At 61.6% G+C, this 55,936-nt stretch carries 55 protein-coding genes and 1 pseudogene (1 of these 56 running past the window's edge); 25 read left to right on the top strand and 31 right to left on the bottom strand.

Annotated elements, in window-relative coordinates:
• Positions 1-1,468: the 3' portion of a DUF551 domain-containing protein gene (locus FZ983_RS27695; RefSeq protein ID WP_149227481.1), read on the top strand. Its footprint begins 20 nt before the window's first position; the window shows 1,468 of its 1,488 coding nt (coding positions 21-1,488); its start codon lies beyond the left edge, outside the window; its stop codon occupies positions 1,466-1,468.
• A 1,200-nt stretch (positions 1,469-2,668) separates the two neighbouring features.
• On the opposite strand, the gene FZ983_RS27690 is transcribed toward FZ983_RS27695, so the two are convergent.
• From FZ983_RS27690 to FZ983_RS27680, 3 genes are all read right to left on the bottom strand, one after another.
• The gene (locus FZ983_RS27690; RefSeq protein WP_149227479.1) at positions 2,669-3,586 is read right to left on the bottom strand and encodes a ParB/RepB/Spo0J family partition protein; all 918 of its coding nucleotides are present in this window, start codon (positions 3,584-3,586) and stop codon (positions 2,669-2,671) included.
• Positions 3,576-4,595, bottom strand: coding sequence for an AAA family ATPase (locus FZ983_RS27685; RefSeq protein WP_149227477.1), 1,020 nt, complete (start codon positions 4,593-4,595; stop codon positions 3,576-3,578). Before FZ983_RS27685 ends, FZ983_RS27690 begins: the two co-directional genes overlap by 11 nt.
• Before the next feature lie 735 nt (positions 4,596-5,330).
• The gene (locus FZ983_RS27680; RefSeq protein ID WP_149227475.1) at positions 5,331-6,308 is read right to left on the bottom strand and encodes a ParM/StbA family protein; all 978 of its coding nucleotides are present in this window, start codon (positions 6,306-6,308) and stop codon (positions 5,331-5,333) included.
• Between the two features lie 509 nt (positions 6,309-6,817).
• On the opposite strand from FZ983_RS27680, the gene FZ983_RS27675 reads away from it, so the two are divergent.
• The 6 genes from FZ983_RS27675 (at position 6,818) to FZ983_RS27650 (ending at position 15,734) form a co-directional block, all read left to right on the top strand.
• Positions 6,818-7,252 (top strand): hypothetical protein, encoded by a 435-nt coding sequence (locus FZ983_RS27675; protein ID WP_149227473.1) that lies wholly within the window; start codon positions 6,818-6,820, stop codon positions 7,250-7,252.
• A 77-nt stretch (positions 7,253-7,329) separates the two neighbouring features.
• Positions 7,330-8,319, top strand: coding sequence for a conjugal transfer protein TraF (traF, locus tag FZ983_RS27670; protein ID WP_149227471.1), 990 nt, complete (start codon positions 7,330-7,332; stop codon positions 8,317-8,319).
• A gap of 10 nt (positions 8,320-8,329) precedes the next feature.
• Positions 8,330-9,742 (top strand): conjugal transfer protein TraH, encoded by a 1,413-nt coding sequence (locus tag FZ983_RS27665; RefSeq protein WP_149227469.1) that lies wholly within the window; start codon positions 8,330-8,332, stop codon positions 9,740-9,742.
• A 33-nt stretch (positions 9,743-9,775) separates the two neighbouring features.
• Positions 9,776-13,927, top strand: coding sequence for a conjugal transfer protein TraG N-terminal domain-containing protein (locus FZ983_RS27660; RefSeq protein ID WP_188092552.1), 4,152 nt, complete (start codon positions 9,776-9,778; stop codon positions 13,925-13,927).
• Positions 13,928-14,194: 267 nt separating this feature from the next.
• On the top strand, positions 14,195-14,587 hold the full coding sequence (locus FZ983_RS27655; RefSeq protein ID WP_149227466.1) for a hypothetical protein: 393 nt from the start codon (positions 14,195-14,197) through the stop codon (positions 14,585-14,587).
• Positions 14,588-15,203: 616 nt separating this feature from the next.
• Positions 15,204-15,734 (top strand): transglycosylase SLT domain-containing protein, encoded by a 531-nt coding sequence (locus FZ983_RS27650; RefSeq protein ID WP_188092551.1) that lies wholly within the window; start codon positions 15,204-15,206, stop codon positions 15,732-15,734.
• A 1,008-nt stretch (positions 15,735-16,742) separates the two neighbouring features.
• Here the strand turns inward: FZ983_RS27650 and FZ983_RS35190 are convergent.
• The 3 genes and pseudogenes from FZ983_RS35190 to FZ983_RS34915 all read right to left on the bottom strand — a co-directional run.
• On the bottom strand, positions 16,743-17,681 hold the full coding sequence (locus FZ983_RS35190) for a transposase (protein ID WP_348771079.1): 939 nt from the start codon (positions 17,679-17,681) through the stop codon (positions 16,743-16,745).
• Positions 17,675-17,779, bottom strand: a complete 105-nt coding sequence (locus FZ983_RS35185) for a hypothetical protein (RefSeq protein WP_348771083.1) — start codon at positions 17,777-17,779, stop codon at positions 17,675-17,677. The genes FZ983_RS35190 and FZ983_RS35185 overlap by 7 nt, the downstream gene beginning before the upstream one ends.
• 374 nt (positions 17,780-18,153) lie before the next feature.
• Positions 18,154-18,489, bottom strand: a pseudogene (locus FZ983_RS34915) (IS21 family transposase); the annotation flags it as partial.
• Positions 18,490-18,678: 189 nt separating this feature from the next.
• On the opposite strand from FZ983_RS34915, the gene FZ983_RS27630 reads away from it, so the two are divergent.
• The 12 genes from FZ983_RS27630 to FZ983_RS27575 all read left to right on the top strand — a co-directional run bounded on the left by FZ983_RS27630 (position 18,679) and on the right by FZ983_RS27575 (position 30,741).
• On the top strand, positions 18,679-18,900 hold the full coding sequence (locus FZ983_RS27630) for a hypothetical protein (protein WP_149227460.1): 222 nt from the start codon (positions 18,679-18,681) through the stop codon (positions 18,898-18,900).
• A 681-nt stretch (positions 18,901-19,581) separates the two neighbouring features.
• On the top strand, positions 19,582-20,115 hold the full coding sequence (gene mobI, locus FZ983_RS27625) for a conjugative transfer protein MobI(A/C) (RefSeq protein ID WP_149227458.1): 534 nt from the start codon (positions 19,582-19,584) through the stop codon (positions 20,113-20,115).
• Between the two features lie 30 nt (positions 20,116-20,145).
• Positions 20,146-20,853, top strand: a complete 708-nt coding sequence (locus FZ983_RS27620) for a site-2 protease family protein (protein ID WP_149227457.1) — start codon at positions 20,146-20,148, stop codon at positions 20,851-20,853.
• A gap of 774 nt (positions 20,854-21,627) precedes the next feature.
• The gene (locus FZ983_RS27615; protein WP_149227455.1) at positions 21,628-23,730 is read left to right on the top strand and encodes a hypothetical protein; all 2,103 of its coding nucleotides are present in this window, start codon (positions 21,628-21,630) and stop codon (positions 23,728-23,730) included.
• Positions 23,731-23,835: 105 nt separating this feature from the next.
• Positions 23,836-24,603, top strand: a complete 768-nt coding sequence (locus FZ983_RS27610) for a hypothetical protein (RefSeq protein ID WP_149227453.1) — start codon at positions 23,836-23,838, stop codon at positions 24,601-24,603.
• Complete coding sequence (locus FZ983_RS27605) at positions 24,600-25,247, top strand: hypothetical protein (protein WP_149227451.1); 648 nt, start codon at positions 24,600-24,602, stop codon at positions 25,245-25,247. Before FZ983_RS27610 ends, FZ983_RS27605 begins: the two co-directional genes overlap by 4 nt.
• A gap of 10 nt (positions 25,248-25,257) precedes the next feature.
• Positions 25,258-25,596, top strand: coding sequence for a hypothetical protein (locus tag FZ983_RS27600; RefSeq protein ID WP_149227449.1), 339 nt, complete (start codon positions 25,258-25,260; stop codon positions 25,594-25,596).
• Positions 25,597-25,671: 75 nt separating this feature from the next.
• Positions 25,672-26,079 carry a hypothetical protein gene (locus FZ983_RS27595; protein ID WP_149227447.1) on the top strand — a complete coding sequence of 136 codons (408 nt, stop codon included), beginning with the start codon at positions 25,672-25,674 and terminating at the stop codon, positions 26,077-26,079.
• An 85-nt stretch (positions 26,080-26,164) separates the two neighbouring features.
• The gene (locus FZ983_RS27590; RefSeq protein WP_188092550.1) at positions 26,165-26,740 is read left to right on the top strand and encodes a DUF2726 domain-containing protein; all 576 of its coding nucleotides are present in this window, start codon (positions 26,165-26,167) and stop codon (positions 26,738-26,740) included.
• The gene (locus FZ983_RS27585) at positions 26,737-27,345 is read left to right on the top strand and encodes a hypothetical protein (RefSeq protein WP_149227443.1); all 609 of its coding nucleotides are present in this window, start codon (positions 26,737-26,739) and stop codon (positions 27,343-27,345) included. Before FZ983_RS27590 ends, FZ983_RS27585 begins: the two co-directional genes overlap by 4 nt.
• A 367-nt stretch (positions 27,346-27,712) precedes the next feature.
• Entirely contained in the window at positions 27,713-30,211 is a 2,499-nt protein-coding gene (locus tag FZ983_RS27580) for an ATP-binding protein (protein ID WP_149227441.1), read from the top strand.
• The gene (locus FZ983_RS27575) at positions 30,184-30,741 is read left to right on the top strand and encodes a hypothetical protein (RefSeq protein WP_149227439.1); all 558 of its coding nucleotides are present in this window, start codon (positions 30,184-30,186) and stop codon (positions 30,739-30,741) included. Before FZ983_RS27580 ends, FZ983_RS27575 begins: the two co-directional genes overlap by 28 nt.
• On the opposite strand, the gene FZ983_RS27570 is transcribed toward FZ983_RS27575, so the two are convergent.
• The 4 genes from FZ983_RS27570 to FZ983_RS35145 form a co-directional block, all read right to left on the bottom strand.
• Positions 30,720-30,974, bottom strand: coding sequence for a hypothetical protein (locus tag FZ983_RS27570; RefSeq protein WP_149227437.1), 255 nt, complete (start codon positions 30,972-30,974; stop codon positions 30,720-30,722). The genes FZ983_RS27575 and FZ983_RS27570 overlap by 22 nt on opposite strands.
• 74 nt (positions 30,975-31,048) lie before the next feature.
• Positions 31,049-32,077 (bottom strand): hypothetical protein, encoded by a 1,029-nt coding sequence (locus tag FZ983_RS27565; protein WP_149227435.1) that lies wholly within the window; start codon positions 32,075-32,077, stop codon positions 31,049-31,051.
• A gap of 59 nt (positions 32,078-32,136) precedes the next feature.
• Entirely contained in the window at positions 32,137-32,376 is a 240-nt protein-coding gene (locus FZ983_RS27560; protein ID WP_149227433.1) for a hypothetical protein, read from the bottom strand.
• A 16-nt stretch (positions 32,377-32,392) separates the two neighbouring features.
• Positions 32,393-32,515, bottom strand: coding sequence for a hypothetical protein (locus tag FZ983_RS35145; RefSeq protein WP_282187056.1), 123 nt, complete (start codon positions 32,513-32,515; stop codon positions 32,393-32,395).
• Positions 32,516-32,628: 113 nt separating this feature from the next.
• Here FZ983_RS35145 and FZ983_RS27555 point away from each other — a divergent pair, with 113 nt between their 5' ends.
• The gene (locus FZ983_RS27555) at positions 32,629-32,886 is read left to right on the top strand and encodes a hypothetical protein (protein ID WP_211103001.1); all 258 of its coding nucleotides are present in this window, start codon (positions 32,629-32,631) and stop codon (positions 32,884-32,886) included.
• A gap of 78 nt (positions 32,887-32,964) precedes the next feature.
• On the opposite strand, the gene FZ983_RS27550 is transcribed toward FZ983_RS27555, so the two are convergent.
• The 3 genes from FZ983_RS27550 to FZ983_RS27540 all read right to left on the bottom strand — a co-directional run bounded on the left by FZ983_RS27550 (position 32,965) and on the right by FZ983_RS27540 (position 34,945).
• On the bottom strand, positions 32,965-33,354 hold the full coding sequence (locus FZ983_RS27550) for a hypothetical protein (RefSeq protein ID WP_149227429.1): 390 nt from the start codon (positions 33,352-33,354) through the stop codon (positions 32,965-32,967).
• 3 nt (positions 33,355-33,357) lie between these two features.
• Positions 33,358-34,101 carry a hypothetical protein gene (locus FZ983_RS27545; RefSeq protein ID WP_149227427.1) on the bottom strand — a complete coding sequence of 248 codons (744 nt, stop codon included), beginning with the start codon at positions 34,099-34,101 and terminating at the stop codon, positions 33,358-33,360.
• Between the two features lie 130 nt (positions 34,102-34,231).
• Positions 34,232-34,945: a DUF4314 domain-containing protein gene (locus FZ983_RS27540; protein ID WP_149227425.1), complete on the bottom strand. Its 714-nt coding sequence runs from the start codon at positions 34,943-34,945 to the stop codon at positions 34,232-34,234.
• 690 nt (positions 34,946-35,635) lie between these two features.
• On the opposite strand from FZ983_RS27540, the gene FZ983_RS27535 reads away from it, so the two are divergent.
• A complete protein-coding gene (locus tag FZ983_RS27535) occupies positions 35,636-36,646 on the top strand; it encodes a hypothetical protein (RefSeq protein ID WP_149227423.1) in 1,011 nt (336 codons plus the stop codon).
• Positions 36,647-36,674: 28 nt separating this feature from the next.
• Here FZ983_RS27535 and FZ983_RS27530 read toward each other — a convergent pair whose 3' ends face one another.
• Together FZ983_RS27530 and FZ983_RS27525 are read right to left on the bottom strand one after the other, a co-directional pair.
• Positions 36,675-37,319 (bottom strand): hypothetical protein, encoded by a 645-nt coding sequence (locus FZ983_RS27530; protein ID WP_149227421.1) that lies wholly within the window; start codon positions 37,317-37,319, stop codon positions 36,675-36,677.
• Positions 37,320-37,398: 79 nt separating this feature from the next.
• Positions 37,399-37,833: a MucR family transcriptional regulator gene (locus tag FZ983_RS27525; protein WP_149227419.1), complete on the bottom strand. Its 435-nt coding sequence runs from the start codon at positions 37,831-37,833 to the stop codon at positions 37,399-37,401.
• 121 nt (positions 37,834-37,954) lie between these two features.
• Here FZ983_RS27525 and FZ983_RS27520 point away from each other — a divergent pair, with 121 nt between their 5' ends.
• Positions 37,955-38,143 carry a hypothetical protein gene (locus FZ983_RS27520; RefSeq protein ID WP_149227418.1) on the top strand — a complete coding sequence of 63 codons (189 nt, stop codon included), beginning with the start codon at positions 37,955-37,957 and terminating at the stop codon, positions 38,141-38,143.
• A gap of 356 nt (positions 38,144-38,499) precedes the next feature.
• Entirely contained in the window at positions 38,500-38,766 is a 267-nt protein-coding gene (locus FZ983_RS27515) for a hypothetical protein (RefSeq protein ID WP_149227416.1), read from the top strand.
• 18 nt (positions 38,767-38,784) lie between these two features.
• On the opposite strand, the gene FZ983_RS27510 is transcribed toward FZ983_RS27515, so the two are convergent.
• From FZ983_RS27510 to FZ983_RS27445, 14 genes are all read right to left on the bottom strand, one after another.
• Positions 38,785-40,125: a site-specific DNA-methyltransferase gene (locus FZ983_RS27510; RefSeq protein WP_149227414.1), complete on the bottom strand. Its 1,341-nt coding sequence runs from the start codon at positions 40,123-40,125 to the stop codon at positions 38,785-38,787.
• A gap of 34 nt (positions 40,126-40,159) precedes the next feature.
• Positions 40,160-40,639 (bottom strand): hypothetical protein, encoded by a 480-nt coding sequence (locus FZ983_RS27505; protein WP_149227412.1) that lies wholly within the window; start codon positions 40,637-40,639, stop codon positions 40,160-40,162.
• 26 nt (positions 40,640-40,665) lie between these two features.
• Positions 40,666-41,796 (bottom strand): DUF5131 family protein, encoded by a 1,131-nt coding sequence (locus FZ983_RS27500; protein WP_149227410.1) that lies wholly within the window; start codon positions 41,794-41,796, stop codon positions 40,666-40,668.
• 88 nt (positions 41,797-41,884) lie between these two features.
• Positions 41,885-42,373: a hypothetical protein gene (locus FZ983_RS27495; RefSeq protein ID WP_149227408.1), complete on the bottom strand. Its 489-nt coding sequence runs from the start codon at positions 42,371-42,373 to the stop codon at positions 41,885-41,887.
• 10 nt (positions 42,374-42,383) lie between these two features.
• Complete coding sequence (locus FZ983_RS27490; RefSeq protein WP_149227406.1) at positions 42,384-43,016, bottom strand: hypothetical protein; 633 nt, start codon at positions 43,014-43,016, stop codon at positions 42,384-42,386.
• 287 nt (positions 43,017-43,303) lie between these two features.
• The gene (locus FZ983_RS27485) at positions 43,304-44,140 is read right to left on the bottom strand and encodes a hypothetical protein (RefSeq protein ID WP_149227404.1); all 837 of its coding nucleotides are present in this window, start codon (positions 44,138-44,140) and stop codon (positions 43,304-43,306) included.
• Positions 44,141-44,142: 2 nt separating this feature from the next.
• On the bottom strand, positions 44,143-44,892 hold the full coding sequence (locus FZ983_RS27480) for a hypothetical protein (protein WP_149227402.1): 750 nt from the start codon (positions 44,890-44,892) through the stop codon (positions 44,143-44,145).
• A gap of 9 nt (positions 44,893-44,901) precedes the next feature.
• Positions 44,902-45,762: a DUF4031 domain-containing protein gene (locus FZ983_RS27475; protein WP_149227400.1), complete on the bottom strand. Its 861-nt coding sequence runs from the start codon at positions 45,760-45,762 to the stop codon at positions 44,902-44,904.
• Positions 45,763-45,791: 29 nt separating this feature from the next.
• Positions 45,792-46,016, bottom strand: coding sequence for a hypothetical protein (locus FZ983_RS27470; protein ID WP_149227398.1), 225 nt, complete (start codon positions 46,014-46,016; stop codon positions 45,792-45,794).
• An 86-nt stretch (positions 46,017-46,102) separates the two neighbouring features.
• Entirely contained in the window at positions 46,103-46,375 is a 273-nt protein-coding gene (locus FZ983_RS27465) for a hypothetical protein (protein WP_149227396.1), read from the bottom strand.
• Between the two features lie 20 nt (positions 46,376-46,395).
• A complete protein-coding gene (locus FZ983_RS27460; RefSeq protein ID WP_247884005.1) occupies positions 46,396-47,175 on the bottom strand; it encodes a DsbA family protein in 780 nt (259 codons plus the stop codon).
• A 56-nt stretch (positions 47,176-47,231) separates the two neighbouring features.
• Positions 47,232-47,447: a hypothetical protein gene (locus FZ983_RS27455; protein ID WP_149227394.1), complete on the bottom strand. Its 216-nt coding sequence runs from the start codon at positions 47,445-47,447 to the stop codon at positions 47,232-47,234.
• 128 nt (positions 47,448-47,575) lie between these two features.
• Positions 47,576-48,298 carry a hypothetical protein gene (locus tag FZ983_RS27450; protein ID WP_149227392.1) on the bottom strand — a complete coding sequence of 241 codons (723 nt, stop codon included), beginning with the start codon at positions 48,296-48,298 and terminating at the stop codon, positions 47,576-47,578.
• Positions 48,299-48,691: 393 nt separating this feature from the next.
• Positions 48,692-49,069 carry a hypothetical protein gene (locus FZ983_RS27445; RefSeq protein WP_149227390.1) on the bottom strand — a complete coding sequence of 126 codons (378 nt, stop codon included), beginning with the start codon at positions 49,067-49,069 and terminating at the stop codon, positions 48,692-48,694.
• Between the two features lie 598 nt (positions 49,070-49,667).
• Here FZ983_RS27445 and FZ983_RS27440 point away from each other — a divergent pair.
• A complete protein-coding gene (locus tag FZ983_RS27440) occupies positions 49,668-53,699 on the top strand; it encodes a strawberry notch-like NTP hydrolase domain-containing protein (RefSeq protein ID WP_188092549.1) in 4,032 nt (1,343 codons plus the stop codon).
• A gap of 125 nt (positions 53,700-53,824) precedes the next feature.
• Positions 53,825-54,310 (top strand): hypothetical protein, encoded by a 486-nt coding sequence (locus FZ983_RS27435; RefSeq protein WP_149227386.1) that lies wholly within the window; start codon positions 53,825-53,827, stop codon positions 54,308-54,310.
• Positions 54,311-54,409: 99 nt separating this feature from the next.
• On the opposite strand, the gene FZ983_RS27430 is transcribed toward FZ983_RS27435, so the two are convergent.
• Both FZ983_RS27430 and FZ983_RS27425 read right to left on the bottom strand, forming a co-directional pair.
• On the bottom strand, positions 54,410-54,826 hold the full coding sequence (locus FZ983_RS27430; protein WP_149227383.1) for a hypothetical protein: 417 nt from the start codon (positions 54,824-54,826) through the stop codon (positions 54,410-54,412).
• A 323-nt stretch (positions 54,827-55,149) separates the two neighbouring features.
• Complete coding sequence (locus FZ983_RS27425) at positions 55,150-55,710, bottom strand: hypothetical protein (protein ID WP_149227381.1); 561 nt, start codon at positions 55,708-55,710, stop codon at positions 55,150-55,152.
• Positions 55,711-55,936: the final 226 nt, after the last annotated feature.

The following is a 55,936-nucleotide window of genomic DNA, read 5'->3' as shown; positions in this document are numbered from 1 at the left end:
TCCCGCCCTTGCCGCCGCCGAACGCGCCCTCGGCCGTCTCGACGCCGCCTTGGCCGACCCTATCAGGCTCGCGTGGCACACCCCTTGCGCAATTCGGCGGAATGCCCTCGCCAGCCTGCGGCTCGATGGCACGCTGCTCACGGAGGAAGACCTTGTGCTGATGGGGGGCGCTCCTGACGCCGTCGCACCCGGTGTCCGCATTGCGGCGTCGCGCGGCGTCGCCCTCGTGAGCTTTGCCAACGCTCTCGATATCGGCCGCTTCACCGTCCAACCTGCCGTGGATGGGTCTGCTGCGGGAAGGCTAGCTGGCGGCGTCAGCAGCATCACAGCGGCGGGACTGCAGGCAGCATTGGAGGGGTTGGCGATGCTCGAAGGTGATCCCGTCGCGATTGTCTGCAAGGAGACCGAACCTGCGGAGCCCTCCGCGCCACGAGAGCTTGCGCCGTGGAGTGCATCGTGGGGCGTGGCTGCCTTTCAGGCTTGGCTTACCGTGGAGGGGTTGCCGGATACCCTACATAGCGACGCTGCTGAGTCAGTCGTCGACGGCATTGCCTCGGTGGAGCGCGCCGTTGTCGGGGCACCGGGGCTGGTTGGTGCGATCCGCGCCTTGCTCCATCTCCACCACCGTGACGACCCGCCGATCCGCCGGCGGGCCAAGCATGATCCGTTTGAGCACCCCACGGTTCGTCAATTACGCGGCCAATCTCAGGCTTCTGCCCCGACGGCTCGGTTCTGGCCCTCACTCGCGCGCCTCGCCGGCCCGGCGCTGTTGCGTGCTGCATGCGGTATCGACCGCACTCATCTTCCCATCGCTGTGGCAATGGCGAAATCGCCAGCGTTGTTCCGGTCAATGCTTGTAGCTGGGGAGGATGAAGCAGTGGGCTGGTTGCTCGACCGCTTCGCCGATCAGGCTGATTTGGAGGTGGAGGCCCTCACCTCTTCGGCGAAATGCGACGCGTCCCGCCGGGCTGCACTCATCGGACGCCGGCGTGACGCCGGCGCTCGGACGCTTCTTGATCATCTCTGGGCTAACCCCGTCCTGACCGTCCGAAGTGCTGGCGCGCTGCTCTGCATATCCGAGCGTGCGGCCCGCGGTGCTCTAGCGGCTTTAGTGGATGCTGGGATCCTGCGCGGTGTCCCCGCATGGCGAGATGATGACGCTCCCCCAGGCCGGACGGCGGCGCGGTCACTAGCCTACGTGGTGAACGAGCCCATAGCGGTTTCCGGTCCGCTGGGCACAACGCGTTCCCGTCGCCGATCAGAACCGCCGGCTGGCAGCCCGATGTACTGGCAGCCGATTGCCACTGCCCCGCAGGACGGCAAGCCACGCTTGGTGTGGGACGAACGCCCATTCATGGCAGCATTCACCTGGTCCACTAGTGACAACACTTCTGCCTGGCGCGTGGGCCGACGCGTACTTCAGCCAACTCATTGGTTGCCCCTTGCGCCGCCGAAACGGATGAAATAGAGAGGGGACTGGCCGCAGAGTCTGACGGCGCTGCGAGGTGCTTCGAGGCTGCGGCTTTGTAATCGACAGGGAGCAAGTTGGTGGGTGGGAGAAATCGTCCTGTGGGGCCAAAATTCGGGAGCAAAACCCATTCAGCCAATGAGAAAGCCAAACCAGGACAAGTGTAGGTTATGGAAAATCTGACGAAGGTTATTACTGGAGCGTTCCATCAGTTGTTAGTGGACTAATTTCGTCGACAATTCTCGCGACGATTTGGTCAGCGCGTGCCTCATCGACAGTAATCTGTCCGGCATTGTCTATATGAGAAAGACCGATGGCCTCAATGGGCTTAAAGGCGATGCGCGCTGCCATTATACGGGCAGCTATGGTGGCCCGGTCGGGGCGCTCGTCCCCTCCTGGAACGGTTGAGTCAGTTCCAAGAGCGCAAAACGAAGGCGGCGGTGCAGGGCTATTGACGGGTCGGGTCATGGCATTGCGAGGTAGGGGTGAGTTCGGTAACTTTAACTATATGCGTTGGAAAACACGAGTCAAAAAGCGCCTTTTCTTGGTAGGCTTAGTTCAGGAATAGAGCTTATGTCGTAAGGTACACTAGTGCATCCAAGGAACTTCATTTGCCGCCGCTGCGGATTACCTCAAAGTGGCAGCGGACTACCGTTAAGCGAGCTCCTAGGAACATGTCGTGTGGATGTGACGCGTCACGGAGCACATGTTGATGTGACGCGTTGGCCGACCGCGGGTAGCGTCTGATCAGACGATTCCGAGAGAACGTTAGGCATTGGATGTTTGCGTTCATCTGGCATAAAATAGTGGCGCGTACGTCACTTCTAAAGATGGGGGCGACCCTGGTTTTTACGATGGCCTGGCGCAATTCCTGCGCGGCACATTTCTCAGGATCAGCAATGGTGCTGAGCGCCTAACCAATACCCTGATTGGGTTCGAGAGATCGGCTGGCGTACGCACCGCATCATTGTGTGCTGCGCCCTAGCCCATGGACCGTGATGTAAATGGAGACCCAGCATTCGGCGTAAAGCTCTATTCTGGTGTGGGGCCATCGTGAACTGAGATTCGCATAATAACATGGCTGGGAGCATCATTCCATGCGAGCGCTTCCGTTGGCAGGTGTTGCTATTTGCAACACCTGCCATGGGCGGTCTGACACGAGTGAAGTGTTGCAAGTAGCAACGCTCTGGGTGTCTCGCCTCAGTCCACGTCCTCCCCAGTCAACAAGGAGTCGATAGCCTCACGCACCGCCCGAAGCATCGCGCGGTCTGTCTCGGCCAACGGCTTGCCCATTGATCCCGTCCGCAGAGAAATCAATGCATCGCGCGTGGTCAGAACACTCCGGGCGACACGCTTGGGCAAAGCCGAATTTATAATCTCGGCAGGCTCCTCAGAAGCAAGCCGTGACTTCACTTTCGGCGCCCTGCCAGCATTGTCTTGTTCGACTTCAGTGCTGAGGTATGCGCATTTTGCGGCTTCCCAGGCGGCAATTTGCGCTGCGACATCAGTAAGGCCAGCAATGTGCCTTAGTACCTTCATCGGGACCTTTACCTGGAGATACTCCTCTCGAACCCTGACGGGGAGCTCGAGTATCTTCAGGGTCCGTGACACTTCTGACTTTGCAACTCCGAAATGCTTGCTTATGTCGCCTTGTGACCACCGCCGGTTCGCCATGATGCTGGCGAAGCCGTCTGCGATCTCGAACGGGTTGAGATCTGAGCGAAGAAGATTTTCTACAAGCGCGATCTCATCGGCAGGCACATCGGAATCAAGCACAACAGCGGTGACAGTAGGATGCTCAAGGGCACGGACGGCACGGAGTCGTCGCTCGCCGTAGGCGAGCTGGTACAAGCCGTTCGGAAGTGGCTTCACGCCGATCGGTTCAAGGAGGCCATAGCGGTCGATGGACTCCGTTAATGCGGTTAACTCAGCTTCGTCGAAGTCTCGACGAGGTTGGTCAGGGTTGGTGGTGATCGAGTCGACCTCGATCTGCGCTGTGCGGCTGTTGCGGGTCTGGAACGAGACCGGCAGAGCGCTCTCCCCCACGGGCTTGGCTTCGCGGCCTTCACGAAGAACGCCGAGCATTGCGCTGTTAGTGCGCCCAAGTTTACGCGACATGAGCCACCTCGCTCAATCTCAGACCGAAGCGCTTCGTGCGTTCGGAGACAAGGGCATCGGCCACACTGCGCAAAGAGTCGGCGCCGGCGGCATTAGATACAGCGCTCACAGCGGCCTGCCCTGCTGCAAATGCTTGGCTGTAGATTGTTGCACGAGGCAGTGGGTCGAAGATTCGCGTCGTACCAGAATAGGCCTTTCGCAGTTCTAGTAGTGATTCCCGATCTTGAGTGAGCCGTTGATTAAACATCGTTGGGAGAATGCCGAGCACGGTTAATGTCGATTGGACAGTGTCACGAATGTCCGAGATCGACTCGAGGATATACTCGATGCCGAGCACGGACATGAGTTCGGTCTGGCATGGGATGAGGACTGTGTCCGAGGCAGTTAGGCTGTTCATCGTCATCTGTGCCAAGTGCGGTGGCGTGTCGATCACGACGAAATCGTAGGTTTCTCGAAGTTGTGCGAGGGCTTTGCGAAGCGTGAATATCCCGGTGACCTGTCCTTGGAGTTCTCCTTCCACCTTTGCTAGTCTGATGCTTGAAGGGACGACATCGAGGCCCGTGCCCTCCACCTGCACCACGACATCGGCGAGTGCGACTTCTTTGCGGAGCACGGCATCGAGAGTGCGGCGCTGCCGGTGGAGTTCAATCGCGTTAAAACCTAGGTGGATCGTGGCACTCGCCTGGGGATCGGCATCGATCAGCAACACCCTGTGCCTGCCTTGTGCTAGCATCGTCGCGACATTTACGCTGGTCGTGGTCTTGCCGACGCCGCCTTTCTGATTGCTGACGGAAACGACGAGGGCAGGGCCGTGCTTGACACCAATGTCGGTGATCTCACGATGTAGCAGGTCAATCACGACCTGAGGCGGTTTGTCTGCTCCACGCTCCCACCCGCTGATCTTCTGCTTGTCATATCGGCGTGCGAGACGTTCATTGAGCCAAGTCGCGAATTCCGGCTGACTTAAGGAGAGTCGCTCGCGGAACGCCTTTATATTGTCCCCTAGCATGCGCGGCTCCGATGGAAAGTAGTGTCAGGATCCTCAATACAGGTAGCGCCCACATTCGTCAAGAAACGCCTGGATCGGGCAAAACCGACTACCCACTATTGAAGCACCCAAGCATCCCAGGATGGCGCGCTACAGTGACTGCTGTTGGGGAGAGGGTGTTGCAAATAGCAACAGCGGAAAGTGGGGCCGTCCTGAATCAGCACTTATGCGCCGCAGTTCCGGAGCGCGGTGTCGCACGGGAATGACGTACCAGCGCCCGGTGGATATCTTACTGATGTTGGAGCATGGCGCTTATGTGCGGCCAGCGGATAAGATGCACTGCTGCGAGAAGGCAGGGTGACGAGGGTGGGCAATGCCCTGCCCTCGCCTTGATGAGCGACTAGGCGCTCTCGGCACCCTGCGCGGGTGTGGTGCTGCGAATAAACTGCCGCGCTAGCGCCTTTCTCGCGGCTTCCTTCGGGTCGGGCTGCGGAGGAACTGCCGCCGATGCTGAAGCGGAAGGTGCAACTGGTGCAATGGCCGAACCGGGCACAACCAAGCGACCCTGCAGGTGCAGCGCGCCGAGCGTCGCGAGAAGCCTGATACGCCCGGCCCGGTCACTTGAATGAACAGCATTCAACTCCGCAAGGAGCTCTGGCGTATCAGTACCGATCGTTACCAAAACCTTGGTTGGCTTAGGTGCGGAGTCATCCGCGCCCTCATCTAGTTGTCTTCGACGGGCCATCACCTAACACCCTACAGGTTTGTGCCATAAGCCCAAAAACCGCGTGCGTTCGCAAGCGCCGGCTCATCAGCGGTGATAATGCGAGCATTGGGAAAGAGATCACGAGCTGTCGGCTCGTACATCGCGGCGCCACCGCCGGCGAGCAGGACCAAGTCCACGTTCGTCTGCCCAGTGCGCATAGAAGTGCGCAGAGCCTTAAGAGCTTCGGGAGCAACTTCCTGGGCGGCGGCGGTAAGAAGAGGTTTCAGCTCTTCCTTGTTCGAGCTGACCAGGACGTAAGATTTGCCGTTGCGGAGAGCCACCTCGATAGCTTCGACTCCAGGCCCAGTTCCATACCGCTCCATCAATATCCGATTGGCCGTAGCGAGAAGGACGGACATGGCCTGCGTCGAGCTGGTCGAGAGCTTATCACGCAACTCGCCTCGCTCGATCAGCACAAAGTCGACTGAGAAAAAGCCGGGGTCAATTACCACGATCCGGGCCTCAGCAAGGAATTCCGGATCGTCGTAGGATGAGAGAAGATCCATATACGCGCCGGTGGGCTGCGGGATCACCACGGTCTTTCTGACCTCCACCTCTCGACGCTCGGCAATCCGGTGCTTGCCCGTGAGCTTCTCCGTTAGAGCGTCGATGTTCGCTTGCGTGCAGTGAACCACCGGCAATCCGGTGACGAGCACGTCTACCGTGTTTTGTCCGCTCAACGCTAAAGTTGCATTGGCGAGGGCTGTGTACGCGCGGGTGCTAGTAAAATCCTTATGAAGCTCGCGGTCGTACCCCTGGAAGCGGTCGTGCTCGGTGGCGGCCGCCCAGGGCTCCCCGTCAACGAGCGTCAGCACATAGTTCTCCGACCCAGTGATACGGTGGGGCAGGAATTCCTTCGGCCCGGCTCCCGATGGCCGAAGGATTGTGGTCGGAGCAGACGCATCAGACGCTCCATGTGCGATCTTCAGTCCGGAATAGCCGATATCCATCCCGATAACGAATGCCATGGTATCTCCCATATGTTGAGCGGGGCAGGAGCGAACGTCGACAAAAAACGATCAATCGTCGCGCGGCGGTCGCTCCCGCGGTTGAGTGGTGGGCGGTTGTGAGGTATAATAGCGATCTAAAGCGATGTAAAGTCATACTGCAGCGGGCGCAGCGATGGGGTAGTTCTCAGTCTCGGCGGTCGCGACTCGACAACGGATATAAAATGATGGACGACTTAAGCACGTTCTGGGCTGAGGTTTACCGCGGCATTGGTTTGACGGAAACAGGAGTGGCTCTCGGAACCTTCACCGCTGATCCCGTCGGGACCATAGCGATGCTGGCCTCGAGTCCGTCAGGGCGGCACTGGCTTGCGTCACGGAAGGTCGATGCGACGAGCCTCGCCGGTCTTCTGAACGACGGCATGACGCACGTGCCGCGGAACTCAGAAGCCATGCGAAATGGGGTTCGTGAGCATGATGCTCATGCAGCATTGTCCACACGCTTCCAGCGGAACTGAGGAGGTGAAGCCATGTTTGATCGGTCGTTTGTTGCCGGCCTACAGGAAGCAGCGAAGCGCCAGCTTTGGCTCGACTTCGAGCAGATGCCGAAGGAGTTGGAGGCTGGTAGTCTCGTGATTGCCGAGGAGCTTATCAGCACGCTTACTCCTGTGCCGTTACGTGGCCGGCCGGACGCAGTGTACCTAAACAACAAAGGCTGGCTGGTTCCGGTCGAAACGAAGGTGAGATCCCGTGCGGTGGTGCGTCTCCGGGATATCGTACAGTTGTCGGTCTACCGCGTGATGCTGGAGCGGGGAGGGTGGGGAGATAGGTACGATGCCACCATCGCCCCCTATGGATATGTTCGGCTGGTGGTCCATGGTCGTCCCCGCTACTGCCGGGTGCCGCTGTTTGATCAGGTTCTGATCGTCATGCTTTGGGCGGCATACTGGCGCTGCAGAGCCTAGAGCGGCCGTACAATCGCGCGCATTTTTTGCGCCGCGCGCGCGCGCCCGAACGCTGGGCATAATCTAGCCTGCATGGCATGCAGACTCGTCGCATCCTACAGGCCGCGCCGCTGATCGTGGCCCTTTGCACTTACGCCAGCGTCGCCGCGGCGCAAGAGCAATCGTTCCTCCGTGGCAGCCGCCAGGGATGGTGGTTCTATAAAGAGGAACCCGACCCGGAGCCGCCGGCCGAGGTTGAGCCGGAGCCGCCTCCGGCACAGAAGCCACCTCCACCAGCTCCTCCACCAGCTCAAGTTCTACCTCCAGCGCCGGCGGCTGCCGGTCCGCAGCCGTTTAGCGTCGACTGGATGCAGGAGAACCTGGAGAAGCTTCGTAAGCAGGCCATAGACAATCCGACCCGCGAAAACGTGCTGGCTTACCTCTACACGCAGCGGGTTGCCTTCGACAAGGCATCGGCATTCTCGCTCGCTACCCAGCGGTATGTGATGGGTGATCCGTTGATTGATGAGACCACCCGACGGCCAACAGCAACTTTTGCTGCAAACGCGATGAACGAAGCGGCAAGCAGCCGCCAGGAGCAAGTGCTGCGCAAAGTCGCAAATGACACTGGAATAACGTTCTTCTTCTTATCGACGTGCGAATTCTGCAAGCAGATGGCGCCTATTGTTAAGGCGCTCGCACAGAACTACGGGTTCAAAGTTCTACCGGTGTCGGTTGACGGCTTACCCATGCCAAATAGCCCCTTCGAGGAGTACATAGTGAACGCTGGCCAAGCCGAGGCGCTGGGGGTGACTTCTGTGCCCGCGCTCTTCCTGATGCGCCCGCCACAAGATGTGCAGCCGTTGGCTCAGGGTGTGCTGGCCCTAAATGCCCTGCGAGACCGCATCGCAATGGCCGCACTGAACGCGGGCTGGATAACTGAGGACGAATTCAAATCCACGCAGCCGGTCAATCCAATGCCCTCCCTGGCCGGGGCTGTCAGTTCGGCCGCCCAGGAGATCTCTGCGCAGGAGCTTCAGGACCCTGCGAGATTGGTGGCCTACATCCGCAGCAAGGTTCGAATGTGAGGAGGGTGGGATGAAAAAGCTCGTGTGCACCGTCTTTGCGGCCTGTTTGATGATGGCCGCCAGCTCGCCTGCCAAGGCCGACCTGCAGCGGCAACTGAACGACATGTTCGGGAGCATGGTAAACGCCACGCCGCCTGGGGTATGGGAGACGCAACGTCGTGGGGTTGTGAGCGGCGGCTCAATTGTAATGCGTCAGAAAATCATGAACGAGAACTTGGTTTCGTTCAGTCCCCCTCGTTTTAACTATGGCTGCGGAGGTTTGGACTTATACGCTGGTAGTTTTAGCTTCGCTAACGGTGAGCAATTTGAGCAGTTGATCAGGAATATTGGGGCTGGCGCGCAAGGCGCAGCCTTTATGGCCGCACTCGACGTTATGGCGCCCAACCTTTCAGATACACTTGCGTGGATTCAGGATCGAGTGCAGCGATTTAATGAGCTCTTCTCCAACGGTTGCCAGTTGGGGCAGGGTCTGTTTAACGACACCATCGGAGCCGCTACCGGTAAGAAGGTCAACGAGGAAACTTTCATCGGGCGTGCGGCGGGTATTTTCGATGACGATTTTGACGCGCGGTCGTCGCGATCTGGGCGGAGTCCAGGAACGCGTATTGCTAGCGGCGGAACCCAGCAGGCACAGCAGGACCGAAGAGATAAGATTACCGTAAATCTGGTATGGCGCGCTCTGAAGGATAGCAGTGCCTCCCAATGGTTCGCCGGCGGAGATGACAGACTGTTGGAAGCAATCATGAATTTGACTGGCACCGTCATCGTCCAAGACAAAGGCGGAGATGACGATCCGGTAGTGTTTGTTCCAAATCAGTTAACGGTTCATGACCTCCTCTACGCTGGTGAGACGCAGTCTGGATCAAGTTCTGCGTTAGAGTTGAGCCTGATCAGATGCGATGAGTATTCACGGTGTGAAAAGCCGGCGAGCAGACCACAGGGTGTACCGATGGATGGCCTGCACAAGATGATCCGGCAGCGACTGTTGGGTAGTAGCAGTAGCCCTGGGATTGTCTGGAAACTCCACCCAAGACTTAGTAACGGTTCGGAGATGACTGCTGAGGAGAAAGCGTTTAGCACGTCTATGCAGGGAGGAATTGGCGGCCTTGTAATCCAAATGTCAAAGTCAGGTAACTATGACGCGACAGAGTCATTTGCGCGTCAGATTATTCCATTCCTTGCATATGAAATGGTCGAAGTGATAGTTCGCGATCTTTACAAAGCGGTTCGGATTGCAAGTAGTGGGAAGGATCATTACATGCAACCAGAGTTCTTAAAGCGGCTTGATCAAGTGCATGCTGAGCTACGGGCAGAGCTAAGTTCAATCCAAGGGACTTACGGCCCGCGATCGAATGTATTCACTCTGTACGAAAGCCTCCAGCGAACGATGGACCGGCCAAATCCTGTCGTGCACCTTCAGTGATATGACATCGATATTCGATAAAAGGACATGACAATGTCTTGGACGATCTACTCAATCGGTGATAGCGCGTGGCTCGAGCAGGTCTTGAACTCGCTTGCGATGCTGACAGGTGCGGGCACCTTTGCCGGCATGGGCAGAATTGGGATGCTGATCGGCATAATTCTCGCGCTGGTTCAGGCCATAATCACGAACCGCATCAATATCGGCCAGACTGTCGTAGCTCTCATTCTGTTTTCCGGGCTCTATGGAACAACGACAACGGTGACCGTTTACGACATTTACTCGGGGCGGATTAGGGTGGTCGCAAACGTGCCAGGAGGCGTTGCTATTGCTGGTTCTGTGATCTCAACCTTGGGAGAGCGCACCACGAGCCTGATGGAGCAGGCGTTCAGCACACCGCGCATGACAAGCTACGGCTTTGTCGCTCCCCTCGTCACGCTTAAGGAAGTTGCGACGGCGACCATCAAGGTTCCTGCTGGGTTAGGAGCCGCTAACAGCTATTCCGTTGACACCGATTGGTTTCGATCCTGGCAGAATTATGTTGCAGATTGCACAAAAACAAAGATTAGCAACTATCCATCCCAACTTACCGACATAATGTTAACCTCAACACCGGCAGCAAGCCTGAAATTTCAAGATGTAAATCACGGAACAATGATCTTCAGCGGAGGCGAGCAGGCATTAGACTGTACTGCGGCCCATCAAGAGCTTCTCAGAATGAATCAAGCGTTTTTGCCTGGCTTCAAAGACAGGATCTTGGCCGCAAAGCTCACGTTGCCGCCAGAGGAGCCGCGAAATGCGGCGTCGGTAACATCCCAGATCCAAATGGCATTGGATTCGCTTGGTCTTGCAGTGTCGGCCGATGAATTCATCATCGCGTCGTTGCTCGAGCGTGCCTACTCGGCCGGCATGAAGCAAGCGGCACAGCTAGACCAGGCATTTGCCCTGGCGACATCAATCGACGATGCGGCGAAGCTTCGCGCAACGGCCTGGGATATAGAAGCCGGGCTGTTCATGAAAAGCTGGCGACCAATGTTAACTGCCATTGAAGGATTTCTCTATGCGGTTACGCCGTTCCTACCCTTAACAATTTTTTTCGGAATGGCGGGCATCAAGATCGCGGCGCAGTACCTTATGACCTTGGTCTGGGTTTGGACATGGATGCCCGTGCTTGCGATCGTCAACAACTATGCTTGCTGGATCGTCCAAGAAAAGGCTTCGCTACTTTCGGGTAACGGAACGAGCGCGACGTCATTTGTAGGGATGCTCCAATTTGAATCCGTCGTAAGAGATTGGTTGGGCTACGCCAACTACATGGCTGCGAGCATTCCGATGCTGGCTGGGATGGTGATTGGCATGGGCGGAATGAAGGCCTGGGGAGCCTATGCAATGGGGCATGGCAAGCCGAATACTGTGGATCCCAGCGAAGCCACGCCACGGACAATGCAGCAGGCGCCGCTGCTCCAGATGGGCGGAGCGTATAGTGGCACCTACTCCCGCGGGGATGCGATTATCGGCGAGGTGGATGCCAAGAACCGCCTACCACTTAGCAGCCTCAACTCCCTCTGGGACAAGGCAACTTCCAGTTCGCAGAGGGCCGTTGAGACTGCCCAGACGTCGGTCACGGCGGCGGCAAGCCAGGCCCTGAAAGAAACCTGGGGGAAGAACGAGGACGGGGGGTGGCGCGATCTAAGGACCGTGGCGAGCAACTTTGAACGCTCGAACACGTTCTCCGGCGTCAAGGATGATGTTGCATCGGTTTCCGACCAACTCCGACGGGTGAGCGGGCGATCGGAGCAGGATGTTGCAGCGATAGTTGCCGGCGCTTCGGTCGAAGCTGCTGCCGGCCTTGAGGTTGGCGGGAGGAAGGCTGCTGGACAGCGAGGAACAACCGAAAGCTCTGTTACCTCTGGGAGGGGTAATGAGACGAGTACAACGACACGGGTTGGGCAACCAATCGCGGGAGGGGCGGGGAGTAAAGAGCAGGCTACGAGAGAGTTCAGCGGTACGAACTCGAGAGACACAAAGTCGGACGGTACTTACGAGTCTGATGAACATAGCCGCGGTCGGTCTCGAAGCGTTACGGCCCGAGCGGGGGCTCGTGGCGAAATCGGCACCAATGCTTCTACCGAGCGGAGTTTTACGGGTTCGCTTAGTGCAGACGAGCAGTCTGTAATCCGGCAAAATCAAGCGCGTTTGGCGAAGATTGGACGAGCCATCACTGGCGCGTCGAGCCAAGGGGGCGGCACAACATTTCTGCGCGGTACTGGTCTCGAGCGTGATGACCGTGTGCAGAAGGCTTTGGCCGAGCAGAGGACTGCGGAACGCGCCTATCAGGAGGCCACAACGCACCGGGGCTCTATCCAGTCTGGGGTTAACCCTGATCCGCTGCTGCTCGCCCGCAATCTCGGCAATGATCAGAAGAGCATGGGCGAGATGTCGCAATTGCTGCTCGAGATGGGAGGCTTGGACGCCGCACGGCAACTCGCGGTGCAGCATGGGTATTATGAGCGATTTGGCTCGCGTCGCGACGGTGATGCTGCGGCGATGATGCAGACTCTTCTCGGCGATAATCCATACGCCAAGCATCTGGACGATCAGCGTCTTGCAGATCGGTCGACCGTCGCGCTATCGGCGCTTGAGCGTGCGACGGGCTTCGCAGTTAGGGGGGCAAACCTTGGCAATCATCAAGATCAGGCTGGAATGGCCGATCGGGTCAATTCGACGACCCCACAGACGGGGGCGGTCTTCCATCGTGCTCGCGGTGTGGAGCCAGGCCAGAGCATCGGACGAGCTGCAGGTCTCCAGCGCGAGGTAAACATGGGGATGAAGTCAAATCGGCGCATGGGGCACGTGGGTGCTGGCGAGCTATCGACAGAATTTAATGCAGCGGTCGACGCAATTCGAACAGGTAACCAGTCATGGGTCGCGTCTCAGTATGGAGAGCAAGCACCGCGGGCAGCTGAGATGGCAGTCGATATGACCAGTCAATCTCTTGCCGGGAAAATGGCTGAGCTTCCGCAAGTTATTAGCGGCGGTGCTGCAGGGGTCACTGACTGGCTGCGCGGTTCGGTCGGGATGAAACAAGATCGTAGCTTTGACGAGTTGAAAGGCCAAGCCTCACAGAGGGGGTGGACGGAGAGACAGGCCCACCTCTTCGCTATGTCGGGTGGCGGGAACCCCCTGGTTGGTATTTCGCGCCTAAAGCCCGAAATCGGTGCAATTGCTTCGCCTGAATTTATGGCGGCTTACCAGGCTGTAGTGGACGAGGCAGGCGGCGGGAAGGGAGGTGAGGCGGTGGCCAAACTTGTCAGCGGCGCCGGCGCATTGCGCGACGTCGACCATGGTGGATCCTCCAACGTTGTCTCCTTCTATAATCGGACACATGGGCTCAAGCACGCGTTTGAGAAGGCGCCGGAAGTCCATGGTAGGGAGGTTGATAGGTCGCCTTTCGATGGGGAGGTGCGGGTGGGTGTCTTGCCAGGTAATGCGGCATCCGATGCCGATACGGTTCAGCGCTATGAACGCGGGGGGACATCGCGACAGGAAGAGGGCGGGGGAGAGCTCCCAGCCTCCGGAGAGGGTGGAGGCCAGACGAACGGGACAGCCAGTCGATCGGCCGAGAGGAGTGATGGCGGTCCTGGGACTGGATCACACGCGCCTGTTGGATCACGGTCAACGGGCCAGCCTGTCGCATTTCACTCAGTTCAACAGGAAGGTGGGGGCGGTGCTCCCGCCGGCGAGCGTGGTGGCGTTGATCGAATGCCGAACCAAGAAGGCATGTTTACGCCCGGCAACGGTTCTGCAGCAGGTGTTCGGGGGGATGCCCCTCAGCACGATGCCCAGCGCACGCAATCCCCCGGCCATGGTGGGAATTTACGCTCGGCTGAACAGGAAGGTGGAAGCGGTGCCTCAACGAGCAGAGAGGCTGCAGGTGACCGGGCAGTGCCGGCGGCGCATGCTGATCGCGCCGCCGATGGCGGAGGCCCCGGCTCAGACCTCTCTATCGCTACCTCGGAGGCGACGGCCGGCAGTGGAGCGGCGGTAGAGCCCACCGCATTGTCCGGCAGTGCGGCTGGCGGCGCGAGGCAGCAGGAGACACGGTCTGATACTGAAGAAGTCGACCGTGTTCTCCAGCAGGATGCTGCAAGTCCGTTGGGGGACGGCTCGCGGACTGGAAGGTGAGAGAGCGTGAAAAACGCTATGGCGAAGCAGTGAGAATGAGGGACATCCCGAAGATCAACCAGCTGCGGTCGCGGTAAGACAATCTTGAGAGCTTCCCTCTACGCAGTCGCGACAAGATCACCGAGAGTACATGGTAGAATATACTTGTCGGGACAGGATGGCATAATAGGGACTAGATAAGAGAACAATCACGAAAGGACCGCTACCTCTTGCGCTTGTCCTGGAAGTATGTATGATGGTTGAAGAAGTTCATGAATGGAGGCGTCCATGCCGAAATCTGTTGTCCGTTGGGGGCTGATCGCCGCTGCCGCGCTCATCGGAACTGCCTGGACGCTCTGGACCGTGCCGGTCTTGGTATTCGGCTTCGTGCTTCATAACGTATTGGAGCGTTCAGAGCGCAGAGCTGCAGCATCTGCGCAGGCCGGTCTCGCGGAAGCGGAGCGCAGGGTCACTGCGCGCATCCAGGCGACAGCGGCAGAGATCGCGCGAGCGAAAAAGGAAATCGAACGTCGAGCATCGTCCTCTGGGGAGGACAACCGTGCGCTCGTTCATATTGAAGGGCTTGGTTCGGTGGGTATGCAGAAGCTCATGGATCAACTGGACGAGAGCCTTGCTATGGAGCGCCGGTACAGCAGGCATTCCGATATGCTTTGGCATTGAAGTATTTTTCGGCAAGGCGCCCGGCTCTTTCGTGGAGCCGGGCTTTTTTTTGCCGATTGTTTTGTCAGGACAAGCTGAACGGGGCTGCATACTCGCGTATTTATAGTGTGGTGTTGGAAACACAGCAACGTTAAGGGTCTGATATTATGCCCCCGAGGTAGCTCCAACGTTAGCTGTGGCAAAGTTATGTCGTGACGCGTACCGAAATATTACTCATAAGCATAAGCTGCGGGAACTGAAGAATATTGGGCCAAGCGGGGGCGGGCTGGCTGATATGTTGCCACGCGTGGCGGATTAATTGGAAAAGCCCATAGTAAATAATTCGTAAATGCAAATAGTATGCGGTGAAGTGCTTATCATGATGCGCCCTGATCATTTAGGGTTGGCTGTGAAAAGTCACACAGTCAGCCGGCAGACCTATGAAACCGTCGCATTTTGCATTGACCGGGCGGATTTCAGTCAGGTAAGACACATTTGCGCATTAAATTTTCGCAATGTCTGCACGACGAAAATTGGTTGCGCAAGGAACGCGCGTATCGACTGAGCTGGAGTGGTCGGCATGTTTGGTTCGCATACGGGGGCACCACCTCGAGCAACGCCGCAGAGGCGCCAATTTTTGGCTGGTCTCGCCACGATCAGCTTCGGTACCTGGCCACGCCCGGCGGCGGCGCTGCCGCTGGGAGGAACGCTTTGGGAGGAGGTGGGGCAGGAGACTGGCTGTGACCCGCACTTACTCTATGCGGTTGCGCTGATCGAGAGCGCAGCTGGTAGCCAACCTGGCTGGGTCGTTCCGCATCCATTGGCCATCCGAGCCCCGCAGCGCCCCTATTACCCGTCAAATCTCAATGATGCGCGGCAGGTGATCCATAACCTCAAGCGATCTAACGAATTGACGCACTCCGCGGTAGGGATGATGCAGATTTTTGTTCGCTGGCATCGTAAGCGCTTTGGCGATGTCGAGGAGCTTCTCGACGCGCGCAAGAACGTCCGGGTTGGTGCAGAGGTTCTGGCTGAGGCACTACGGTCCGCGCCAAATGACAGGGTATTGGGGATCGGCCGCTATCACACCTGGGCCCAAGAGCCGGTCGCGCGGCAATACGGTGCATCGGTGGTCGCCTTGTGGCGGCAACTGCGCGCGTTGGCCTAGCGGGGTTGGACGAAAATGGATACGTTCACAGAAATAGCGGCTGTAAACCGCGACTTGTTACAAGCGTGGCAAGGACTTGCGCAGAAAGGCACGTTGGCAGTCTCGGGCCTTTTCGAGGCACCGACCGTGGCATCAGCTGCAGTTTGCAACTGCTTAACTTTAGAACGCTTTTGCAGTGGGACTCTGCTGCTCTTCCAAATGAAGTCATCAGTCCGGCAGTTCGCAGTCGACGCCGACTGGCATGCCCCGTATATCACGGACGAAGAGGTTGGCCCGCTGCTGCAAGGTCGGATGCAGTTTCTTTTGCTCTGGCGTGAATTGGCGATCACTGCTCCTCGGCGTGCCGCGGTTCATATCGCCGACCCGTACGGAGACACAGAGGCTATCGTTCAAATGCCTCTATCACGGATCCACCAGTTGGCTGCGTCAAGGTCTCTATGCCTGACGCCGACGGAGCTCCTAGTCGAGAACCTGACGCGACAGGTATCGAGTACCGAGCGGGTGCGGTTGGTACTGCAGCGTCGCAGCATTAAACAGCGGGGTTCTTCCGACCACGCTGCCTCCGTTACTGTTTGAGCAGATTGAGGGATCAGAAGCATGTCCAGTCCGAACATCGGGGCGGGCCCAAGCGGTGTGTCCAGTGGTGCCGGGCGCCGCGCGGGAAGGTCGCCCAAGGGTCCGAAAGGCGAGGCTAAGGAGCCGCTGTGTCCTCTCGACCAGCACGAACGGATTGAGTGGGCGATTCGGCTGCTGCGGGCAGGCATGCGGACAGCTATCGTTACAGCGGCTACGCGGCTTCGTTCGTCGCGGGTCCGGAAACTTCACCGCGCGCTCTTCAATCGGGAAGCCCAATGCGGGATGCTGCCCTTTGCTTATTCCCTCCTCAGCACTCACCGGGCCATTGAGGAAGCGAGTCTGGCTATCGGGCTATATCTGGACATGGCAGGGCCGGCAGCTCTCGATCCTTTGGCAGAAAAATCTCCCTGCCTTTCGAGCTTGCTCGACATTCTACCGATTTATGAGCGTTTGGTGCCCGAACTCGAGATTGGCCCGGTGGCGCTTTTCGATATCAACGGACTCTGGATCCTTGCGAATAACCTGAAATACGGATCGATCAAACTCCACCGGTGCAACTGCGGGATGGAGTTTGTCTGGAGTGAGCAGCAGCGTGTGCATCCGCAGTGTCCGGTATGTTCGGCGCCGGTTTCTCCCGAAGCGGCATTCAGCGTTGCATCGCGAAGGGTCCGTCATCGGTCCAAGGGGAGCGCAATATTGGCGCAACGTGCCGAGGACTTGCAGCATGTGCGCGTTGCATCGCCCAAAGGGAATGCAAGTGGTCTTGCAGGGAGCGTTGAAAGCCCTTCGTAGGGCTGGCGCGATCCCATGGTGATTCCTCAGTTTGCACAGGCGGGTTTGGGGCATGTCGTTGATGCGCGCCAGCACATCAGCGAGCCCCGCCTGGGCATCGACGCCGTTGAGCTTTGCCGTGGTGATCAGGCCGCACATGATCGGCGCCCGCTGGCCGCCGCGATCGGATCCGCAAAACAGCCATGCTTTCCTCTCGATGGCAATCCCGCGCGGGTTGCGTCCGGCGGCGTTGTTTGTGAGACACAGCCGGCCATCGCCGAGGAAGCGGGTGAAGCCGTCCCAGCGGGTCAGTATGTAGTCCATCGCCTTGGCCACAGGAGCATGGCGGGAGAGCCGGGCGCGCTCCGTCCTCATCCAGTCCTCTAGTGCGGCTAGCAGGGCGATGCCGTGCTCCTGGTGGGCCGCCAACCGCTCGGCCGCCGGCTTGCCGTTCAAGGCACGCTCAAGATCGGAGAGGGCATTGATGCGCCTCACGGCTTCCAGCGCCAGCGGTGAGTCGGCGGTGCGTCCTTGCCGTGTTTGGTGTTCGCGGCCATGTCGGCCAGCTTGTAGAAGCCGCGCCGGACATGCGCTCAGCACGGCACGTCGCTGATCGATCCCGGCAGGCGGTCGGGTTCGTACAGCCGGTTGTAGCCGGCAAACGCATCGGCCTGCAGCCAGCCCTTGAAGCCGGCCAGATGCCGTTCGGTATGCTCGCCCCTTGTGGTCGCGCGAATAGTGGAACAGCGCTGCCGGTTGGGCGTGGCCGGCTAACGGCCGGTCATTACCCACATACACCCACAGCCGCCCGGTGTCGGTCTTGCCCTTAGCCGCCACCGGCACCGGCGCGTCGGCGCCGTGCTGCCCCCCGGTTGCGCTGATTAGGCGGTTGTCGGTTGAGGCGCCGCAGTCGATAGCTGTCGCCACGACGGGATCGCCGAAGACGCTGCCCCATTCCCCCACAGCTCGGTTGGGCGGCGAAGTCGAAGCTGGCCAACTCGCGCACGATGGGGAAACGGGCCAGCCCGAAACCCATGTCGATGCGGCGCTGGTCGCGCCGGGCGATCTCCCGCTCGCCGATCAGCCGCCAGGGCACCGAGTAGGCGTTGCCGTCCACCTTCACCGCGCAGTCTGTGCCGACCCGGCGAACCAGGTCGCGCGCCGTGGTGAAGGGTGGGATGCCGACCAGCGGCTTCAGCGCCTGGGCCTCCTCCCGCCGGAACCGCTCGATCGGCGCTTCGCCGGTCGTGCCGTGACACTGTTGATCGGTGATGGCACGCGTCCAGGCCTCCAGATGCCCTTCCAATTCCGCCCAGGGCGCGAAGGACCGGCTGGCGATCGCGTTGCGCTTGAAGTAGCCAACGCCGCGCTCGTCCTTGCCCTCGGTGCGCGCTCGATGGGGCGCGCAGCCTGTTCACCCTGGCCGACCAGGTGGGCACCGCCGAGGTGCTGAAGCCGCTGCACGACCTGATCGCGGGGCATGTGATGGCTGCCGGGCGGCAGTTCCTCGTGTCGCCAAGGGGGCAGTTTGGGATGTCGTTTGACAGCTGATCGTCTCGCAGGCCCGGCAGGAGAACTGGTCCAGGCGTTCGCGCGCATGTTCGACATGCGCAAAAATTTCTCCGCCGCGGCGTCACCGGCCGGGCTGCGGCGCCGGCGGGCTGACGCTCGCCCAGCTCCGCCGCGGCGTCACCGGCCGGGCTGCGGCGCCGGCGGGCTGACGCTCGCCCAGCTCCGCCGCGGCGTCACCGGCCGGGCTGCGGCGCCGGCGGGCTGTGCCGCAGAGACTGGAGCGACCGCGGCGGAGGGGTGGAGCTGACGTTCAACACCCAATCTGGATGGGATCCATGCTGTGGAGCCAAGCGGCGATAAAAAGCGATAAAAACAGCGTCTGGTGAGCGGGAGGGATCAATTTGCGCAGCTACGGAGTAATGGACGGAAAAAGATAGCTTTTGAGGGTAAGCGGGGTCTAGAGGGCAGGGTGTTTGGGGACAGTCGAGCAGGGTGGTGCCGGGAAAAAGTTAGCGAGGTGTTACCCACCATTGAGACCGTCGGTCGAATGGAACCTCGGTTGGGATGGTGATGGCTTTCGTTGTTTGGGGCCAAAGCAGGCGGTTTGAACCTATCAAGGAGCATCTGCTGGGGCCCAGGCATGAGACATGAAATCGTAGCAAAATGCCTCGGTTTCATATGTGCCGAAACATAGGGTTTAGGCACATATGAAAAAACGTAGCATAATGCGTCGAAACACTAAGTGCCTGATATAGGGTAGCAGACACATACAATGATCCATCCTCGTGCGACCCAATCTACTATGTGCCGGAAGATACTGTATGGGCACTTAGGCGTTCCTACGAAGCAGAATGCCGCACGTGGATACGTGCCGGAAGCTAGGGTTCAGGCACATATCCACGTTGACAGTGGTGGATTCGGCGTGATTGGGTAAGTGCCCGACCCCCCCTTGGGCACATATGCTTAGATAGACGCCGGAGCTACGCGCATGGCCTCCCTCTCTCCTTCTGTGGTTCTACAGTTCATCGCCAGCGAGCAGGAGAGGTTGCTGGCTTCAATCAAGCCGGCGGTTGAACAGTTCTGGGATGAACATCGAGAGCGAGGGATGGCGGATGCCGCGCGCCGTGGACGGTATGGAGTCAGCTTGCGACCACGGGCAGCGGGAGTGAGCATTCAGTGGTTCGAAATTCGCTACATCACGCGAGCGGGGCAAAAGCAGCGACGGCCGTTCCACATCAGGCTTCCGAAGCAGCGCTATCGGTATCGCGAGACTGACTTTCCTAGAGCCCACGACTGGGAGGTCGCGCACATCGAGAGAATCGAGCAGTTGGCGGAGCCTATCCGCCGCCTCACGCCAATGCTGGGAAACCTCCAGCGTGGATTCAAAGCGTATGCGGCGGCGGCGGGTCTGGACCTAACATTTGCGCCGGAGATCGCGGAGGAGAGTGTGGAGGTGCAGAACGATCTCGATCTTGGAAAGGATTTGGCGCTGCCGCGCGATCTGAGCGACCTGATAGAGTAGGAGGCGTTTCAGCATTAAGGCAGATAGGCCATGACCCTACTGATCGGAGTGGCTCTGTATGGCGCGCTCGTTGCGTTAGCTCTCTTCGTCCATGAGACGGGGCATGTGCTGGCAGCGCGAGCGGTCGGACTGCGCGTCAACCAAATCGTCGTCGGGATCGGCCCGTGTCTCGCGTGGACCACCGCGAATGGGACGCGGTGGCAGGTGGGACTGTTCCCCGTGTTCGGGTGGGTCCGGTATGATGCTGCCGGATATAAGCAGTTGGACGCGGGGCGGCGCGTGGCAGTGGCCGCCGCAGGGCCGGCGGCGAACTTTGTCAGTGGCGGGCTGCTACTTCTCGCACACACCGGTGCGATGGCCGAATGGGACGCGCTTTCGACGCTTCGCAACGTTGTCTCTGATGGGGGGGCACTCGTCGGGTTCGTCACCAGCAGTCTCGCCGGGAGCATGCTTGAAAGGGCATTCAGCATTTGGACCCGCGTGCCAGCTGCGCCGCTCGGGCTGTTCGGCCTGCCGCTTGGCGATACAATACTGATGCGGGCGCTGTTCTGGGCCGGCGTCATGTCGATGTCGATGGGGCTAGTCAACCTCTTGCCGCTCCCGCCGCTCGATGGGCAGAGGATCGCGGCGGGCACGGTAGAGTGGGTGCTTGGGCGAAATGCCGCGCGTAGCGTCGAGACGGTGCTGCTGGTGGTCGCCAGCTCAGTTCTGTTCGCAGTAATCGTGTTTGCGCCTTGACGGATGAACTACGCCCTGGCTGGGAACATCTCCCTGGCCGGGCTCTCACACCTGGATGGGGGCCGGGAACACCCATTCGCACGCAGCGCCTCAGGTGAATGAAGCGATCTCCGCGCCTGACATTGGATCACCCAGGTCACGCGCGTCGCATCCCGAGCACCATCACCAATTTCCGTTCAGCACAGTCCGCACGAGACCACCCGTTGCGCGCAGGAGGTCCCGAGGGGCTAGACCCGCGCCCCTCTGATCCGCACGTGATCACCGCCTCTGACGCACCCACCCACAGCCCGCGCGCGAGTCCCGACCTGACCCCGGTGGTCTCGACATTGAGGATGCGTGGTGAGCAGACCCAGGAGCGGTCCCACCTGGATCACCGCCCGCTTGCGGGACGTGCTATGAGGTGCTGATCGCGTTCATCCCGCCGCACGATCCTGTTAGCATCATCGGCACCCGACCCGAGCGCCGCCTTACCCGGTTCCGATTGAGCAAGCCCATTGGACGGCCACCTAGGCAGGGGCGTCCCGACGCCCCGCTGCACCGTAATGTCCGCAGCCGTGCCAGAAGCAGAATCGTAGCGGCTCCCCGGCGGTCGGCTGCATGAGCTGGGACATCACCGCGAGAATCGGCACCTGGGCATCATGCGTGGAGAGCCCGAAGAACCCGAAAAAAACGAGCGCCGCGCTCAGCGGCGGTATGCCAGCCAGATCGGTAGCATCAGCTCTGTGGCGGATACCGTCCAGCCACTGATCTGCATTGTACGGCGAGGCTCACCGCATGAGCATGCTTTGGACCAGCGTCAATGAACCGGTGGCGTCGCTTCCGGACAAGGCGCCTCTGACCATGACGTTCTTGGTACGATCAGGGTTGGTGCCCTACTGGGCGCCTGAGATGATGGAATCAGCGTTCCAAATGCTCGGGTGCGGGAGGACGATTATCGTCGAGACCGCCTGCCGGTGGGAGCGCTCCGCTTCTCGGCCCGGGATTGGGGTGACGGTTTTGGACCAGGCGCTGGCACGGTTCGAGCAATCCGGTCAACCGATCCGCGTCGTCGCCACAACGATCACCGTATCCGGCCAACCATCGCTGTCGAGGCAGGTAGAACCTGCGGTTCATCGCATCGCTACCTGCCTGCGCACTCTAGGCGAACCCGTAGCCGATCCCATCTCCGCTGAACAGAGGACCTGGTTGAGGGCCTCCGGGAACGGCGACGTCCACATCGAAGAGGCGCTGGCGGGTGAAGATCTGACAGAGGCTTGTTCGTCAGACCATCGGCTGCGGCGGTACACACCGTTCCTCCGGCGCGCTGTGCGGTCGGTGCCAGTGTCACGTCGAGACCGGCTGGTCACCCCCGACGACCTCGCCGAGATGGCAGGCGCCTGGACGCTCCGAACACAGGTTAGCTGCGACACCGACTGGCGAGACGGCATCCCGTTGGCGGCCCGACAGACCGTTCTCCTGGTTGCGGCCTGTGAGGAGGACCTGCCAAGCCGCTCTGCCGTTGAGGCATTCGCCGGCCGTCCGTCCCGCTGGTGGTCGCCCCGCCCAATCACCCTCCCTCTGGAGCGAATGGTCCAGGAGGTGGTGCTACGCAGTGACCATCACTGCCGTCCGGGAACCGATATCGGCTTCGGCTTTTCGCCTCCGTCTGTCCTACAGGTGCCAACCCGTCCAGGTGGTGTGCTCGCCTATGCCCCCTGGCCAATGGGTCTGCCGCACGCGGTGATCGCTGGTGCTGCGAAATCGAGAACCCGAGCGCTGGCAACGGCGATCCTGAGCGGAGCGCTGCGGCATGGGGAGGACAACCTCTTCACCTTCGACCGTTCACCGGTGATGACTCGATGGGTGCGGACGGTAGGTGGAGATTGCCTAACGGCCTCAAGCCAGCAGGGGGACGGTCGCGGCCTTCGGCAATTATTACAGGCAGTTACTGAGCAGCATGAAGACCTTTTTGCTCACTGGCTCGCTCATGTTCTGGGGCCGCAACCAGACACCATCGGTCTCGCTCCGAAGTTGGCAGAGATTCTGGTGCGGACCAGTCCTGAAGAACGGGCGATCGAAACCCTGCTCAATGCCGTTCCTGAAGTCGGCGGGCAACGGCACCGCCTAAGCACCAGCCTGCACTGGATCGGCGCCCGGCTACCGGCGGGGATCCTTGACGGAGCCAATCCCACGCCGCTTGCAATCGATGTGGAAGATCGCGACGACCCAAGGGCGCTTACGACTATCACCGCGCTCGTTGCCATCGCCCTTCGGGCGAATCCGCGAGGGCGAGGCGCCGATCGGCTGAGCATCGTCCATGGTCTCGATGTGGCGGCCCTTAAGTCGGACGAAGACGTTTGGCGCTGGCTAAGTATCCACCTACGGCTTAGCCGCCCATACGGCACCACGTTCATGTTCGAGTTCGACCCGAACACAGGCCCCCACGATGCCTTCGTGGCGCTCACTGACGTTGTGGGCACCTTCTGGTTTATGAAGGATTCCTGCGACCAAGCGGGAGCGCATGTGAAGCAACTGGTCGGCCGGCTCTGGCAAACGCGTATGGCTTTGCAGGTCCAGGACATGCTGGATGCGATGGACGCTGGCAGTGAGACAATGTTGCTGCGCCCGCAAGAGTACCTCGCTGTCCGCGTTTGCACCGATCTGCAGGACTTCGTCGGCGAACTGGTCGGCGACGAGCTGGCATTGGCCAAAGACGCTTGGGCTCGCGATTTCGTTCAGAACAGCGCTCAGTTCACCGGTCTATGGCTGGCCTACGACGCCACCGGCCGGCGAGCCGGACCCTGGCCGACACGTCACGCCGCGGTAGCCGGCTGCGAAGGACGCGGTCCTTGGCTCATACGCGAAGTCCTGCCTCTTCAGCTGCCCCTTACACCCTGATCCTCCGCCTGCTCTCGGTCGGCCGGTAGTGACGCGACGACCGTAGCGGGCTGAAGTCCACCCGAGCCAAATGAAGGCAACCGCGCCTTCGTCCTGAGGTGCCATGTGACCCACCTGACCATCACCGCAGCTGCACTTGGGGCCACCCCTTCACTCGACCCAATTGACATCGACGAGGATGCCCGTCCTCTCCACGGTGGGCGCGGTGAAGACGTGACTGCGGTCCACCCGATTCCGAATATGCCCAATGGTGCCGCGCTGTTTCTTGCCGACGGCTGCTCGACCGGAGGCGACGGACACCAGGCCGCTCAGGCGGCGATCACCGACGTCATGATGCACATGACGCTCGCACGCTGGGACCCGGCGGCGCTGCCCCGGGCCATCCTTGCGGCTGACCGTGCCTGCGCAGCCCGGGCTGACACCGGAACCACGACGCTGATCGGCGCGCTCATCGTCGACGGGCAGGTGTGGCTGGCGTCGGTCGGGGACTCTCAGGCCTGGATGTTTGGTGAGGAGCGGGTGGAGCTTACGGCACGCCAGGAGCGCCGGCGGGTCGGCGACCGCATCGCTATGCCTGAGATGAAGGGGCCGCTGCTTCTCAATGGGCACCTGGTGCTGGCAAGCGACGGACTTTGGCGCTCGTTGTGGCCGGAGCATGCCCAGCGGGTTCTGCAATCCTGCGGCCGTCGGCCGGCCGCAGCCCTGATCGACCACGTCATCGACCGGCGACGTGAGCTTGTCGACGACACCGCTGTAATTGTCGCGACCCGCCGGTTGGGACTGACGCATCAGGTCCACATGCCGCCGGCACTGACAGATTGGCGCCAGCACGATATCGCGCCATTACGAGCGGCCGAAAGGATCTTGAAATGAAAAAGAAGCCGGAGATGCCCCAACTCTCCAGGGCAGGCCCGGGCGCTGTCCAGCGCGTGAGCGATACCCCGGCGGGCAGAACGGTGCCCAGCCAGGATGTTGGTCCCAGGGGCCGAATCTTCGACACCACTCGTGGATCAGAAACTATGAACCAGCTTCAAACCAACCAGGACCCTTGTCAGGACGCGACTCCACAGACGCTGCTCACCAGATGTAGCAAGGCATTCTCGTGCGTCTTGAACACAGTCATCCGCCGCCGCGAAGACAGAGGCGTAGAACACCTCGTCTCAGAAGCAAGGTATTACCGTGCACAATACCTGAAACAAAGCGCGATGCTTGATGAGATCATCAGCGAATTTTATAAGACCCTTGAGCACAATGAATACACGCTAAGGATACCTGATCACTATGTGAAGATTATCAGATATGCGCTCTGGAGTGCGTGTGAGGCCAATAGCTGGCATCTTCGGCATGCGCCAGAATTCGTCGATCTCACCCAGCCCTATTGTTCCCTGAGCATCAACCAAGTGCAGAAAATTAAGCGATGGGCCGAGCGGTATCCCGCTTACCTCGTCACTTTGGTCATGTGTCTGGCCGCGGGTGGTGCCGAAGAAGATGCATGGGGTATTGCCGAAGACATTTAAGGAAGTCGTCATGCACAGTATTATTGCAAGAGCTCAGCGTTACATCCGCGTCACCAAGAGGACCGGCGAAGCCCTGCAGTTTGGCAGCCTTCGGGAATGGGTGCGCCTGACCGTCAGCGCTGCATTATTCTTGATTGGCGCAACTATCGCGTATTGGCCCGTCTTCCAGCCTCTCGGTTGCGAGGCTGAGCTGCTGAAGGCGTTCGCCGACGGCGATCTGATGCGGATCCTTGCCTTGACCTACGAGATCCTTATCGACGGATTTCTGTGGGGAATGCCGTTCTTGGCCGGCTCCTGCGTCGTCTTCTTCCTCTTCGCGCCCGTCAGCGGCAAGCCGTCGGCGAAGTGAGCCGCGGGCGCCGGCCAGCGGCAGGTCGTCTGGACCAGCGGGCATGGTCCATCTACAACAACAGGAGACCCTTCAATGACCTCGTTCTCATCATCGACTTGGCTGCTCGCCGTCCGCCCCTTGTGGGAACTCATCATCTTCCTGTGGCGGGTCACTCTCGCTGCACTCAAGGTCGCGGCGGCCGTGTTTGCCGTGTACGGCATCCTAATGTTTGAGCTATTCAGGCAGGTGGGAACGAGCTGGATGGCCCAAACCCCTGTCACCGTTGAAAAGCTGCTGGAGATGTCGCAGACCGTCTTCAGGACGAGTGTCGGAGCCGCGCTTATCATGATCGTGGCCACGATCATTATCGGTAGAAGCTCGTTCGGCCCGATCCTCCCCGCGCGGTGGCGAGACGGCCTCGACATGCGCCTAGGCGCGGCGTCCGGTCGGCTTAAAGGCTCGTTAAAGAGATGGCTGCAGTTCGGCCGCTCCGACCACTGACCAACCATGCCGTGAGTGGTCAGCCCGACCCTCGGGCTGGCCTCTCACGGTCTCCTATTGACTGCCGCTCACGAGGATGGGTTGGATGAACACGGTAAGTATCGTTGCATCGCTGACGGTGGCATGTGTCGTGCTATTGGTCCTCCGGAATCGCCAAGACAAGGCACGGAAGCACGCCGCCGCTGCAAGCGAAGAAGGAAAAGCGGCTGGGCTGCCAATCACGGCGACGTACCGTGCGAAGCCGTTGCTCTCGCCGTGGGAATTGAAAGTTTTTGGCCCACTGCGTGCCAGTCTTCCGGCAGGCTGGTACCTCTGTCCGCAGGTGCGGGCGGCCGACATCGTCTCGATCTCCGCGCCTTCATCTGGTCACCAGCGCGCTGCTCTTGGCAAACTCGCCCCTCGATCCGTCGACTTCGTGCTGATCGATGAGGGCGCAATCCCGCGTCTCGTGATCGAACTCGATGATAGCTCGCATGATCGACCGGAACGGCAGCAGCGTGATGCGGACATCGATCGCGCGCTGCACGCCGCCGGGGTCCCGGTTCGGCGCATCCGACCCGGCCAGGAGATCGAATGGGAAGCCATCGTGGCCTTGGTCGCTGATGGCACGCAGAGCGTACAGTCGGCGAAACCTAGCCGCGCTTTCAGGGCTGAGGCATGAGCAACGGGTTTTGGACATGCGCCGGTCGGCAGTGGATCATCGCTTGCGTCCTGGGGGCGATCCCCGGATTGGCCCTCGCGGCGATAGTCGGTTACGGATCGCCGGCATCGCGCATCCTTCTGGCGCTGCATGCTGCGGCGGCGCTGGCGCTGCTGGGTTGGGAGAACAGCAGCACCGGCCGGCCCAAGCGGGTGCAAGGGAGCGCGCGGACGGTTGCAGAATATAGCTGGTGCCATTGGGGCGTCGCTGTCGCCTGGGCAGGATGGATTGAGGCCGCCTTCATCTACTGGCGCGGAGCCGGCGCTGAACTGGTGTCCGCCTTGATCCTCGTGATGCTGATAACGGTGGCCGGCTATGCCCAGCCGCTGATTGCTGGGCGCGGAAGCGCAACAATCGAGGCGGCGGAATGCCAGAACAGCTGGATGCTTCGCATGGCCGGAACCGGCTTTTGTGGGGCAATCATCGTCGGGCCCGTGTGCATCATCCTGACGGGGGTTGGTGTTGCCGCAGCGAGCACGATCATCATCGCCAGCGCGGCGTTGCTGCCGCTGTCCTTCGGAACGCTCTGTGGGATCGCGATTGCCGCACGGCTATTCGGGAGGTGACCAGGCTAAAGCTACGCCCGCGCGCCACGCTGATCCCGTCATGATCTCCCCTCCGAACCCGGACGCGTTGCAAGGAAGCGAAGCGGAAAGGAGTTGAAGTATCAGACAAGGGCTCGGGGGATAGGGCGGTCACGACAGGAACCCCTTCACTGGCGTGCCAGGGTCCGCTGAAGCAAGGGCATACAGAAGCCGGTGATGACTCAAGATGTTGCGTAAAGATGATCGTGAACAGACTGCTGTATACGCGACCCTAAAGTAATATAACAGCAAATATGGCGCTGGTTATTTGTTGACATGCGATCTGTGGTGGACATCATGCTGGTAGCCCGTCTTGGACGGCACAGAGATTCGGATATGAGGTCAGGCCATGATGGCAGCAACGCATTCAAAGCGCGTCATCAACGAAGGGGCGATGCAGCTATCGCCGGCGGTGGAGCAGCAACCGTCGAATAGCGCCGCTCCTGAAGCCATGACCGATGAGGAACTGGCGGCATTCCCCATGCGCCGGCTTGCCCCATGGGGCGAGCGCACCGAGCTTGAACAGGCTGTCATCTGCGAACGCATCCGGCGCTCGGAGATAAAGCTGGAGCACGATTGGGCTGCCCGCGGCTTCTATGAAGGTCGGCGCGTTCAGATCAGCCTGGATTATCGGACGCTCCATCCTGATCGCCAACGCTGGCCTGGACGGGAAGGATGCGTTGTTCGGCCGAATAGCTCTGATCACCTCTACATTCGGCTCGATCCTCTTCCGCGTGAGCGTGTCGAAAAGGTGGAATTGTTCAGCGAGCGGGATCTCCTGCTCCTGCCCGCTGACAACCTGCCGATCGTCACGACATTCGGCACCCGCATTCGCTGGCGGACGATCAGCGAATGGCTGGAGGGCGCATCAACCATTCTGGCCCGCAGGTGCTCTGAGAAGCAGAATAGAGACGTCGCCAATCACTTGCATTCCCTGACCAAGGAACGGGTGAACGTCGAGGGAGACCCTGAGGCCCTGAGGAACCTGATCCGCTTTATCGAGTGCCCTCGTGGAGGTGGCGCTTTTAACCAACTGCCGCGCGGGCAGCGTCAGAACGATCGAGCCACAGACCTCCTTGTCTGGGGACATAACCGCCTCGTCCAACTGTCGCGGCAGGTGGCCTTTGAAATGGTCCAGGACGGTCCGGCTGTCGTCCGGCCGGCAGATGGTGCCGAGACTGCGGACAAACACCCTGGCGCATTCGCCGGGCTTGCGCCGCAGGACAGGATCACGATGCATCTCCGAGGCCCGTACGAGGACGAGGGAACGGTCTACGGCGATACGATCACCGGCAGCTACCTGACCCAGGCGGGTCTGCACTTCCTAGTCCACGCGCCGGCAGGTGCTGGCGGGCTGGGCAGCAAGGTGCTCGGTCCTTTCGACCCAGACGACGTCTTGTCCGTCGTAGTCAACAAAGCGGCCGCCGCGGTGATTCAGGAGAGGCGCGACAGGGCGCGTGGTGCACCATTCTTGACTTGGCAGCCGGTGGATCGTGACGGTTTTGAGCGAGCCCTATACGAGGTGGGCACCGAAATCGCCCGCCTTCGCGCCAGCTGCGATGGCGCCGGTAGTGTTGCCGGTGCCCGTGATGCATTCTGGCGCGCCAAGCAGTTGGAGACGCAGTTCGACGACCTTGCCGATCAGATCGCGCTGGCGCGTACCAAGCGTCGCTTCGTGATCGCGGACGCTGGTGTTCGGCTCCGGCAAGGCCGCGGGTTCGAGCCAGCCCAAGATTGTGACGGGCCGCTCGCGGCCCAGCAGTTCGAGCGACCACTGGCGCTGGATTTTTCTCCTGACCCCGCTGTACGGAAAGACCGGGCGGCACGACGTGCGGAGCGATACGACACTGACCCGGTGGCGGCGGAGTTGGACCTGATGCGCCGGCGGCTGCGTGAACAAGGCGTCGCGGCACGACGACCGCGCCACACGAGCCACCTTCTGGTAAAGGTCGACACCAGCGCCGGGCCGGCGCTCTGGAACTACGATCTGGGGAAGGACGGAAAGACGCCAACCGTCACATGGGGTGAAGCTGGCAAGCCGGGGCGGGCCGCAGTGACCCGCAAGCGTCGGTCCGAGACCAGCGAAGTGATTCAGACGATACGTCGCTTAGCTGCGGAGCGTGCCCGGGAACTGTGGGCGGATGAGCGGCGCCGGCCGCTTCGGATCGGCGACGAGTTCGATGACCAGTCGAAGCGCTGGCGACTGAAGGCCGTTTCAAGCAACGAGACCATCAGGGCAGAGGCCGTCGACAAGGGGTCGCTGCTGCTGAACGAGAGGGTGTGGGTTCGGGTCGAAGACTTCGAGCGTGGAACCGGCCGGAAACTCGCAGAGGAGCTGCTAGACGCTGGCACCGAACAGAGCGCTGCCCAGTCGCCGCCCGTCGATGCTTCGGCCCTTGGGGAGCCGCTGGAGCAGTCTCAGCCGCCCGCGGGCGCTCCACTCATGGAAGAGCTTTTGCTGGCTGCCAGCGGCATTGCGCCGGTGGCGACGGCGATCGACGTCGCGGCTCCTGTCTGGTCGGCACGACGCTGGGTAGGGCGCCCCACAAGAAGCCGCAGCAACGACGTCCGCAGACGGCGCACTGCACCGGTGCGCGCGATCGTGACCGGACCTTCGGTCAAACGCGGCCGGAACGGCAGGCTCCAGGCGTGCAACCTGGCGGGAGGCCTAGACCGGCCGCGGAGCGGTGCAACGAACTCGCAACCGCGAGCCCTTGTGCAACTGGAAAGAGTGCATGGAAGAAGTAGGCCGCGGGCTCCGCCGTGGAACAGCCGATGTTGGCCACTGTTGGGGAGAAGCATCATTACCTGGATGGGGCCATGCCGGGTTCGCGTCGAAAGATCATGATCAACCGTGCGCCGGTGTTGACGCTGTGGGCAGCGGTGGTCGCGGAACAGCTGGGCTTTGACCGCGACGAGGCGCTCACTATGGGCAAGGCCCTGTCGGGTCTCACAGCGCACTCCAAAGGTGTTCGATTGGGGATCTATCAACCGAGCCCTGAGACGGTGAACCAGACGCGCAAGGCGCTCGAGCACGGCGAGGCGATCCAACTCGAGCTCATGGGGTGGTCGATCGCCGCCGTTCGAACCGAAGACGGCCTGCGCGCATTGCGCCAAGGCAAGGCCATCATGCCGCAGAGCGTCAGCCGGTACCTGGCTGGCAAGTTCGGGGATGACTTGGATGAAGTACGCGAAGCCATGACAGCGCTGGCCCACTCCCTGCCAGCGGCTGACTTGGGCCGTCAGGCGTTCGGGCTGTACGAGGCGTTCCGGCCGAAGGTTAAGACTGGCACCGCCGGCTGGGGCACGGAGGGCGAGTTGGACCTTGCGAGGCTTGTCGCGCTTGGTGCCGACGGTCAGCCCGGGGGAGGGGCGTAGATCCCGTGGCGATTCTCGTAATCCTCGACCGCACGTTTGGCTTTGTCGGTCGGTGCCTTATCGTCGGCAATCCACCCGCCCCGTTCCAAGCGCTTGAAGTCCGCCTTTGTGGGGAGGAGGCTGCGAACACCTTTTCGGCCCAGCCTGATCCGCAGGAAGGCGATCTCATTGGGGGTGCAGTGCTTTTCCAACATCGGTGTGGCCGGCGCGTCAGGAAGGTCTGGAAACAGCATGGTGAGGCCCTGAGTTGAGGCGCGCGCCCTAGTCGTGGACGGACTGGTGACGGGCAGGAGGGGATGTGTCGGAGTCAGACCGGACCGAGCGGTGGACCACCGTTGTGGCCCAGCATCTCCGATTGCGGCGTGTAGGGCACTGGCTGGCCAACCTGTTCCGGAGCCTGGGGAGACTCCTGCGTGGGGCGCGGCAAGGGCTGCCTATCATACGGCTTGCCAGCGAAATAGTCAGGGCGAGCCGCGAGTTCAGCGGCGACGAAGAGCTTGGCAAACAGCGGGGCCTTACTCTCGAGCCGTTTTTCCAGGTTCCGCCGGCGCACCCGTCCTTTCGCCTCCTCAGACCAGCGGGCGCCGTCGGCGTGTTGGAAGCTGACTCCGACTGCCCAGCCGGTGCCGGGGATGAAGTCCGGCGCGCAGGCCATGGCATAAGCCCGGTCGAAGGCCGGTACCGCCAGCTGCCAGATGACGCGAGGCAGCCCGGGCGGGGGGGATGAATGCTGGTTCCCCCACGATACCGATACGATACAGTGCCCCGCCCGCATCTGGAGTGCCAAGCCACAGGACGGCATGGCGATCCGCGCGCGACGCTTGGTCTTGGTCAGCGCTGGTGGCGCGGCCACCGATGGTTCTGGTGCGGTCACCTCTGCGGGGTCCCGGTAGCGAAAGCCCGGCTCAAGGCCGGCTTGGATGCGCACCCGCAACTCGCAGCCTTCGACGACGCGACGCAACGCTGCATCCGGACTGGAAAACTCCCCGCGCGGCCGCGCGAGGTTGGCACGCCAGAGGTTGGCAGTGCGATAGTCCCCGCTCGCCGCCACGAGGCGTTCCGACAACTCACGCACCAACTCCACGCGCTCCGCCGTCCAGTCGGTATGCGGCGGGGCGGGCATCGGCAACAGGCGGTCCGATGGATACCGCGCCTGGAAGGCCGCGGCGATCTCCGCGTTCTCGGCCGTCTTGTCAGCCTTGCTTGCAACGCCATAGGCGGCGGCAGTGTCGGCGATGGAGTGTGCAGGCGCGGTCGCACCACAGCGGGATCTTGAGGCCGAACGATCCGGCGCGGGTGCGAGGGGCAGGTCGCTTGGGGAGAAAAGGCTCGACATGGGGGCGTATCCACAGACTGAATGTGGCTGAATAAGGAAGAAAGTGCCGTGCCTAGCTGTCAGAGATGGGGCAACGACAGTTGGCCGAACAACGCATTGTGAGCATCTTCACGGCAAATGCGCTTGAGCACGCCTTCAAAAATCTCCCACTCAGGCGGGAAGTTATCAGGGTAGTCGGCATAGGCCGCGCGTTTAAGCTGCTCTAGTGCTTCACCGCGCGTCGGAGCGGTCACGACAACGAAGTCGCAGCAGCGGCCGGCGGGGCGGAGGTGATATTCGCGATGCAGTATGTCAGCCATTTGGGCACATCCCTCTCTAAAGCTGGCGTTGGACTAGGTCGCGTACCAGCTCGTCCGCCGCACGCCGCATGAGCGCCATATTGGACAACCGATCCTCGGCATCGAGGCGGGCGGAGAGCTCGGCGGCGATACGGTCCATCAGAAGCGAACCTCAGAAATGACTGGAATACGGATAAGATACATAATGGTTGTTATCGGCGCAAGTGAAAACAAACATTGTGTTGTTTATTTGGACCCGCTAACGTGATCCTCATGGCAAAGAAACCCACTTCCTACTGGGGAAGGCGAGCGGATGCCGCCGGCCTCAACCAACAGACCCTCGCGGTCGTTGCCGGGCTGGCTCCCAACAGCGTTGGCCGGGCGCTGCGCGGCGAGCTCTCCAGCGGCGTGCCCCTGTATCTCTGCTCATTGATACTCGCCTGGGAGCTCCTACCGCTGGACAAGCGAGCAACTTGGCTCGAACAGATCGACGGCGCCGTCACCGGGACTATGACCGGTCCCGGAGAATGATCCCGGCGCCGCAGCGGCTCCACAGGCGCCGCAGCGGCTCCACAAATGGCTTCAGTGTCCCGGCCAGGAATTGGATCACTACTGGCTGGGGTCTACAGGCTGCTGATCGTTGAAGCAGGGGAGGGCAGGATCCTCAGCCGCATCGGCATCGAACAGCACATAATTGGCGCCATTCCGGCGGGCGTGCTGGAAGATGCGGATCAACTCTTCGGGCACGCCTGCCTCCTCCAGCGCGTTCGTCTCGTCCGGACAGTAGCAGAACCAGCCGTAGACCATTGGCGTGACGACCAGGACATGGGCAGGGCTGTTGCGCGCGGCCGCAGGTGCGCTGAGGCTGACACCCGCCGGCAACGCTCGACCTTCCTGCATCCGATGCAGCGCGTCGGCCCCAGCAGCGTCTAGCACCGCGCGCGCGGCGGAGGTCAGATGAGAGACTGACAGGTCGAGAACGGAAAGGAGCGTTGCCATAGGTTATGCCTCCTCACGAAGGGCGGGCGCCAGCGCGGGAGACGGCTGCACCGGAACGTACAGAGCGCGGACCAAGCGTGCACCCTCCTCGGCTCCGTGATAGGCCAGCACGGTCGCGACCTGAGCGGCGATGCCCGCATTGTTGATCTCCGACCCGCGAGCGAAGCAGAACTCGATCACCTCCTCCCCATCGGGACCGTCAGGCACGCTGTTCGCGCCGGCGGCGGCATCGTGCCCCATGCAATCGTCGACCAGGTCGACGAAATGTTCCCAGAGATGCTCAGTCGCGTCCCCAAACCGGGAGCCGATCTCGTCGAGCAGCACGGTGCACGCATGGATCGTCGGCTGCACATCAGGATCGGTCTCGGTACGACCGGGGAAGTGCCTCAGCACGTCGGCTGTCGTGTCCAGATCGCGGCGTGTGCGGCGGCGGCAGTGGACGGGGGCGGGGGTGCTTTCGCAACCGACCAGGACCCGGAAAACGTCGTTGCCGTAGGGGAGCGCATGCTCGCCTAGCAGCCCGTCCGTAGGAGGCAGTCGAGCCACCTCTCGCCCGTGTTCGATGAGGGTCTCCGCGCCGGAGGGAAGGGCGACCGCCCGGTCCCGGTCCGCGGGAGCGATGCCAACCCTTTCAGCAACGGCTGCAACAGCGTCGGTTGTGGAAAGGCCGCGGGGATGCTCGTCCAGAACGGAAAGGAGGGGCAGAACGAGTTGGGATTGGCTCACTCGGGACATCTGGGCGCTCATGCTCGTCAGAGGAAGGGTGGAGCCGCGGTGGCGGGACAGTAAGGGGACTGTCGATCAGGAAGCAGCCGTAGCCGGGATGGCCGCCCGGTCACTGGTGGTCAGGACGAGACGGCCTAGGCATGGACCGGCTTTAGCTGTTGGGGAGGCTGGGGGCGGCGCTGGCCGAAGGCGCGGTGTCTCGGTCAGCGGGAGCGTCGAACGGAATGGCGAAGTGCCGGGCAAGCTCAGCGATCGGCTGCTCGACCGTCTCGATCAAGTCGTCTCCATGCCTGCGGTAACAGGTGAACGAAAAGGCGCGGTCCGTCACGACGAGGTGGTCGCATTCGGACCTCATCTCGTCTTCGGAGGCCCATGACAGCGTCGCCGGATTAATGGGGCAATCGTCGGCGTCGGCGTCGGCGTCACGCGGATCGCGCTCCAGCCACCATGCACTCGCGCTTGTCTTCTCCACCTTGGTGAGGCCGTTGGCCTGTACCAGGGTGGCCATCCTGACGATGAACTCCGCCAGCGGCCGGCGGATTTCGAACACCGCCAAGGCAGGGCAATCCGCGAACAGGCCCTGACCTCCGCCTTGGCACCGCACCGCATAGCGTCTGACGGTGGTCGTCACGGGCTCCAGTTCGTCGGGTGGACAGACGGCAGCCAAGATGCGCCCGTTGTCCCATGCCACGCCAACCTGCACCTGACCGGCCTCCAGGCAGGACAGATCGGTCACATGCACGACGGTTCCCTCCATACCGGCCGGCACCGGATCGGGGTCATTGGGCATCCGGACCAAGCGCACGCGGTCGGATTCACGGTAAGTCGTTGCGTTCACTGTCGTCTCCTGGGAATCGGCGTCCATCGCTTGTGCAGTGCGACTGGAAAGCTCGGTAATCGGAGTGCGCGCTGCCCTCGGAAGAGGAGCGGTGCGCGGCACAGATGCGAGCAGATCAACGAGGTGGGGTTGATGTCAGCGCCCAGCAGAGTTGCGCTAGGCCGGCCGACGAGAAGAAAAGTATCCGCGCAAAATAAAGCAGGCAACAAGAAAACGCATAAGCCTCAAATAAAAATCTGCGCAATCAATGGCAGTCTGCAATAGAAAATCCGCAGTATTCACCGTAACGTCAGGACGAGCGGCAGGTTTGCTGCCGGATGTGTACCGTGACCTTCTGACACCGACGAGCGTCCAGCCTTGATCGGCCGCTCCGCCAAGCATCTGGTCGGGAAAGGATGAGGAGGCACCCGAATCGCGACGCGACGTTGTAGCAGAGAGATGGAGCCACTGTCTCGACATGATAATTAAAGCCAACTAGAGATAAGTATAAATGAAGAGTGGTCGTGACCGGATCGTGAATAAAATCACGAAAGCAACTTGAATGAGCAGGCGGGTTATTGCAGAGTGGGACCGTGAGCGAATGGATAGAATGGTAGGTGAGGCCGCATCTGGCGTTGCCAGCTTCCTTGTTCGACACAAGCCCGCCAATCTGGCCGGGGCGAACGGCCATCGGGGAGTGTGCCGATCCGTCCTGCCCCCCTGCCGCGAAGGTCACGGATGAGCACCGACGATCAGTCTAAGGATATGGGATCGGCCACGCAGGCGGCCGGGCTCTCCGGCAAGGCCGCGGAGTATGTGGAGAGGCTAGTCTCCGAGCACTACAAGCGCGAGCTGGAGCAGGAAGAGAACGTGGTCCGGAGCTTGCCGTTCTTCGCCACCTCTATTGGCGTGCTGGTGACGTTCGTCGGCTTTGCGCGCAGCCTCCTGCCCAGCGCATCGCTGAAGCCGTGGCCGCTGCTGGTTTTCGGCCTGCTCAGTGGTGTGCTGGCGAGTTTGGCGTCTCTGCTGTACTTCCTCTATCAGGTGGTCCGCAGGCGTGAAGACAAGTCTCCGATGCACGCCGAGGAGATCCTGGCCTATTCGGGGAGCCTTGCCACCTACTACCGCAAGGGCACAGAGGCACCGGATGCGCCGGAAGATGACGGCGTGAAACTCCTGTCGCCGGCGGGAGCCGACGCCGATGGACCGGCGCTGGAGTCCGCAACAGATCAGGTGGTCGAGCAGGCCATTATGGACGATCTCAGGAATACGCTCATTCCACAGATCGCAAAGGCGGCGCAGGCGAGCCGTTCCAACAACTGGGCGCGTCTGAGGGCCCGCAGCAGGGCATTCTCGGCACTCATGGTCGCGCTGGCCTTCGCACTGGCGCTGATCGTTGCTATATTGGTTCACGATGCGGTTAACGGAGGGTCCTATGGACAAGCGACCACTGCGCGCTCAGGAACTGAGAACACGAACGCTGCGGGACAGCAAGGGGACCGTCCTGGAGAAGCCAAAGGCTCCGGGGATGCACATCGTCGTGAAGGGGCCGTGGAGCTACGGGGAGGTCCCGAAGGAGGTCCCGGAGCACAAGCAGAGCAAGCTCCGGTAATCCGACAGACCATTCCTCTGTCCATCGCGCCGGCCGTAGACGTAGCGCATCCGCCGGAAAGTCCTGCAACAGCGCCGGGACCTGACGTTCCAGTGCCGATGCCCGTTAGCCCTCGCTCGGGGGCTGGTGAAAGATGAGACCGATATTGCCACGAGACACGGGCGGTTATGTGGTTCGGATTGCGTCGCCCTGGCTGGAATCATCCATATGAGGTTGCTCGCGTATGCGGCTGTAAAGGCGCTCTGTGGACGAATATACCACGATCTGCCAATTCCGGACTGAGTGGATACCGTCATACGCGGACCCGTAAAAGAGAACAATCTCCACCAGAGCATCTAACAATGTGCAGGCGTCATCGACGCCAAACGGAAAATCTATATCAAGTAACGTCTTGTCATCGAAGTATCGTCCGTCGTAGTGGGCAAAAAATTTGTTCCTTCTCTTGGCGAGGCGCCCGATGGGATCGGCAAGCTCATCGAGAAGCAATCGGTGAGATTTGATATTATCTTTTGGGAAAGGTGATTTCCATGAAAGTTGGTCATGAATCTGCTCAGTCTTATTCAGGAAATCAAAAATATTCCGATCACTGTTGCGTTTGTCGAAGAGGCGATACAACGAGAAAGTAACATCGTAATGAAGACCCGATATTATGGCTGGGAGTACGGGTTCGATGAGCCCGGCAGCCACATCCCGCCTTACTAACTCGCCGTTGCGAACAAAAAATTCCATAGCAGCGACTTTTTGAGCAAGCTCGACGTAAACGAGGTTATGCAGACGTTTCAAGTAGGCGCTGTACTCATGCTCATTCATGTTGAAATCACCTGGCTTTGATAAAAAGTCGCAATAGGAATTTGATTAGCTGCGGCTTAGCATCCACAAGGCGCAACGCTTATTTGCTGTTGCTGGTGGACTTAGTCCGTCGATGGGTTGAGCGTCCAAGACCTAAGGATTTAGCCAAGGCTGAACGCGCAGCTGCGTAGTTTGGTGCTGTCATAGGATATTCGCGCGGAAGCCCCCATTTTGCCCGGTACTGGTCAGGAGTTAGGTCGTGCTCACTGTTCAAGTGCCGCTTCAGCATCCTGCACTTTCGGCCACATTCCAGGCACGTAATTGAATCGGGACTTACCGACCGACGAATGGAAACCGCCGGCTCTATCGGGACCGGCGGTTCAGAAACAGGACCCTCAACGTAGTAGAGGCTGTTGAAGATCGAGCGAAGCAGATCGGGCAGGTGGGACGCTGGGACGGTATGGCTGTGCAAGTAGGCGGTTGCGATCCGCGAGGTAAGCACAAGCACATTGGACTTGTCCGGCTGTTCGCTCATAAAAGGAGTCTCCTGTGCCGAATTCTGCACTTTGTTGAAACGAAGCATGTTGTGGTTGTTGTTGCAGAATGGACACGTTAGCTCAAGGCAATTTTAACGGGTTTCTTGGCTACCTAGGCGGTTGCATTGGCGTAGTGCGGCATCCAGCACCGAGCTGACGTGCGACCAGCTGCACCACCGCGGCGACCATCAGTGCAGGCCAGCGCTGATCCTGCATCTGGCCGACGCCAGCGGCGCGCTGGCGGGCCTGCTGCCGGCGTGCGGCTCGAGCTCCTGGATCGCCGCGGCCGACCGGCCGTGCCAGCGGTGATCCTGCAGCTGGTTGGCGCCGCTGGCGTGCTGGCCGGCCTGGTGCCGACGCGCGCGTTCAGCTGCACCACCGTGGCGGCCGACCGGCCGGGCCGGCGGTGATCCTGCTGCCGGTCGGCGCCGGCGGCGCGCTGGCCGGCCTGGTGCCAGCGCGCGCCTCGATCTCCACCATCGTGGCGGCCTGCTGGCGGTGCTGGTGCCGGCGCGCGTACCCAGCTGCAGCACCGCGGCGAGCGACAGACCGGGCGATGGTGATCCTGCAGCTGATCGGCGCCGATGGCGCGCTGGCGATGCTGGTGCCGGCGCGCGCCTCGATCCGATATCCACCACTATGGCAGCCGACCGGCCGGGCAGGCTGTGATCCTGCTGCTGATCGGCGACAAGAGCGTGCTGGCGCTGCCAGGCGCCACCATCTGCACCGCGGCGGCGGCCGGGCGGACCGGCGGTGGTCCTGCTGCTGATCGGCGCCGGCGACACGCTGGCCAACCTGGTGCCGAGTTTCACCACCGCGGCGGCCGATCGGCCGGGCCGGCGGTGGTCCTGAGCCGGCCGGATCGCAAAGCACTGGGTTCGAACCAGAGGTTTTGGCAGGTTCAGGAAAACTTTATTGCCAACGAGCAATAACCGTACGCAGCGCTGGCACTATACGTCGCGGAAGTGCTTTGGAAGGTGGTTGATGAAGCCAAGCCTATCGTCAACGCGCAGGAGCTGCCCTTGCACATACGCGTGCATCGGTTCGGACGCGATGACTCGCCGATCGAGGGTCAGGGCTGCTTGAACCGTCGTGCCGCTACCTGCCATCGGATCGTAGACGATATCACCTGGATCGGTGCATTGAAGAATGACCCGTCGCGGAAGTGCTTCTGGAAACCGCGCCGGATGAACCGGCAGGCCTGCCTGACGGCAGCGTCGCGCATATCGGTCGTTGCCGCTGACACCGCCGGACACAATCACGTTCGTCGGGATCGCGCGTTCAGATTGATAGAACCGTGACCCCTCAAGTTCATAGCCGGATGGACGATACTCGCGACCTCGGGAGGCATCCTGTGCCGCCTTTTTGCCCGTCACTTGTCGGGGCACAAGGATCTCATTCACGGTTCGCTTCGGAAACGGGTGCTTTGAAAAATACCGAATGACCTCAACCGCCGCCTTCGGATTTCGACGCTCGGTCGCCGACCACTGGATATTCCCCAGGGGGGCCGGCTTCACCCAATAATCCGGCAACTGCTCGTACAGACCGATATCGTCGATACAGTTCAACAAGAACCGGTATAGGTACGGGGAAATGGCGGGGATGCCTGGAATGTGGCAGTCAGCCAGATTCAAGGCGATTACACCGTCATCGGTGATCAGGGTCGACCAGAGGCGCGTCAGTCTGGTCATCCAATCGATCCAGACCGCGGGGGTCAGCTTTCCGTATTCGCGACCGGTCTGGATAGGGTAGATGGGAGACGTGAAGATGAGCTGCAGGCTTCCCGGTTCGAGAGCTCCGGCAGCGTCCTCGGCATGCGCCCACAGCCCGATACCCATGTCGGTCGACCATGCGAGGATAGTGGCGCCGCGGCGGATGCGGCCGAGCTTTGCATATGCCGGATCAGCAAGCTCCCACATCCCACGCCCAGCATCGGCGATCAACCCTTGAACCTTCGCCGCGTGCCTTGCCCACCGAACCTGCTGATCGAACGCATTGTAGGTCCTGCCTCCACCATAGGTGCGACGGGCTTTCCGTACCTCCACGGGCGTCTGAAGGCGATCCGCGATCATCTCATAAAGGTCTGTCGGCCGAGCCTTACCGCCGGCATCATCCAGCGCCTGTAAAAGCGGGAATGCGAGGAGCGACTGCAGCCTTCGCGGCAGTTCCAAAGCGCGTGCCTCAGCCTCCTGGCGCTGGCCGCTTTCAATGCGCTTGCGGCGACTGGCACGGGACCGTGCAGATAAGGTAGAGCCAGCATCCGGATCATCCCCGTTCGGGTCGTGTGACATCGTCTTCTCTCAAAAAGCTGGATGGCGATGATGATTACGCCGCCTCTTCACCGGCGTCGTCGCCCTGAGGTGACGTCTCCGCCCGCTCAATGGCCCTTCGCCAGCTATCGCACGTCCTTTCATCCCACCCCCAAGCCGCAGCCTGGGCAGCCAGTGATCGAGCGTCATAGAGCGTTCTCATCATGACAATCCCGGTCGGGAGCGACTGGACGTTGCCGACATGGTCGTAGACCAGGGTCTGTTCGGCCTCATGGCAGCCTGCCAGGCGCGCACGCCGCGCACCGATGAAAAGCCGCACGGCTACATAGACAACGTCGTTGTTCACAAGACCATACAGCCGCTCTGCGACCGCCGAGCACCGCACCGCCAACAGAGCCGAGCCGTCCACCAGCGGCATACCTGCAACGATGTCGAGCGGTTCCAGCAACTGGCCGCTCTGGGCTCGGAGCGCATCAGCGAAGGGGATGGTGCGGGCGAAAGCAACGACCGCAGCTGGGCTACGCGGAAATGACATGGCAAAGATCCTGGCGTCTATGGCGGTTACGCGGCTGCCGGGAGTGGCGGAGACCGATCCCAGTCTTGACCATCAAGCAGGTAGCCGGCCGATGCGACGCCCACCCGCCGCATCAGGACCGCGCCCTCGCCTGGCCTGACGGTCTCGCGATCAGCTCCGAAGCGCTGTGCCGCCCACCACGGTGCAGAGCGTTCCGGAACAGCCGATCGACCATCAGGCCAGACGACGATGCAGTCTCTGGCGTATCCTACGAGTTCTTCAGTCGTGGTCCCGGCCAGGATATTGGCTTGTACGGCCCCTGCCAGTGCCACTTCCGTAAAGACACCCCACTGTTTGACGAAAAACAGGACACCTGCAGGCACACACTGGTCTCTCAACGACCGTAGCCAAGCAGGGTGGACCGGCCGAGCTGTCGGCCCGGATTCGCCGCCGACGATGAGCCAAACTCGATCCCCCAGCGCGAGGTAGTCGCTGGGCAATAGCAGCGGCCTCAATAGCGGCTCCGCCGATGTGGCGATCATCCAGCCGGCCGCCGCGATCTCGCGGAACTCGACCCAGCGCTCGTCGAAGCGACGTTGGTCTTCGGCCGAGAAGCCCACCACCACATTGGCCATCGGGAGGATCGAATTGCTGGTGCCGAATTCCTGCAGGCGATGCTGCGCAAGAAGGCACCTCTTCTTTTCGGGGACCTCCTCCAGAAGCCGTCGGGCCTCATCCTGGATCAGCGCGGCGCTCCCAGGATCAGCCAGGAACGAGCGAGCCCGCGTGGCACGCTTGGTCAGAAGGATCAGCTGCTGGTCCGGCCGCAGAAGCGCCGCGGCGAACACGCGGGCGATCTGCGCGTCGGTGACCTGCGAGTGAAACAGGTCGCCGTCGCGGCTGATGAACCAGCGGAGTTGCTTCCGCCGGCTCACCAGCAGGAGAGTATGGAGCACCTGGTCGTTGTAGCGCACGTGACCAGTCCAAACGATCCGGCTGCTTGCGGTCTTGGCGACCGTGCCCTGATAGCGCGCGGCGAGCTGAGCGTTTGGATGGTGCGAGAAGCGGTACGCCCAGCGCGGCGCATAGCAGCTGCGGCACCCGGGCCCTTCGTAGTCGCAGCCAGTTACAAGCGGAAGTGCGCGGTGTGTCCATCTGATGGCGCTGTCGGTGCTCATTTCCACCCTCGTCTCGACCGGACCTGCATGCTTCAGGGCCGTCAACCATTCGCGCCGTGGCGAATAGCCGGCGGCCCGGTGATCTCCGTCATGCGGCGATCTGCAGCCCCTCCGGACGCTCGAATGCGGCCTTCATGAGGGCAAGCTCCTTCGGAAGCTCGTCAGCTTCAATCAGCTCGACGATCCGGCGGTAGGGAAGGCACGGCTCATGGGCGTCCACGGTTCCGACCCAGCTTCGCGGCTGATCCATACCAGGCCACCACATCACCACAGCTCCGCTGCCGTCGGGCCGACAATCAGTCCCCCGCACGTAGGTCAGCCCGAGGTCACGGCAGGCTTGCTCAATCGACGGGAATGCGCCGTCGGGAGCCTCGAAGCTGACCAGGTGGAGCGGGCTTCCGCCGGCGGCCGCGGCACGTGCATGCTGCACGATTTCTGCCGCAGAATGGAACTTCGCACCCCAGTCCCCGCCGACGCTGGAGGCCGCAATGGCGCACACCAGAGTGTCGAGGCCGCTCTCCGTGATGATGCCGCCAATGTGGATAGCAGCTGATGTCGTGAAGGAGATGTCGCTCATGTCGAGACCCTCAGACGCTGGGCACAAGGTGACGGGCAACGGCTTGGTTCGACGTCGCCCGGGAATCGAGCACCGGCTGCCCGAAGGGAGCGGGCAGGGTGGTGGCACATTCGGCGTCGTTGTAGGCCGCATCGGGCGAGATCGCGTAGGTATCGAGCGTGCCCCTGATCACGTCGATGGCCTCTCCGACCGCCGCTTGGCTCGGAACCTTGCCGGCTTTAAGGGAAGACAGTATGGCCAGCGTTTGCAGCAGGGTCGCCCCCATGTCCAGAGCCACTGCGGTAGCAGCGGTAGCAGCCTCTGTGTAGGCAGGCGGTACCGGGACGATCTGTGCGTCGATCGCATACGCGGTTTCGTGATTCCCCTGCACGATGCGCTCGATCCAGATCGGGCTGTGCTCGTCGAGGACCTTCCAGTGCGGCTGCATGGCCGCCTCTTCCACCGCTACGCGCGCAACATCGTCCGGAGTGCGTCCGCGGACCTGCAGCGTCATGGCATGCGTGGCCTGGAACAGACACTGGACCGTATGCACCGGTGCGCGTGGATCACCGACGATCGCGTCGTCGGACTGGGTGGGCAATGGCGCAGGGATGATCTCCAGCAGACAGAGTCTAGGCGTGGTTGCGCCGTCCTTTTCAGGCATGGTCGCTCCAGTAAATTGGTAAGAATGGCAAGGTTGCGCTGACAGTGAGCGCTGTGTTGAAGCTGTGTGTTGATGGATAAATAGCGCGTGGCGCGAGAGTAAACAATAAAGAACGTAGCTGTTTGCTACGCAAGAAGGAAAAAACTTGTTGATAGTCTTGTCATGACCACCAAGAACAGCGCAATGTATTAGACTGACGCCGGTCGCGAACAGACCATCAGAGAATCACGCGCGGCGGTCGGCGCGAGGCGGTAGGGATTGTGCAGACCGGCTGGCCCGCTGCCAATTCAAGCGAGCGCATCGGCCCAATCGAACAGCGACAAGACTCCAGCCCTGACCCGGTGGTGATGCTTGAGCACGCGTGCCGAGCTGATCTTGATCTGACGAGACAAAGGAGTGGCAGCCGCAACCGTCGCATAGGAGCGTGCGAATGCCATAACGCCGCCGGCGGCATCAACGTCTGCACGCTTCGCGAAGCAGCAGTGATATGCGCTTTTCGACCAAGGCAATGAGCCTCCACTCCGGCTGCGAAACTCGATCAGGGACCAGCTTCGGAAACCTGGCCAGACGGACCAATAGGTGACTTCGACCCGGTGCAACAGCAGCGATCCCTCGTCGATCACTGGCAGGGAAGGTACGCCCGCGCGTCGTCGGACACGGCGACGGGGTCGCTGTGGGGCAACACCGGGGTCGTTGGCAGCATCCGGCATCGGCGGTGCGCTGGGGCCACCGTCAATGCCGAGTTGCTCGCGAACCGCGACGGACGCGAAGCCGTCAACGATCACCTCATCCTGATTATTGCCGAAGAGGTGGAGCAGCCGGCCTCCGACAGCCACCAGCTCGTTGATCCAGCTCTGCGCCGAACGGGATGGCCGGTCGGCATTGGCGAGTGACAGCGAGTGGTGAGGCCAAATGCGTCCCTCAGGATCGCACCATTCATGTCGGGTGCAGGCAAGCACGATAAATGGGCCGGTGCCATATGACGTTCGAATGACGGTTCCAGGCGGGCACAGGTCAGCGACCGTTGCCTCACCGCACGGCGTTAGCCGGTACGTGCCTGGCGCCTGCTGTCCTAGCGACACCCAGAAGGTGTTCACCGCCTGCTGCTGGAGAAGATCAGGCATCCTCACCTCCCAACGGTTCGTGCGGGCTGCTCCTGAACCAGTGCGAGCTCCCAGGAGTCGACGAGCGATATTTCCCAGTTCGTGGGACGCATTCCTTGCTCGCGGCGACCGAGAATGCACGGACGGTGGTAATTGGCTTCAGCGGGGCTGTCCAGCAGACCATAATGCTCGCTGACCATTCGAACGTCCGCCTCGATGAGGCCCGGTCCCAGCCAGAGGTGGCTGGCGTGATCTATCCAGCGCGACGCATCAGGGCGCTCACGAACGATCAGGCCGGGGATGGGAAAGCGCTGGCCGGAGAGCTGCTTGAATACTGCGACAACGCTTATCCCGCGGTTCGAGGCGCTGGCGAACGTGCTGGTTAACTGCGGACAGAGGGAGCGGATCCGTATCAGGTCAGCGGCATCGTCGATGATGACGACCGGGCGAGGAGAAAGGGTGGGGGCAAGATCAAGAAGATCGCAGGCAAGGCGGAGCTTGACCGCACGCTCGGCTTCCGGCTCGGCCGCATCAAACACCACGCGGGCCGATCGCGGCGAACTGAAGGAACCCGATGCTGCCGAGATTGAAGCGACACCAAGCCGTGACCGGTCGTGGCTGGCACTCAGGCTGAAGAGTGGTCGCCCCGCTGTCATCGCTGCCCTGGCGATCGGCGCCATGACGAGATCCTGGAGATCGCAGGAGGATGTGCAAACCGCCGTCATTGCGCCGGCGCCAGCGCAGAAGTCGTCGAAGAAGGTGGTTGGGTCCATGGCTTCGTCTCAAAGCTGGAAAGGCTTGGCCGGCGCATCACCTTCATCGGGGACCGCTTCGGTGGAATCGGTGGGAACCAGGTGCGCTGTGCCGCGACGACCAAGAGCGCGGTTGGGAGCGAACATGCGCAGCAGCTTAGTGTTCAGCTGGGCCGCCTCGGCAGGCTCTAGAAGCCGCGGTCGCCAGTCGGGCGGACGTCGGTCTGAACCTGTGGGCCTTGCCAGCACGGCAGTGTCGCGCACATTGACGAGCAGCGCTCCCGCTCCGATAGCTCTCGCTGCAGCCGCAGGGGTTGTCAGGTCATAGTGAGGGAAGCGAGGATTGCTGGCATGAAGCCACTCCCTCCGGAGACCGATACGATCTGCAAATGCATGCAGCGGCTGGAGAAGGGCAGAATGTCCGATCCAGCGACCGCTGTCGTCTGGCAAAACCCAGGAATCGGCGTCGAGGAAAAGGTGCACAGCGTCGGTATAAACCGTCACCGCCGGCGCGGCGCCTGTCCTGGTTGATAGGAGCGTGGGAACGCCGTCAGAACGCCAATCAGGATAGGGGATCTCGTCCGCTTCGCCCCACCACACCAGGCGCCACCCGCGGAAGCCGGGCACTGCAGCAGGGATGGTAACCGCAACTGCACCACCCTCGCGGCAGATGCACCAACCAAGCGTGGTTTTGGCCACCCTGGTCACGGGTGCATAGCCACGAACCCGGCCCCAGGAGGCGACGTACAGCCTTTCGCCTGCTGCGATCGGGGGTCTGTGCTGACCAAGGAAGAAGCTCCATTCCTGCCCAGACGCCGGTTCACCGGCACAATCGCCCTCAGCGAGCCAGTCAGCCCATACGAGCTTAGGGACGGTCACGACGAGATCCATTGAGGTCGCTTTCGCGTGGATGCAGGCGCTTACCGTTGACTGCCAGAGGTGTACTTCTGGTCCATCGGTGCGTTTTCGATTGAGATCACCGCCGCCGTAAAGAAGGCCAAGAGGAACGATGCACCCGCAAGGACTTGGATATCCGACACAATCCCCAGAATGCCGGCGCAGACGGATAGTGCGACCCCAATCTTGCTGCCGATGCACGAAAATAATAACGATAGGACGAGAAGGCTGGATACGACGATCACCATACTGGGGGTTCCTTTAAGAGCAATTCGTTACAAGCACACCGCACTTCGTAGTGGTTGGAGCGCCAGCGGCGACCGTAGGCGGCTGGTTATTGTAATGTTCCCATCATGCTCGCTCTCCCTTTTTCCTGAGCGTGAGCGAACCAGTCGCGACACGGCGCCAGCGCATCGGCCGGCGCGTTGGCGGCCTTGTCGGAAACGACAATCTCGCAGAAGTCCAGGTCTGTGGGAGCTGCGCCAACCTTCGCAGGCAGCTCGCCGGAGTGCGGTGTCAGCATGTAGCTGGTGACTGAGGTCACCGGCCCGAACAGAGCTGCAACCACAGGCACAGGCCAGAGGAAAGCGAGGGAAAGCGCGAGCATGATGGGCCTCGTAAAATGGCTCAGAGTGCGCGTGCGCGGCGGACGAGTTGCTTCATCTCGTCGAGTTTGATGGCACCGGGCAGGATCTGATCGGCAATAATGAAGCCAGGGGTGCCGCGGATATTGAGCTGCTCGGCGAGCGTGGTGTTCGCCGAGATCGCCTTCATCACCTCAGGCGATTCCATGTCCCGCCGCAACTGGTCGACGTCCAGCCCCACGGATTGCGCCAAGCGATTGATCACCGCATCGTCCAGCTGGCCACGGTGCTCCATCAGCGCCGCATGGAAGGCCTCGTACTTGCCCTGCGCACGGCTGGCGAGCGCCGCTTTCGACGCGGTGAGCGACGCGGGGCCAAGAATCGGGAACTCCTTGTAGACGATCCGCACCCGACCGTCGTCGGCCAGCAACCGGGTGAGATCGGGCTGCACGCTCTTGCAGTAGCCACACTGGTAATCGAAGAACTCTACGACCGTGATGTCGCCGTTGGGATTGCCGCCGACCGGGGCAGCCGGGTCCTCGTAGATCAGAGGTTTCAGCATGCTGAGCCGTTGCATGGCCGCGTTCTGTTCGTCGGCCTGTTTGCGCTGCTGGTAGTCGGTAATGGCCTCGATCACGAGCTCCGGACTGGATTTCAGCAGCTTCCGGACAGCTTGGGTCACGCGCTCGTCGAGCGCGTCGTCGTCGAAATTGACGACGGCAAGAGGACGGGACGAATTGGCCTGCTGATCGGCCGGCGCGGCGACCGCTGCGGTGGTGATCGCCACCAGGGCGACGAAGGGCAGGGCAAAGGCGATGCGCATTGGAGAAGCCTTGGTTGGAGGGGCAGTGGGCGCGAGGCCGGCCGATCGGGTCGAGATCAGTGCGGGAAGAAGCGGGTCACCAGCGCGTTGAGGACCACGATAGCAATGCCAATGGTCGCGGCGCGTTCGACGGCGTCCTCAAACGGGATCGGCCCGAAGAAATAGCTGCGGAGGTAGACGAGAGCGCCGCAGATCACGGCGCCGATGATGAGAGCGATGAAAAAATCCGGACGCTTGATCGTGCGCGGAGCGAGATTGCTGTTGGAGCTCATGGACATTGGCAGACCCTTCATTGGACACGCATCGGGAATGGTGGTCGTTTAGCGACCATGACGCCGTGCGGGGATGCGCGCGAACCCGCCGGTGATCAGGTAACGACAACGGTGTAGATGTCCCACCGTCATGAATCGGTGCCGCCCTGCGGCGGCTTCCTGTGGCGGTGGAATCTGCTCATCAGGGTCGCGACCTCGTCGGTCGGCGGCCGCTCTGCGTTCCGAACGCTCAGCATCATCGCATCGCTCTCCAGCAGTTCCAGGCGTCTGCGGATACGAGCAATCAACTCTGGGTGCGGGCTTTCGAGCAGCTTTGCAAAGCGCTGGAGCAGTGACTCCGCATCCGCATCCAAACCAGCTTGCAGGGCCCGGGTCACCTCAGGATCGACAGCGGGTCGCAGGGCCTGCTCTTCGCCAGAGAGGTACCGCTCCACGGCGGCTTTGACCTCCGCCGCGCGGTCAGCAGGAACCTCCAGCCGCACCGAGGCAACGCCGCTCGCACGAAGGCGTGCTCGCCGTTCTCGCTGACGGGCAGCCGCTTCGGCGCGCTCAAGCTCCAATTCGGCCGCCGACTTCTTCTGGAGTTGGCGCCGGCTTTCAGGAGGAATGTCGTCGGGCGACCAGGTTGGTTTGTGCGCCGCCCGCCGCCGTCCGCGCGCCGGCTGTGCTACCCTGGGCGGGCGTGACGGGTTCGCGGGGGCGTCCCCCACGTGACGCGTAACGGACGCATCATCAATTTCGTCGGTGTGACGCGTCACACCAGCCTCTGTGCTGGCCGGTTCGTGACGCGTCACATGTTCTGATGGATCACCTTCGCCGTGACGCGTACCGGAGGGCTTACGCCTGCTCATGACGGCGCGCCTTCCCTGCAGCAGGCGCTCCCCGTGTCCCAAGCGACAGGCTGAGGGCATCGGGATACTCGGCGCGATACCAGAGAGCATCGGGTCCTCGTACTGGCGCGGCAGGCCGCGCGTTGCTGAGCGTTGACCATCATTTACCTTTCGCCAGTTGATCGTGAGCGGACCCCTGGCGGTAGGGCGAAGCTACCGGGTCGGACTCACATCGCGCCGCTGAACGCGGCGCAAAAAAAGTGCGGGATTAGGACGTCGAGCCCAGCTTGCGGGCATGGCTGCGTGGGCCATCAGAAAGCCCGGCCGGGTACGCTGACCGGGGCACAACGAGGCTTGCTTCATCCGATCCTGGCCGGAACGCCGGAGCCGGTCGGGCGGCTCCGGTGCCGCGTGTCAGGACAGGAAATCGGCCATCGTGTTGGAATAACGCTCCATCTTGAGCAGGTTGCGAGGCGGATCGTAGGGATCGAGCAGGGGAACCATTGAAGGTTTACAGAGGTGAGCAGGCACAGCTGGGGAGCGGACGCTGCGCACTTTCCGCACGGCCAGCGCAACGCTGTTCAGAACCGCTGCATCGTAGGTGGTTTGGTCCGTAAAGCCGCCGCTTGCACGGACCCGCTCAACGTTGGCCAACTCCTGGCGAAGCGCTGCACGCGCCGGCAGATCAAGAGCAACGAGGCGAGCGGCAGCGAACGCGCCTGCCGTGCTGTGTACCTGACGGAGATATGCAGCCAGTCGCTCGAACCACTGACCAGTTTCGGATCCGGACATTGAGCCCTCCCCCGTGGCGCTAGAGGTCGACAAGCTGACCTCGCACGTGAACTATAGCACCGCCACCGGAACGTAGCAATATGATACGATAAAAAATAAACAAACGTAGCAAAACGCTCCAAAAATTCGTGGCGCGGCGGGTCGCGAGTTGCTAGGGTGTTCCTGTCCGATCAACCCCACCACGATAGGACCCCCTATGTCTGCGAAGAAGAAGGGCCGTGGCGCATCTGCGCCACAGTGTGCCCCTGTCAGCCCTGTTCCCGGTGCGTTCCGAACGGCTCTTGCCGCGGCCATGGTCGATGGTCGGCTGCCGCTCGGCCTCGACGCCGCTCTCGAGGTTGATGACCTCGGTTTGTTCTCTGTAGCCCGAATTACGGTGATTGACTGCCCTGTCCTGGTCACGGATGGAGCGTCCGGCCTCAATGACGTTGGGCGTTCGATCTGCCAGACCCTCCGCGAACTCGGCTCGCTCTGCACGGGTACCGGCTGGTCAACCACTGCAAATATTCCAAAGGCACTGCTCGCCCGACAAACCTCCCAAGGAGCCCTATATCCGGCTTGGTGTCCGACTGTGCCGACGGCGAATGAGGACTCACCGTTGCCGCGTCTCGCGGATGCGCTGGTGGCCTTGTTGGCTAACGGATCCGGCTTGTCGAGAGCTGATCTGTTCCAGACTGCGGACGAAGTGTTCGGCGGCGGGCAGGCGGCAGGTGCTTACACGGCGGCACTGGCTTATGATGCTGCGGAAGCGGCACTCCACGCCCGTATCATAGGTTCGCGCCAATCCTGGCGGATTTCTGTCGGCGCCGATGAAGCGACCCGAATTGTTGGCGAAATCGCCAATCTGGCCGGGCAGCTCCCCACGCGCACGTCGCGTGACAGTGAAGTCGATGATCTCCAACAGTTCTCGACCCCGGCAGAGCTTGCCTATGTGATGGCCTGGATAGCCGGCATCGAGGCCTCGGACGTTGTCCTGGAACCGTCCGCGGGCACCGGCGCGCTGGCGGCCTTCACAGGGGACGCGGCGTCCGTCCATGTCAACGAAATCAGCCCGCGCCGGCTTGGGATTCTGCGCTGGCTGGGCTTCGACCGCGTGACAGCCGAGAATGCGGAGCATATCCACAACATTATGCATGAGCGGGTAGCGCCGACGGTGGTGTTGATGAACCCGCCGTTTGCCCGCTCCGTCCGCTGCGGCTCGGCCCGTGTGCCGACGGCTGCGGCTGATCACGTCGTTGCGGCTCTGAAACTGCTTAAACCAGGCGGGCGGCTGGTCGCGGTCGTCGGCGCCAAGCTCAACGAAGGACAGGGATCGCTGCTCGATCGTATCCGCCAGCTGGGCACCGTGCGCGCCAGCGTCCGCGTGGCGGGGGCTGCCTTCGCTCGGCAGGGGACGACGGTTGACACCCGCGTTCTGGTGATCGACAAGGCCCGCGATGCCACCGGCGTTCCGGTGGTCGGACTTGCCCAAAGCATGGACGACCTCGTTCGCATCCTGGCGCCCGTTCAGCGTGTCCGGGACACTGGGGAGGATGCGCGGTACGCGCCCTATGTGCCGGCGCTGGACCTGCCGGGATCCCATCCCCACCCCGAACTGCTGGTGGAATCGCGCGCAATGGCAGCCGTCCGCGCGCCGGTGGTCACCTATCGGCCGGCCTTTAATCAAGAGGTCTGGACTGAGGGGCGGTTGTCGCGCGCGCAGTTGGAGTGCGTGCTGAGCGCCGGACAGGTGCACCAGCGGTGGATCACCGGACCACATGGCGTGCGGGTGCGCAAGGGCTACTATGTCGCCGACGGCACCGGCACCGGCAAGGGCAGGGAAGCGGCCGGGGTGTTGTGGGACAACGTCTGTGCCGGCCGGACGCGTCACGTCTGGATCAGCAAGGATGCGACAAAGCTCCTAAGAGCGGCCAAGCGTGACTATGCGGCAGTGGGCGGCGACCCGGCCGAGCTGTTCGCACTCAATGACTATACCCCCGGCGACGTCGTCGACCGAGCGCGCGGGGTAATGTTTGTTTCGTTTGGGACCCTGCGGTCAACCCGCGGCGCCCGGTCGCGTCTGGACCAGATCATCGAATGGCTGGGCGATGACTTTGACGGTGTCGTGGTGATCGACGAAGCGCACCGGGCCGGCGAATGCGTCGAAGTGGAAACCGGCGTTGGGGTCAAGAAGCCCAGTCAGACGGCGCTTGCGGTCATCGATATACAGCGCCGGCTGCCGGCGGCCCGCGTGATCTATCTCTCGGCGACTGGCGCAAGCGAAGTGAAAAACCTCCTGTTCTGTGACCGTCTCGGCATTTATGGACCGGGCACCGCCTTTCCCACCAAACAGCTCTTTCTCGCCGAAATCGAGGCCTCCGGCCTCGCCGGCATGGAGATCGTGGCCCGCGACCTCAAGCAACTGGGCGTCATGTGTGCGCGCAGCCTGAGCTTTGCGGGTGTGGGATACGAGCGCCTGATCCACCATCTGACGGATGATCAGATCGCGCTCTACGATACCCTGGCGCTTGGATGGCGCACGGTCTATCGGAACCTGGAACACGTCCTCCACGATACCGGCGCCAACGCCTGCCCAGGCGCCCGCGCATCGGCGCTGGCTCAGTTCTGGGCCGGGCAGCAGCGGTTCTGGGGGCAAGTGCTGATCGCGCTTCAAATGCCAAGCGTCATCGCAGCGATCGAGCGCGATCAGGCCGAAGGGCACGCAAGCGTCATTCAGCTTGTGAACACCCTCGAAGCCGCTCTTGATCGGGCGCTGTCGCAAGAGGGGGCGATTGAATCGCTCGACGATCTCGACCTGACACCCCGGCAAATCCTCTGCCAGTACCTTGAAAACGTCTTTCCGACCACCGCCTATGAGGAATACGTCGACGCTGACGGCATTACCCGCAGCCGGCCGGTGCAAAACAGCCGCGGTGATGTCGTGCGCGATGCCGACGCGCTGGCCGCGCGCGACAAGCTGCTGGTGGAGATCGGCGCCCTGGCGGTGCCGGATGGTCCAATCGAAATGATTTTGGACCATTTTGGCGTAGACGCGGTCGCGGAAATCACCGGCCGGTCCCGCCGCGTGGTCCAGCGGCGGAACAAGGACGGAGTTCTCGCCCGGCAGATCGAGCCGCGCAGCGAGGCCAAGCGCCTTGCTGAAATGGATGAGTTTGCCAACGATCAGCGCCGCATCCTGATTTTCAGCGGCGCCGGCGGGACCGGGGTGGATTATCACGCGTCGAAGGCCATCAAGAACCAGCGGCTCCGGAAACACTACATCCTGCAAGCCGGCTGGAACGCCAAAGAGGCGTGGCAAGGGCTCGGGCGCACACATCGGACCTACCAGGCCCAGCCGCCGTGGTATGTGCTGGTCGCGACGAACCTGCGTGGGCAAATGCGATTCCTGACCAGCATCGCCCGGCGTCTGGCCCAGTTGGGCGCTCTGACCCGCGGCCAAAAGGATGCGGCGACCGGGCAGTTGTTCAGCGAACGGGACAACCTGGAAACTGGCTATGGCGCACTCGCGATCATGCAGATGGTCACGGATCTCAACGCCGGTGAAACCATCGCCGGTCTGAGCTTGGCAGAATTCCAGGAAGCGCTTGGGCTGCGCGTTCTTGATGAACATGGCACCCTCACCGTTTCGAAGCTCCCCCCGGTACGCCAGTTCTTGAACCGGGTGCTTTCGCTTCCGGTCGCGCTGCAGAACGGCGTGTTCGACGAATTCTCCGATCGGCACGACGACCTGGTGCAGGCGGCGATCGACAAGGGGGAATATGCGCAAGGCCTGGAAGTCTACCGCGCTGACCGGATCGAAACCGTAGCAGCGCCGCGGACGGTCCATGTCCATGCGGAGTCTGGGGCGGAAACCGCCTACGTGCACCTTCGCGCATGGCGGCGCCGCCGGCCTCGTCCCTTCGCGTCTGTCGACGACGGTTGGGATGGGCGCAAGCGGCCGTTCGTCGGATGGTTCCGCGACGTCGGCGGCAAGGTTGTAGGCGCCGTTGCTGCCCGTAACAGGACCGACGACGGCGGGCGCGTGCGCCGGCAGGTCCGCTTGATCGGCCCGTTCTCAGAACGCTTCGAAGATCGCGGCGCGCTGAATGACGCCGCGCGGTTCTCGGCAATGACGGAACAGGCCGCCCTACAAGCCTGGGATGCCGAGATTGCGGAAACCGAGGCCTGGGAGTCCCGTGACCTGCACCTGATCACCGGCGCAATCCTGCCGGTGTGGGATCGCATCGAGGGGTCGTACACCGTCTACCGCATCTCTACGGAAACCGGAGACGAATATCTCGGGCGCGTGATCGCTCCGGGACAGGTGCGGGCTACCCTGGCACGGCTCGGGGCCGGCCTGGACACGTCGTGGGCGGCGGACGAAGCTATGGACGCGGTGCTGGCCGGCCATTCACTTGACCTGGCGAATGGCTGGTCGCTCCGGAGGTCTCGGGTGGCTTCCGAGTGGCGCGTCGAACTGATAGGGTGGCGCCCCGAAACTGTAGGGGAGCTGGTCGCGCAGGGACTGCTGCACGAACGGATCAACTACAAGTCGCGACTGTTCGTGCCGGTGTCAAAGGCGGCCACGCTGGGTGCGCTCTTGCAGCGTCATCCCGTTGTGACCGTCATCGGAGGAAAGATCGCGGCCTGACCTATAGCCCCGGTCGCGTCGCGGCCGGGGCACTTCCGGAGATGTCGATGGCCCGCCCGCAGCGGCAAAAAGCAGTTCAGCCCCAGCAGCCCTCCAGACCCATGGCTGGTCCGGAGCTACAGCGAATGCGGAGCGATCTCGGCCTCACCCAACCTGGTGTCGCTGCCTTGATCCATCTTCTCGGCGGGACCGCGCCAGCGCGCTCGACCATCTCCCGGATTGAGCGGAAGGAGGATGCTCCGGCTGAATGGGCGGTGATTTTCATGCTCCTCTCCCGATTCCAGCAGCCGAAGAAGTCCTGGAAGCCTGTTCACGTCGAGACGCTGGCAGAACATCGAGTTCGCAAAACAGCAGATCCCAATCTGGCCGGGCGGGAGACCGCGGAGGCTGGAAACCAGCTGGACGAGGAATGGAAAGCGAACCTGTTGAGCCTGGTGAAGAGCGGGCGCCGCCTATCGCCGGCTGCCTTAGAAGGTGTCGAAGACCGAACGTTTCTGCTGGAACTGGCGATGTACGATGCCGCGCTGGTGTCTGAGCACGCGCTGGCAATGGGGTATGGCCCTATCGAGGCCCGCCGCGCCGAGGACGGCCCCGACACGACCAGGGAGTGAGGATGATTGTATCGGTTCCGCACCGGCCCTCCGCGATGGCCAGTTGCAGGTCCTGACGGGTGAGGCGCGCTGCCGGCCTCACCACGCAGTTAGGGGTTTCTAGGGATGATGTCCCTGCCGATCCTCCTCGAGGAAGGCATCGATCGCCGCCCTGGCCATGCGTTCCTTTTCGTCGGCTGCCGAGAGTTGTCTCTGGAGATCGTCAGGCTGCAATGGGTGAAGCGGGCGGAACATTTGGGGAAGGAGACGGGTCACTTCCTCACGCGCCGTAAGCCATGCCGCGACAAGTGGCTTAAACTGGCGATTCCAATAGGCGATCCCCTTCGTTTCCGCTGATGCAACTTTGGTCACGAACGATGACATAACCCGCTTCGTGCCGCTCTCATCAAAGGCTATTTCAAGCTTATCGTTTTCGATATCAACGATATGTCCCAAACCGAATAGACGATGCTCTACGCGGTCCCCCCAATCGAGAGGCACACCGTCCCCGCCGACTGCTGCAGAAGGTGATGACATCCGAGAATCCCTCTCCTGATCGAATACCGAGCCGCTGGCGCTGGCTGGATTACCAACTGCCCACGTTCAATCATTCTACATCCTATGCCAGATGCGTCGCTCGAACTCTCGCAATGCCGTGGCGACCTACTGCAGGCGGCTGACATAGGTGGGCGACGAAAGACAGCGCGCATCATCCAGGTTCAGGAGAACCGGCCGCTCTGCTGCCGAGCGCGTTGGATTGGTGAGGATCCCGGCCAGGGATTGAAGCGAGACGGCCGTTTCCGCCTGTCGTGGTCTTAGGTTGAGGGAATCGTGGCCACCAGCTGGCGAAACCGAAGCGGTCACGGCACGATCGGCGTGGACTTCGGGCTTTCGGCGAGCATGCGAACGGCGACCTTCGGATTCTCGATAGCGTTCTCGCACATGAGCAGGAGCGCTTCCAAGAGCGGGGCGACGTCACTGGCGCCGGCCGAATGCAGCAGGTCCTGCATCGAACTGGCGGTCTCGCGATCCCGCCACGGCGCGCGATCTGGAGTCCACAGGTATTCGTCCGCCTGGTTCTGAACCGTTACCCAAGGTGCGACCGGTTCGGCGGGCGTCCCGTCGCGAAGACGCCACAATGGGAAATGGTCGCGCGTGAGCAGGAGGACGGAACCGTCGATCTGGCGCGACCGTATATAAGGGAAACGCATGCGAGCCGGAACGAACGCCCTGGCATTTCCATCGGCCGGCTGAACCTCTTCGGCGCCGACGATAGCTACACCACCGTGGGTATAGAGGGTCGCGACGCCACCCTTGGTGCAAACCAAATAGGCCAGCGCACCGTCCAGGTCGGTGGAACTCGTGGTGCTGACGCGCACGAGGTGGTCGGAAAGGTCGTCAGCTAATCGGCGCCACGGCATTCTATTCTCCACAGCTATTTTCCCCTGTCGGGAATTTACGGTGCGCGAGCCTTGCTTGCGCAAAAATTTTCGCCCGGCCGGCGCTGGCCGTCCTGGGCGATGCCGCCGGCGCCGCGGCGGTGCTGGTGGAGCTGGTGGGCTTCGCCGCCCGCCCGGCCGGCGCTGGCCGTCCTGGGCGATGCCGCCGGCGCCGCGGCGGTGCTGGTGGAGCTGGTGGGCTTCGCCG

Origin of the sequence: Azospirillum sp. B21 (assembly GCF_008364825.1) — a bacterium.
In the GTDB taxonomy this organism is placed as follows: Bacteria; Pseudomonadota; Alphaproteobacteria; order Azospirillales; family Azospirillaceae; genus Azospirillum.
Note: the sequence above shows the minus strand (reverse complement) of the source record. Positions and strands in the feature narration are given on the sequence as shown.

Excerpts from the sequence above, each read along its gene's own strand:
- traF (WP_149227471.1), top strand. The coding sequence starts at position 7,330 with ATGCAGACTCGTCGCATCCTACAGGCCGCGCCGCTGATCGTGGCCCTT.
- FZ983_RS27660 (WP_188092552.1), top strand. The coding sequence starts at position 9,776 with ATGTCTTGGACGATCTACTCAATCGGTGATAGCGCGTGGCTCGAGCAG.
- FZ983_RS27480 (WP_149227402.1), bottom strand. The coding sequence starts at position 44,892 with ATGGACCCAACCACCTTCTTCGACGACTTCTGCGCTGGCGCCGGCGCA.
- FZ983_RS27685 (WP_149227477.1), bottom strand. The coding sequence starts at position 4,595 with ATGCTAGGGGACAATATAAAGGCGTTCCGCGAGCGACTCTCCTTAAGT.
- FZ983_RS27575 (WP_149227439.1), top strand. The coding sequence starts at position 30,184 with ATGCCGGGTTCGCGTCGAAAGATCATGATCAACCGTGCGCCGGTGTTG.
- FZ983_RS27565 (WP_149227435.1), bottom strand. The coding sequence starts at position 32,077 with ATGTCGAGCCTTTTCTCCCCAAGCGACCTGCCCCTCGCACCCGCGCCG.
- FZ983_RS35145 (WP_282187056.1), bottom strand. The coding sequence starts at position 32,515 with ATGGACCGTATCGCCGCCGAGCTCTCCGCCCGCCTCGATGCCGAGGAT.
- FZ983_RS27510 (WP_149227414.1), bottom strand. The coding sequence starts at position 40,125 with ATGTCACACGACCCGAACGGGGATGATCCGGATGCTGGCTCTACCTTA.
- FZ983_RS27455 (WP_149227394.1), bottom strand. The coding sequence starts at position 47,447 with ATGAGCTCCAACAGCAATCTCGCTCCGCGCACGATCAAGCGTCCGGAT.
- FZ983_RS27475 (WP_149227400.1), bottom strand. The coding sequence starts at position 45,762 with ATGGATCTCGTCGTGACCGTCCCTAAGCTCGTATGGGCTGACTGGCTC.
- FZ983_RS27570 (WP_149227437.1), bottom strand. The coding sequence starts at position 30,974 with ATGCTGTTTCCAGACCTTCCTGACGCGCCGGCCACACCGATGTTGGAA.
- FZ983_RS27525 (WP_149227419.1), bottom strand. The coding sequence starts at position 37,833 with ATGAGCGAACAGCCGGACAAGTCCAATGTGCTTGTGCTTACCTCGCGG.
- FZ983_RS27580 (WP_149227441.1), top strand. The coding sequence starts at position 27,713 with ATGATGGCAGCAACGCATTCAAAGCGCGTCATCAACGAAGGGGCGATG.
- FZ983_RS27585 (WP_149227443.1), top strand. The coding sequence starts at position 26,737 with ATGAGCAACGGGTTTTGGACATGCGCCGGTCGGCAGTGGATCATCGCT.
- FZ983_RS27690 (WP_149227479.1), bottom strand. The coding sequence starts at position 3,586 with ATGTCGCGTAAACTTGGGCGCACTAACAGCGCAATGCTCGGCGTTCTT.
- FZ983_RS27615 (WP_149227455.1), top strand. The coding sequence starts at position 21,628 with ATGAGCATGCTTTGGACCAGCGTCAATGAACCGGTGGCGTCGCTTCCG.
- FZ983_RS27430 (WP_149227383.1), bottom strand. The coding sequence starts at position 54,826 with ATGTCATCACCTTCTGCAGCAGTCGGCGGGGACGGTGTGCCTCTCGAT.
- FZ983_RS27445 (WP_149227390.1), bottom strand. The coding sequence starts at position 49,069 with ATGTCCGGATCCGAAACTGGTCAGTGGTTCGAGCGACTGGCTGCATAT.
- FZ983_RS27600 (WP_149227449.1), top strand. The coding sequence starts at position 25,258 with ATGCACAGTATTATTGCAAGAGCTCAGCGTTACATCCGCGTCACCAAG.
- FZ983_RS27490 (WP_149227406.1), bottom strand. The coding sequence starts at position 43,016 with ATGCCTGAAAAGGACGGCGCAACCACGCCTAGACTCTGTCTGCTGGAG.
- FZ983_RS27655 (WP_149227466.1), top strand. The coding sequence starts at position 14,195 with ATGCCGAAATCTGTTGTCCGTTGGGGGCTGATCGCCGCTGCCGCGCTC.
- FZ983_RS27495 (WP_149227408.1), bottom strand. The coding sequence starts at position 42,373 with ATGAGCGACATCTCCTTCACGACATCAGCTGCTATCCACATTGGCGGC.
- FZ983_RS27470 (WP_149227398.1), bottom strand. The coding sequence starts at position 46,016 with ATGGTGATCGTCGTATCCAGCCTTCTCGTCCTATCGTTATTATTTTCG.
- FZ983_RS27500 (WP_149227410.1), bottom strand. The coding sequence starts at position 41,796 with ATGAGCACCGACAGCGCCATCAGATGGACACACCGCGCACTTCCGCTT.
- FZ983_RS27545 (WP_149227427.1), bottom strand. The coding sequence starts at position 34,101 with ATGAGCGCCCAGATGTCCCGAGTGAGCCAATCCCAACTCGTTCTGCCC.
- FZ983_RS27590 (WP_188092550.1), top strand. The coding sequence starts at position 26,165 with ATGAACACGGTAAGTATCGTTGCATCGCTGACGGTGGCATGTGTCGTG.
- FZ983_RS27465 (WP_149227396.1), bottom strand. The coding sequence starts at position 46,375 with ATGCTCGCGCTTTCCCTCGCTTTCCTCTGGCCTGTGCCTGTGGTTGCA.
- FZ983_RS27535 (WP_149227423.1), top strand. The coding sequence starts at position 35,636 with ATGAGCACCGACGATCAGTCTAAGGATATGGGATCGGCCACGCAGGCG.
- FZ983_RS27560 (WP_149227433.1), bottom strand. The coding sequence starts at position 32,376 with ATGGCTGACATACTGCATCGCGAATATCACCTCCGCCCCGCCGGCCGC.
- FZ983_RS27505 (WP_149227412.1), bottom strand. The coding sequence starts at position 40,639 with ATGTCATTTCCGCGTAGCCCAGCTGCGGTCGTTGCTTTCGCCCGCACC.
- FZ983_RS27680 (WP_149227475.1), bottom strand. The coding sequence starts at position 6,308 with ATGGCATTCGTTATCGGGATGGATATCGGCTATTCCGGACTGAAGATC.
- FZ983_RS27550 (WP_149227429.1), bottom strand. The coding sequence starts at position 33,354 with ATGGCAACGCTCCTTTCCGTTCTCGACCTGTCAGTCTCTCATCTGACC.
- FZ983_RS27435 (WP_149227386.1), top strand. The coding sequence starts at position 53,825 with ATGCGGAGCGATCTCGGCCTCACCCAACCTGGTGTCGCTGCCTTGATC.
- FZ983_RS27530 (WP_149227421.1), bottom strand. The coding sequence starts at position 37,319 with ATGAATGAGCATGAGTACAGCGCCTACTTGAAACGTCTGCATAACCTC.
- FZ983_RS27450 (WP_149227392.1), bottom strand. The coding sequence starts at position 48,298 with ATGAGCAGGCGTAAGCCCTCCGGTACGCGTCACGGCGAAGGTGATCCA.
- FZ983_RS27460 (WP_247884005.1), bottom strand. The coding sequence starts at position 47,175 with ATGCGCATCGCCTTTGCCCTGCCCTTCGTCGCCCTGGTGGCGATCACC.
- FZ983_RS27555 (WP_211103001.1), top strand. The coding sequence starts at position 32,629 with ATGGCAAAGAAACCCACTTCCTACTGGGGAAGGCGAGCGGATGCCGCC.
- FZ983_RS27595 (WP_149227447.1), top strand. The coding sequence starts at position 25,672 with ATGACCTCGTTCTCATCATCGACTTGGCTGCTCGCCGTCCGCCCCTTG.
- FZ983_RS27425 (WP_149227381.1), bottom strand. The coding sequence starts at position 55,710 with ATGCCGTGGCGCCGATTAGCTGACGACCTTTCCGACCACCTCGTGCGC.
- FZ983_RS27630 (WP_149227460.1), top strand. The coding sequence starts at position 18,679 with ATGTTCGACATGCGCAAAAATTTCTCCGCCGCGGCGTCACCGGCCGGG.
- FZ983_RS27605 (WP_149227451.1), top strand. The coding sequence starts at position 24,600 with ATGAAAAAGAAGCCGGAGATGCCCCAACTCTCCAGGGCAGGCCCGGGC.
- FZ983_RS27485 (WP_149227404.1), bottom strand. The coding sequence starts at position 44,140 with ATGCCTGATCTTCTCCAGCAGCAGGCGGTGAACACCTTCTGGGTGTCG.
- FZ983_RS27665 (WP_149227469.1), top strand. The coding sequence starts at position 8,330 with ATGAAAAAGCTCGTGTGCACCGTCTTTGCGGCCTGTTTGATGATGGCC.
- FZ983_RS27540 (WP_149227425.1), bottom strand. The coding sequence starts at position 34,945 with ATGGACGCCGATTCCCAGGAGACGACAGTGAACGCAACGACTTACCGT.
- mobI (WP_149227458.1), top strand. The coding sequence starts at position 19,582 with ATGGCCTCCCTCTCTCCTTCTGTGGTTCTACAGTTCATCGCCAGCGAG.
- FZ983_RS27620 (WP_149227457.1), top strand. The coding sequence starts at position 20,146 with ATGACCCTACTGATCGGAGTGGCTCTGTATGGCGCGCTCGTTGCGTTA.
- FZ983_RS27675 (WP_149227473.1), top strand. The coding sequence starts at position 6,818 with ATGTTTGATCGGTCGTTTGTTGCCGGCCTACAGGAAGCAGCGAAGCGC.